52 protein-coding genes (2 of these 52 running past the window's edge) are annotated in these 56,104 nt (G+C 68.7%); 19 read left to right on the plus strand and 33 right to left on the minus strand.

From position 1 onward, the window contains the following. Nucleotides 1-937: the 5' portion of an aldehyde dehydrogenase gene (locus tag FFI87_RS13555; RefSeq protein ID WP_138847243.1), read on the minus strand. It extends 515 nt beyond the left edge of the window; 937 of the gene's 1,452 nt are visible here — the first part of the coding sequence; its start codon is at nucleotides 935-937; the stop codon falls past the left edge of the window. A 29-nt stretch (nucleotides 938-966) separates the two neighbouring features. Next, a complete protein-coding gene (mdlC, locus tag FFI87_RS13560) occupies nucleotides 967-2,574 on the minus strand; it encodes a benzoylformate decarboxylase (protein ID WP_138847242.1) in 1,608 nt (535 codons plus the stop codon). Between the two features lie 99 nt (nucleotides 2,575-2,673). Between mdlC and FFI87_RS13565 the strand changes: the two genes are divergently transcribed. The 4 genes from FFI87_RS13565 (at nucleotide 2,674) to FFI87_RS13580 (ending at nucleotide 7,846) form a co-directional block, all read left to right on the plus strand. Further along, on the plus strand, nucleotides 2,674-3,594 hold the full coding sequence (locus FFI87_RS13565; RefSeq protein WP_138847241.1) for a LysR family transcriptional regulator: 921 nt from the start codon (nucleotides 2,674-2,676) through the stop codon (nucleotides 3,592-3,594). 174 nt (nucleotides 3,595-3,768) lie between these two features. Then, nucleotides 3,769-5,163 (plus strand): D-arabinitol 4-dehydrogenase, encoded by a 1,395-nt coding sequence (gene dalD, locus FFI87_RS13570; RefSeq protein WP_138847240.1) that lies wholly within the window; start codon nucleotides 3,769-3,771, stop codon nucleotides 5,161-5,163. A gap of 132 nt (nucleotides 5,164-5,295) precedes the next feature. Beyond that, on the plus strand, nucleotides 5,296-6,777 hold the full coding sequence (gene xylB, locus FFI87_RS13575; protein ID WP_138847239.1) for a xylulokinase: 1,482 nt from the start codon (nucleotides 5,296-5,298) through the stop codon (nucleotides 6,775-6,777). 112 nt (nucleotides 6,778-6,889) lie between these two features. Further along, nucleotides 6,890-7,846 carry a sugar-binding transcriptional regulator gene (locus FFI87_RS13580; RefSeq protein WP_105786265.1) on the plus strand — a complete coding sequence of 319 codons (957 nt, stop codon included), beginning with the start codon at nucleotides 6,890-6,892 and terminating at the stop codon, nucleotides 7,844-7,846. A 137-nt stretch (nucleotides 7,847-7,983) separates the two neighbouring features. Here FFI87_RS13580 and FFI87_RS13585 read toward each other — a convergent pair whose 3' ends face one another. The 8 genes from FFI87_RS13585 to FFI87_RS13620 all read right to left on the minus strand — a co-directional run bounded on the left by FFI87_RS13585 (nucleotide 7,984) and on the right by FFI87_RS13620 (nucleotide 16,358). After that, nucleotides 7,984-9,093 (minus strand): ABC transporter ATP-binding protein, encoded by a 1,110-nt coding sequence (locus tag FFI87_RS13585; protein ID WP_138847238.1) that lies wholly within the window; start codon nucleotides 9,091-9,093, stop codon nucleotides 7,984-7,986. Nucleotides 9,094-9,160: 67 nt separating this feature from the next. Next, on the minus strand, nucleotides 9,161-9,874 hold the full coding sequence (locus tag FFI87_RS13590; protein ID WP_138847237.1) for an HAD family hydrolase: 714 nt from the start codon (nucleotides 9,872-9,874) through the stop codon (nucleotides 9,161-9,163). Continuing rightward, nucleotides 9,871-10,722, minus strand: a complete 852-nt coding sequence (locus tag FFI87_RS13595; RefSeq protein ID WP_138847236.1) for a carbohydrate ABC transporter permease — start codon at nucleotides 10,720-10,722, stop codon at nucleotides 9,871-9,873. The genes FFI87_RS13590 and FFI87_RS13595 overlap by 4 nt, the downstream gene beginning before the upstream one ends. Further along, nucleotides 10,719-11,666 carry a carbohydrate ABC transporter permease gene (locus tag FFI87_RS13600; RefSeq protein ID WP_006759345.1) on the minus strand — a complete coding sequence of 316 codons (948 nt, stop codon included), beginning with the start codon at nucleotides 11,664-11,666 and terminating at the stop codon, nucleotides 10,719-10,721. The genes FFI87_RS13595 and FFI87_RS13600 overlap by 4 nt, the downstream gene beginning before the upstream one ends. Before the next feature lie 102 nt (nucleotides 11,667-11,768). Beyond that, complete coding sequence (locus tag FFI87_RS13605) at nucleotides 11,769-13,094, minus strand: ABC transporter substrate-binding protein (protein WP_011657786.1); 1,326 nt, start codon at nucleotides 13,092-13,094, stop codon at nucleotides 11,769-11,771. Between the two features lie 112 nt (nucleotides 13,095-13,206). After that, nucleotides 13,207-14,565: a D-tagatose-bisphosphate aldolase, class II, non-catalytic subunit gene (locus tag FFI87_RS13610; RefSeq protein ID WP_138847235.1), complete on the minus strand. Its 1,359-nt coding sequence runs from the start codon at nucleotides 14,563-14,565 to the stop codon at nucleotides 13,207-13,209. Next, the gene (locus FFI87_RS13615; RefSeq protein ID WP_138848462.1) at nucleotides 14,553-15,509 is read right to left on the minus strand and encodes a sugar kinase; all 957 of its coding nucleotides are present in this window, start codon (nucleotides 15,507-15,509) and stop codon (nucleotides 14,553-14,555) included. Before FFI87_RS13615 ends, FFI87_RS13610 begins: the two co-directional genes overlap by 13 nt. A gap of 72 nt (nucleotides 15,510-15,581) precedes the next feature. Next, the gene (locus FFI87_RS13620; RefSeq protein ID WP_012364583.1) at nucleotides 15,582-16,358 is read right to left on the minus strand and encodes an L-iditol 2-dehydrogenase; all 777 of its coding nucleotides are present in this window, start codon (nucleotides 16,356-16,358) and stop codon (nucleotides 15,582-15,584) included. A 329-nt stretch (nucleotides 16,359-16,687) separates the two neighbouring features. Between FFI87_RS13620 and FFI87_RS13625 the strand changes: the two genes are divergently transcribed. Genes FFI87_RS13625 through FFI87_RS13640 form a run of 4 tightly spaced genes read left to right on the plus strand, consistent with a single transcriptional unit; the run spans nucleotide 16,688 to nucleotide 19,792 of the window. Beyond that, nucleotides 16,688-17,149 carry a Fur family transcriptional regulator gene (locus FFI87_RS13625; RefSeq protein ID WP_011657790.1) on the plus strand — a complete coding sequence of 154 codons (462 nt, stop codon included), beginning with the start codon at nucleotides 16,688-16,690 and terminating at the stop codon, nucleotides 17,147-17,149. A gap of 49 nt (nucleotides 17,150-17,198) precedes the next feature. Continuing rightward, entirely contained in the window at nucleotides 17,199-18,113 is a 915-nt protein-coding gene (locus FFI87_RS13630) for a metal ABC transporter solute-binding protein, Zn/Mn family (protein WP_138847234.1), read from the plus strand. A gap of 13 nt (nucleotides 18,114-18,126) precedes the next feature. Then, nucleotides 18,127-19,017, plus strand: a complete 891-nt coding sequence (locus tag FFI87_RS13635; protein WP_138847233.1) for an ABC transporter ATP-binding protein — start codon at nucleotides 18,127-18,129, stop codon at nucleotides 19,015-19,017. Continuing rightward, nucleotides 19,010-19,792 carry a metal ABC transporter permease gene (locus FFI87_RS13640; protein WP_138847232.1) on the plus strand — a complete coding sequence of 261 codons (783 nt, stop codon included), beginning with the start codon at nucleotides 19,010-19,012 and terminating at the stop codon, nucleotides 19,790-19,792. The genes FFI87_RS13635 and FFI87_RS13640 overlap by 8 nt, the downstream gene beginning before the upstream one ends. A 21-nt stretch (nucleotides 19,793-19,813) precedes the next feature. On the opposite strand, the gene FFI87_RS13645 is transcribed toward FFI87_RS13640, so the two are convergent. The 3 genes from FFI87_RS13645 to fghA all read right to left on the minus strand — a co-directional run bounded on the left by FFI87_RS13645 (nucleotide 19,814) and on the right by fghA (nucleotide 21,825). Further along, on the minus strand, nucleotides 19,814-20,062 hold the full coding sequence (locus FFI87_RS13645; RefSeq protein WP_138847231.1) for a hypothetical protein: 249 nt from the start codon (nucleotides 20,060-20,062) through the stop codon (nucleotides 19,814-19,816). Between the two features lie 64 nt (nucleotides 20,063-20,126). Next, entirely contained in the window at nucleotides 20,127-20,807 is a 681-nt protein-coding gene (locus FFI87_RS13650) for a hypothetical protein (RefSeq protein ID WP_249177220.1), read from the minus strand. A gap of 169 nt (nucleotides 20,808-20,976) precedes the next feature. Next, entirely contained in the window at nucleotides 20,977-21,825 is an 849-nt protein-coding gene (gene fghA, locus FFI87_RS13655) for an S-formylglutathione hydrolase (RefSeq protein ID WP_138847230.1), read from the minus strand. On the opposite strand from fghA, the gene FFI87_RS34470 reads away from it, so the two are divergent. Continuing rightward, nucleotides 21,824-21,976, plus strand: a complete 153-nt coding sequence (locus tag FFI87_RS34470) for a hypothetical protein (RefSeq protein ID WP_175710781.1) — start codon at nucleotides 21,824-21,826, stop codon at nucleotides 21,974-21,976. The genes fghA and FFI87_RS34470 overlap by 2 nt on opposite strands. 90 nt (nucleotides 21,977-22,066) lie before the next feature. On the opposite strand, the gene FFI87_RS13660 is transcribed toward FFI87_RS34470, so the two are convergent. Further along, entirely contained in the window at nucleotides 22,067-23,548 is a 1,482-nt protein-coding gene (locus tag FFI87_RS13660) for a xylulokinase (protein ID WP_138847229.1), read from the minus strand. A gap of 447 nt (nucleotides 23,549-23,995) precedes the next feature. Between FFI87_RS13660 and FFI87_RS13665 the strand changes: the two genes are divergently transcribed. After that, a complete protein-coding gene (locus FFI87_RS13665) occupies nucleotides 23,996-25,372 on the plus strand; it encodes a nucleobase:cation symporter-2 family protein (protein WP_011657796.1) in 1,377 nt (458 codons plus the stop codon). 243 nt (nucleotides 25,373-25,615) lie between these two features. Here the strand turns inward: FFI87_RS13665 and FFI87_RS13670 are convergent, their stop codons facing one another. The 3 genes from FFI87_RS13670 to FFI87_RS13680 are packed head-to-tail and all read right to left on the minus strand — an operon-like array spanning nucleotide 25,616 to nucleotide 31,653. Beyond that, on the minus strand, nucleotides 25,616-27,139 hold the full coding sequence (locus FFI87_RS13670; RefSeq protein ID WP_138847228.1) for an efflux transporter outer membrane subunit: 1,524 nt from the start codon (nucleotides 27,137-27,139) through the stop codon (nucleotides 25,616-25,618). Next, entirely contained in the window at nucleotides 27,139-30,339 is a 3,201-nt protein-coding gene (gene bpeB / locus FFI87_RS13675; protein WP_012364596.1) for an efflux RND transporter permease BpeB, read from the minus strand. The genes FFI87_RS13670 and bpeB overlap by 1 nt, the downstream gene beginning before the upstream one ends. A gap of 15 nt (nucleotides 30,340-30,354) precedes the next feature. After that, nucleotides 30,355-31,653: an efflux RND transporter periplasmic adaptor subunit gene (locus FFI87_RS13680; RefSeq protein WP_012364597.1), complete on the minus strand. Its 1,299-nt coding sequence runs from the start codon at nucleotides 31,651-31,653 to the stop codon at nucleotides 30,355-30,357. 396 nt (nucleotides 31,654-32,049) lie between these two features. Here FFI87_RS13680 and FFI87_RS13685 point away from each other — a divergent pair, with 396 nt between their 5' ends. Then, complete coding sequence (locus FFI87_RS13685; protein WP_012364598.1) at nucleotides 32,050-32,691, plus strand: TetR family transcriptional regulator; 642 nt, start codon at nucleotides 32,050-32,052, stop codon at nucleotides 32,689-32,691. Nucleotides 32,692-32,806: 115 nt separating this feature from the next. Here FFI87_RS13685 and FFI87_RS13690 read toward each other — a convergent pair whose 3' ends face one another. Continuing rightward, nucleotides 32,807-33,460 carry a cysteine hydrolase family protein gene (locus FFI87_RS13690; RefSeq protein ID WP_041489951.1) on the minus strand — a complete coding sequence of 218 codons (654 nt, stop codon included), beginning with the start codon at nucleotides 33,458-33,460 and terminating at the stop codon, nucleotides 32,807-32,809. 152 nt (nucleotides 33,461-33,612) lie between these two features. Between FFI87_RS13690 and FFI87_RS13695 the strand changes: the two genes are divergently transcribed. Continuing rightward, a complete protein-coding gene (locus tag FFI87_RS13695; protein WP_012364600.1) occupies nucleotides 33,613-34,614 on the plus strand; it encodes a helix-turn-helix domain-containing protein in 1,002 nt (333 codons plus the stop codon). A 56-nt stretch (nucleotides 34,615-34,670) separates the two neighbouring features. Here the strand turns inward: FFI87_RS13695 and FFI87_RS13700 are convergent, their stop codons facing one another. From FFI87_RS13700 to FFI87_RS13725, 6 genes are all read right to left on the minus strand, one after another. Further along, a complete protein-coding gene (locus tag FFI87_RS13700; RefSeq protein WP_138847227.1) occupies nucleotides 34,671-35,378 on the minus strand; it encodes a CoxG family protein in 708 nt (235 codons plus the stop codon). Nucleotides 35,379-35,407: 29 nt separating this feature from the next. Then, nucleotides 35,408-35,767 (minus strand): DUF427 domain-containing protein, encoded by a 360-nt coding sequence (locus tag FFI87_RS13705; RefSeq protein ID WP_138847226.1) that lies wholly within the window; start codon nucleotides 35,765-35,767, stop codon nucleotides 35,408-35,410. A gap of 136 nt (nucleotides 35,768-35,903) precedes the next feature. Next, nucleotides 35,904-36,350 (minus strand): carboxypeptidase-like regulatory domain-containing protein, encoded by a 447-nt coding sequence (locus FFI87_RS13710; RefSeq protein ID WP_138847225.1) that lies wholly within the window; start codon nucleotides 36,348-36,350, stop codon nucleotides 35,904-35,906. Between the two features lie 94 nt (nucleotides 36,351-36,444). Next, a complete protein-coding gene (locus tag FFI87_RS13715) occupies nucleotides 36,445-37,929 on the minus strand; it encodes a DegQ family serine endoprotease (RefSeq protein WP_012364604.1) in 1,485 nt (494 codons plus the stop codon). A 143-nt stretch (nucleotides 37,930-38,072) separates the two neighbouring features. Beyond that, on the minus strand, nucleotides 38,073-39,410 hold the full coding sequence (locus FFI87_RS13720) for an ATP-binding protein (protein ID WP_138847224.1): 1,338 nt from the start codon (nucleotides 39,408-39,410) through the stop codon (nucleotides 38,073-38,075). A gap of 3 nt (nucleotides 39,411-39,413) precedes the next feature. Continuing rightward, the gene (locus FFI87_RS13725; RefSeq protein ID WP_034177105.1) at nucleotides 39,414-40,076 is read right to left on the minus strand and encodes a response regulator; all 663 of its coding nucleotides are present in this window, start codon (nucleotides 40,074-40,076) and stop codon (nucleotides 39,414-39,416) included. A gap of 181 nt (nucleotides 40,077-40,257) precedes the next feature. Here FFI87_RS13725 and dacB point away from each other — a divergent pair, with 181 nt between their 5' ends. The 3 genes from dacB (at nucleotide 40,258) to FFI87_RS13740 (ending at nucleotide 44,195) form a co-directional block, all read left to right on the plus strand. Then, nucleotides 40,258-41,802 (plus strand): D-alanyl-D-alanine carboxypeptidase/D-alanyl-D-alanine-endopeptidase, encoded by a 1,545-nt coding sequence (dacB, locus tag FFI87_RS13730; protein ID WP_041489851.1) that lies wholly within the window; start codon nucleotides 40,258-40,260, stop codon nucleotides 41,800-41,802. Between the two features lie 246 nt (nucleotides 41,803-42,048). Further along, entirely contained in the window at nucleotides 42,049-42,963 is a 915-nt protein-coding gene (locus FFI87_RS13735; protein ID WP_138847223.1) for a sterol desaturase family protein, read from the plus strand. A 95-nt stretch (nucleotides 42,964-43,058) separates the two neighbouring features. Beyond that, entirely contained in the window at nucleotides 43,059-44,195 is a 1,137-nt protein-coding gene (locus FFI87_RS13740) for an SGNH/GDSL hydrolase family protein (RefSeq protein ID WP_138847222.1), read from the plus strand. A gap of 89 nt (nucleotides 44,196-44,284) precedes the next feature. On the opposite strand, the gene FFI87_RS13745 is transcribed toward FFI87_RS13740, so the two are convergent. The 6 genes from FFI87_RS13745 to pyk form a co-directional block, all read right to left on the minus strand. Then, nucleotides 44,285-45,313, minus strand: coding sequence for an L-threonylcarbamoyladenylate synthase (locus tag FFI87_RS13745; protein ID WP_012364609.1), 1,029 nt, complete (start codon nucleotides 45,311-45,313; stop codon nucleotides 44,285-44,287). Between the two features lie 11 nt (nucleotides 45,314-45,324). Further along, nucleotides 45,325-46,521, minus strand: a complete 1,197-nt coding sequence (locus FFI87_RS13750) for a 5-(carboxyamino)imidazole ribonucleotide synthase (RefSeq protein WP_138847221.1) — start codon at nucleotides 46,519-46,521, stop codon at nucleotides 45,325-45,327. Between the two features lie 88 nt (nucleotides 46,522-46,609). Further along, nucleotides 46,610-47,131: a 5-(carboxyamino)imidazole ribonucleotide mutase gene (gene purE, locus FFI87_RS13755; RefSeq protein WP_012364611.1), complete on the minus strand. Its 522-nt coding sequence runs from the start codon at nucleotides 47,129-47,131 to the stop codon at nucleotides 46,610-46,612. A 16-nt stretch (nucleotides 47,132-47,147) separates the two neighbouring features. Beyond that, nucleotides 47,148-48,038 carry a phosphoribosylaminoimidazolesuccinocarboxamide synthase gene (locus tag FFI87_RS13760; protein ID WP_138847220.1) on the minus strand — a complete coding sequence of 297 codons (891 nt, stop codon included), beginning with the start codon at nucleotides 48,036-48,038 and terminating at the stop codon, nucleotides 47,148-47,150. Between the two features lie 220 nt (nucleotides 48,039-48,258). Then, entirely contained in the window at nucleotides 48,259-49,323 is a 1,065-nt protein-coding gene (gene fba / locus FFI87_RS13765) for a class II fructose-bisphosphate aldolase (RefSeq protein ID WP_011657813.1), read from the minus strand. 272 nt (nucleotides 49,324-49,595) lie between these two features. Next, nucleotides 49,596-51,032, minus strand: coding sequence for a pyruvate kinase (gene pyk, locus FFI87_RS13770; RefSeq protein WP_006749975.1), 1,437 nt, complete (start codon nucleotides 51,030-51,032; stop codon nucleotides 49,596-49,598). Between pyk and FFI87_RS34855 the strand changes: the two genes are divergently transcribed. Then, the gene (locus tag FFI87_RS34855; RefSeq protein ID WP_256097633.1) at nucleotides 51,031-51,159 is read left to right on the plus strand and encodes a hypothetical protein; all 129 of its coding nucleotides are present in this window, start codon (nucleotides 51,031-51,033) and stop codon (nucleotides 51,157-51,159) included. The genes pyk and FFI87_RS34855 overlap by 2 nt on opposite strands. A gap of 157 nt (nucleotides 51,160-51,316) precedes the next feature. On the opposite strand, the gene FFI87_RS13780 is transcribed toward FFI87_RS34855, so the two are convergent. The 3 genes from FFI87_RS13780 to FFI87_RS13790 all read right to left on the minus strand — a co-directional run bounded on the left by FFI87_RS13780 (nucleotide 51,317) and on the right by FFI87_RS13790 (nucleotide 53,869). Beyond that, nucleotides 51,317-52,513, minus strand: coding sequence for a phosphoglycerate kinase (locus FFI87_RS13780; protein WP_138847219.1), 1,197 nt, complete (start codon nucleotides 52,511-52,513; stop codon nucleotides 51,317-51,319). 280 nt (nucleotides 52,514-52,793) lie between these two features. Beyond that, nucleotides 52,794-53,117, minus strand: a complete 324-nt coding sequence (locus tag FFI87_RS13785; protein WP_006749973.1) for an AzlD domain-containing protein — start codon at nucleotides 53,115-53,117, stop codon at nucleotides 52,794-52,796. Next, on the minus strand, nucleotides 53,114-53,869 hold the full coding sequence (locus tag FFI87_RS13790) for an AzlC family ABC transporter permease (RefSeq protein ID WP_006749972.1): 756 nt from the start codon (nucleotides 53,867-53,869) through the stop codon (nucleotides 53,114-53,116). Before FFI87_RS13790 ends, FFI87_RS13785 begins: the two co-directional genes overlap by 4 nt. A 208-nt stretch (nucleotides 53,870-54,077) precedes the next feature. On the opposite strand from FFI87_RS13790, the gene FFI87_RS13795 reads away from it, so the two are divergent. From FFI87_RS13795 to waaF, 3 genes are all read left to right on the plus strand, one after another. After that, entirely contained in the window at nucleotides 54,078-55,001 is a 924-nt protein-coding gene (locus tag FFI87_RS13795; protein WP_105832453.1) for a branched-chain amino acid transaminase, read from the plus strand. A gap of 50 nt (nucleotides 55,002-55,051) precedes the next feature. Then, complete coding sequence (locus tag FFI87_RS13800) at nucleotides 55,052-55,246, plus strand: zinc-finger domain-containing protein (protein ID WP_006749970.1); 195 nt, start codon at nucleotides 55,052-55,054, stop codon at nucleotides 55,244-55,246. A gap of 136 nt (nucleotides 55,247-55,382) precedes the next feature. Next, nucleotides 55,383-56,104, plus strand: the 5' portion of a protein-coding gene (gene waaF, locus FFI87_RS13805) for a lipopolysaccharide heptosyltransferase II (RefSeq protein WP_012364615.1). 316 nt of this gene lie beyond the right edge of the window; 722 of the gene's 1,038 nt are visible here — the first part of the coding sequence; its start codon is at nucleotides 55,383-55,385; the stop codon falls past the right edge of the window.

Raw genomic sequence — 56,104 nt, forward strand, 5'->3', positions numbered from 1 at the left:
GCAGCGACGCGGCCCGGGCGGCGAGCTTCGCGACGAACGCGTCGGCGATCGATGCGTCGACGATGATCCGCTCGGTCGACATGCAGATCTGCCCGGAATTCGCGAACGCGCCGAACGCGGCCGCCGCGACCGCCGCGTCGAGATCCGCGTCGTCGAGCACGACGAACGGCGCCTTGCCGCCGAGTTCGAGCACCGACGGTTTCAGATGACGCGCGCACGCTTCGGCGATGATCCGCCCGACGCGCGTCGATCCGGTGAAATTCACGCGGCGCACGGCCGGATGCGCGATCAGTGCGTCGACCACTGTGCCCGCGTCCTCGGGCGCGTTCGTCACGAAGTTGACGACGCCCGGCGGCAACCCGGCCTCCTGCAGCGCCTCGACCACCAGCCCATGCGTGACCGGGCACAGTTCGGAGCCCTTGAGCACGATCGTGTTGCCGCACGCGAGCGGCAGCGCGAGCGCGCGAGTCGCGAGGATGACCGGCGCGTTCCACGGCGCGATGCCGAGCACGACGCCGGCCGGCTGCCGCACGCCCATCGCGAGCGAACCGGGCACGTCGGACGGGATCAGCTCGCCGCCGATCTGCGTGGTCAGCGACGCGGCCTCGGCGAGCCCGCTCGCGGCAAGCTGCACGTTGAAGCCGGCCCACAGCGCCGACGCGCCGGTTTCGGCCGCCATCGCGGCGACGAACTGCTCGTGCTTCGCTTCGAGCGCTGCGGCCGCCTTCAGCAGCAACGCGCGGCGCGCGCCGGGGCCGAGCGCCGCCCATTCGGGAAACGCGCGCGCGGCCGCGCCGGCCGCCGCGCGTGCATCGTCGGCCGTGCACGCCGGCGCGGCCGACGCGACTTCGCCGTCGAGCGGGTTGCGGCGCACGAAGGTCGCGCCGCTGGACGAATGGCGGCGTTGGCCGCCGATCAGCATCGATACGGTTTGCATGAATTCTCCGGAACGACGCGCGCTGCGCGTCAGGCAACCTCGACGTCGACGACGACGGGCGTACCGGCCCGCTGCGCATCCGTCAGCGTGTCGCGCAGGCGTGCGGCATCGGTGACGCGGATGCCGCGGCATCCCATCCCTTGCGCGAGCGCGACGAAATCCAGGTCGGGCAGATCGGTGCCCTGCACCGGATCGTCGGGACCGAAACCGAACACGGGCGCGAAGTCCTGCAGCGCCGCGTAGCGGCGATTGTTCAGGATCACGAACGTGATCGGCAGCTTCTGCTGCGCGGCGCTCCACAACGCCTGGACCGAATAGAGGCTCGACCCGTCGCCGATCAGCGCGATCACACGCCGGCCCGGCTGCGCGAGCGCGACGCCGACCGCGGCCGGCATCCCGTAGCCGAGCCCGCCGCTGTCCATCGTGTAGAACGTGCCGCTGCGCGTGAACGGCAGGTGCGTTTGCATCACCGGCCGCGCGCTCGGCGCTTCCTCGACGACGATGTCGTGCGCGTCGCGCAGCTCGGCGAGCGTCTGCAGCACGAACGCCACCGACATCCGCTCGCCGGCGGCCGGCGCTGCGGCGCGCGGGCGCGGCGGCCGCGGCGCGGGCATCGGCCGCTCGGGCGGCGCCGGCCGGGCCAGCAGGTCGCGCGCCGCGAGCCGCAGGTTGCCGACGACCGCGTCGCCCGACGGCGTCCACGCGGCGACGCCCGGATCGTCGACGAGCTGCACGAGCGTCGCGCCCGGCGGCACATGCGGGCCGAAGCCCTCGACGTGATAGGTGAACGCGGGCGCGCCCAACGCGAACACGAGATCGTGCCCGGCGAGCCGCGCGACGATCTTCTCGCGGATCGCGGGCAGGAAGCCGGCGAACAGCGGATGGTCCTCGGGAAAGCTGCAGCGCCCCGACATCGGCGCGGCGTACACGCTAGCGCGGTGCCGCTCGGCGAGCCGCACCACGTTGTCCCACGCACCGGCCCGATCGACGGCCGCGCCGACCACGAGCGCAGGGCGCCGCGCGGCATCGAGCGCGTCGCCGAGCCGCGCGAGCGCGTCGGGATCGGGCCGCACGACGCTGCTCACGTCGCGGCGCGGCAGCAGCTCGGCCGGCTGGTCCCAGTCGTCCACCGGGATCGACACGAACACCGGCCCGCGCGGCTCCTGCATCGCGATCCGGTACGCACGCGCGATCGCGGCCGGCACGTCCTGCGCACGCGCGGGCTCGATGCTCCATTTCACGTACGGCTTCGGCATCTCGGCGGCCTGGGTCGCGCCGAGAAACGGATCGAACGGCAGGATCGCGCGGGCCTGCTGGCCGGCGGTGACGATCAGCGGCGTGCGGTTCCGGAACGCGGTGAACAGGTTGCCCATCGCGTTGCCGACGCCGGCCGCCGAATGCAGATTGACCACCGCCGCATTGCCGGTGGCCTGCGCATGACCGTCCGCCATCCCGACCACGACGGCCTCCTGCAGGCCGAGCACGTAGCGGAAATCGGCGGGGAAATCGCGGAACATCGGCAGCTCGGTCGAGCCGGGGTTGCCGAACACGCGATCGATGCCGAACTGGCGAAACAGGTCGATGACCGCGTCGCGGACGGTGATCGGGGCGGCGGATTGGGACGGGGTGCCGGACATGCTCGGGCGTCTCCTCGGTGGCTTGGCGGTTTCCACAGTATCGAAGTGCGAGTCATTCTCGGATACTGTATTTTCTGCGAAAAGCCATTACGATTCGGCATGACTTTCGATCTCCGGCAATTGCGTGCTTTCACCACCATCGTCGCGTGCGGCAGCCTGGGCCGCGCGGCCGACGCGCTGCACGTAACCCAGCCGGCGCTCAGCCGGATCCTGAAGCGGCTCGAGGATCAGGTCGGCGCGCCGCTGTTCGAGCGCCACTCGAAAGGCGTGCAGCTCACCGCGTTCGGCGAGGCACTGCTGCCGCACGCGACGCTGCTGCAGCACGAGGCCGAGCACGCGCGCGAGGAGCTCGATGCGATGCGCGGCTTCGCGAAGGGCACGATCAAGGTCGGCACGGTGGGCAGCATCGCGAGCCTCGTGCTGCCGGTCGCGGTCGGCCGCGTGCTCGACCGCTGGCCGAACCTGCGCGTCGAGATTCTCGAAGGCGTGTGGGACCGGCTCGCCGATGGCCTGAGCAAGCACGAGATCGACCTCGCGCTGTCCGCTCACGGCCCCGACACCGACGAGATCGTCGCGATTCCGGAGTGCCGCTGGGAGGATCGCAGCCATATCGTTGCGGCGCCGCACCATCCGCTGCGCGCGCTCGGACGCGCGCCGACGCTCGCCGACACGCTGCACGCGCGCTGGGCGATTCCGCCGCGCGGCACCGCGCCGTTCGACCACATGCGCGCGACCTTCGACGCGCACGGGCTCGCGCTGCCCGACATCGCGGTCGAGACGCGCTCGGTCACGACGCTGAAGAGTCTCGTCGCGCACGCGGGCTTCCTGAGCTGGATGCCCGAACCGATGTACGGCGCGGAACGGCGCGCCGGCACGATCGACACGCTGCCGGTGCGCGAAGTGGTCGCGGTGCGCACGCTCACCGCTTTTCGCCGCCGCCACGGGATCCTGCCGGGGCCGGCCGGCAAGCTGCTCGACGAACTCGTCGCGCTGACCCGCGACGCGCGCGACGCACCCTGACACCGCCCTCCCGCCCCGCAGCGCACCATCGAAATGCCGAGTCGCCGCCTTGACTTTCGTTCGCCCGAATACGATCATTCGCTCACATGATGAGCAAATGATCGTATTCGACGGCGCGGATCGCGGGTGCTGCAGCCAGCCCGGCCGGGATCCGATCGCGACAGGAGACACCGGATGACCGAATCGCCCTCCGCCCGCACGCCCGTGCTGCTGCACATCGGCGCAGGCTCCTTCCACCGCGCGCACCAGGCGTGGTATCTGCATCGCGTGAATGCGGCCGTGCCGGCCGGCGAGCGCTGGTCGCTGACCGTCGGCAACATCCGCGACGACATGCGCGCGACGATGGACGCGCTCGCCGCGCAGCACGGCGCGTACACGCTCGAGACCGTCACGCCGCAAGGCGAGCGCGCATACGAGACGATCCACGCGATCTCGCGCGTGCTGCCGTGGTCGATCGACCTCGCCGCGCTGATCGACGCCGGCGCCGACCCGGCGTGCCGCATCGTGTCGTTCACCGTCACCGAAGGCGGCTACTACCTGGACGAACACAACCGGCTCGATATCGCGAACGCCGATCTCGCGGCCGACCTGCAGGGCGCGCGCACGACGCTGTACGGCGCGCTGGCGGCGCTGCTCGCCGAACGCGTCGCGCGCGGCGCGGGGCCGCTCACGCTGCAGAGCTGCGACAACCTGCGCAACAACGGCGCGCGCTTTCGCGCGGGCATGCGCGAATTCCTCGAACGGCGCGGCGAGGCCGGCCTGCTCGCGTGGTTCGATGCGAACGTCGCGACGCCGAGCGCGATGGTCGACCGCATCACGCCGCGCCCGACCGACGACGTGCGCGAACGCGTGCGCGCGGCCACCGGCGTCGACGACGCGTGCCCGGTGATGGGCGAATCGTTCATCCAGTGGGTGATCGAGGACCGCTTCGCGGCCGGCCGGCCGCGCTGGGAGCTGGCCGGCGCGGAACTGGTCGACGACGTGCACCCGTACGAGGAAGCGAAGATCCGCATCCTCAATGCGACGCACAGCTGCATCGCGTGGGCCGGTACGCTCGCGGGCCACACGTACATCCACGAGGGCACGCACGACGCGGCGATCCGCCGCTTCGCACACGACTACGTGACGCAGGATGTGATCCCGTGCCTCAGCCCGAGCCCGCTCGACCTCGAACGCTATCGCGACGTCGTGCTCGAACGCTTCGGCAACCCGTACGTGCTCGACACGAACCAGCGCGTCGCGGCCGACGGCTTCTCGAAGATTCCCGGCTTCATCGCGCCGACGCTCGTCGAATCGTTCGCGCGCGGCGCGGCGCCGGTCGCGACCGCGGTGCTGCCGGCGCTGTTCCTGCGTTTTCTCGAACGCTGGGCGCGCGGGCTGCTGCCGTATGCATACCAGGACGGCGTGATGGATGACGGCATCGCGCGGGCGATCGTCGAAGCCGACGACCCGGTCGTCGCGCTGTGCGCAAGCCGCGCGCTGTGGGGCTCGCTCGCCGGCAACGCCGCGCTGTTCGACGCGCTGCGCGCCGGGCTCGCGCGCGTCGACGCGTGGCTCGCGCAGCGCTGATGCGCGGCCCCTGGGCCCCTCGCCCGGCGGCCGGCCGCTCGCCAGCGCCCGCGCATCCGGGCGAACCTGCGTTGGCATGCGCGCGTGCGTGCGGCTAAAGTAGCGGCTCCTCACTGACGGAACGGATCGCTCATGTATCTCGGCATCGACCTCGGCACCTCGGAAGTGAAGGTGCTGCTGCTGGCCCCGGACGGCACCGTGGTCGGCACCGCGGGCACGCCGTTCGGCGTGTCGCGGCCGCACCCGCGCTGGGCTGAACAGCATCCGGACGACTGGTGGCAAGGCACGCTCGCCGCGCTCGCGGCGCTGCGCGAACGGCACCCCCAGGCGTTCGCGCAGGTGCGCGGGATCGGCCTGTCGGGCCAGATGCACGGCGCGGTGCTGCTCGGCCGCGACGATCGCGTGCTGCGCCCGGCGATCCTCTGGAACGACATGCGCAGCGCCGACGAATGCTCGCTGCTCACCGAACGTGCACCCGATCTGCACGCGCTGGCCGGCAACCTCGCGATGCCCGGCTTCACCGCGCCGAAACTGCTGTGGGTCGCGAAGCACGAACCCGACGTGTTCGCCGCGACCGCGTGCGTGCTGATGCCGAAGGACTACCTGCGCTTTCGGCTCACCGGCGCGAAGGTGTCCGATCCATCTGACGCGGCCGGCACGCTGTGGCTCGACGTCGCGCGCCGCGACTGGTCCGACGCGCTGCTCGCCGCGTGCGACATGACGCGCGAGCAGATGCCGCGCATCGTCGAAGGCAACGCGCCGTCCGGCACGCTGCGCGCAGACGTCGCGCGCGAGCTCGGGCTGTCGGAGGCCGTCGTGGTGGCCGGCGGCGGCGGCGACAACGCGACGAGCGCGCTCGGCATCGGCGCGATCCACGCGGGCGACGGCTTCGTGTCGCTCGGCACGTCGGGCGTGCTGAGCGTGGTCGGCGACCGCTTCATGCCGAATCCCGCATCGGCCGTGCATGCGTTCTGTCATGCGATTCCCGATCGCTGGCAGCTGATGAGCGTCGTGCTGTCGGCCGCGAGCTGCCTGCGCTGGGTCTGCAAGCTGACCGGCACCGACGAGCCCGCACTGCTCGCCGAAATCGAGGCGCTCGACGCGGACGCGCTCGCCACCGCGCCGCTGTTCCTGCCCTACCTGTCCGGCGAACGCACGCCGCACAACGATCCGTTTGCGCAGGGGGTGTTCTTCGGGATGACGCACGCGACCGAACGCGCGCATCTCGGCTACGCGGTGCTCGAAGGCGTGACGCTCGGCCTCGCGGACGGCCTCGACGCGCTGCACACGGCCGGCGTCGAAACCGACCGGCTGTCGCTGATCGGCGGCGGCGCGCGCAGCGCGTACTGGGCGCAGCTGATCGCCGATGCGCTGAACGTGCACACGCGCCAGCACGGCGGCGGCGAAACCGGTGCGGCGCTCGGTGCGGCGCGGCTGGGCTGGCTCGCCGTCGGCGGCGATCCGCATGCGGTGCTGACCAAGCCGCCGGTGCGCGCCGAATACACGCCCGACGCCGCGCGCCATGCGCTGCTGCGCGAGCGCCTCGACGCGTTCCGCGCGCTGTATCGCCACGTACGCCCGCTTTACGAACCGTCGCGCGCGCGGCTCGCGTAAGCGCCGCCGCGGCCGTCGGCCGCGCGCCCGGCATGCGTTACAGTGGATGCCGTCGGCGCCCCTCACGGCCGGCCCGCGGGGGCAGCCCCCAGATCCGAACCGAACCGCTATCGTGTCCAAGTCCTCAGAAAAACTCGATCTCGCCACGCGCGCCGCGTGGCTCTACTACGTCGCGGGCGACACGCAGAATGAAATCGCCGAGAAGCTGCAGGTATCGCGCCCGGTCGCGCAGCGCCTCGTCGCGTTCGCGGTCGAGAAGAACCTGATCCGCGTGCGCGTCGATCACCAGCTCGCCGACTGTCTCGATCTCGGCGCGCAACTGTCGAAACGCTACGGGCTCGCGATGTGCGAAGTCGTGCCGGTCGATGCCGACGCGCCCGAAGCGATCGACCGCAAGCTCGCGGTCGCCGGCGCGCAGGTGATGGAGCGCTACCTGAACGAAACGCGGCCGATGGTGATCGCGGTCAGCAGCGGCCGCACGCTGAAGGCGGCGGTCGCGCAGATCGCGCAGATCGAGCGGCCGCAGCACCGGCTCGTGTCGATGGTCGGCGCGATCGCGGCCGACGGCTCGTCGAACCGCTACGACGTCGCGCAGTACATCTCCGAGAAAACGGGCGGCAAGCACTTCCTGCTGCCCGCGCCGCTATTCGCCGACAGCGACGCCGAGCGCGCGCAATGGTGCAATCACCGTCTGTACCGGATCGTCGATGCGCTGTCGGCGCAGGCCGACGTCGCGTTCGTCGGGATCGGCAACATCGGCCCGCACTGCCCGCTCTACGAGGACGGCTTCATCACCGAACAGGAACGCGACGAGATGACCGCGCTCGGCGCGGTGGCCGAGCTGCTCGGCGTGCCGATCGATGCGCGGGGCAGGCTGGTCGACGTGTCGACGAGCGCGCGCGTGACGAGCGTCGCGCTCGATGCGCCGCCGAAACGTCCGACGATCGCGTTCGCGGGCGGCCCGAAGAAACGCGACGCGGTGATCGCCGCGCTGCGCGGCGGCTGGCTGTCGGGGCTCGTCACCGACGAGACCTGCGCGCGCGCGGCACTCGACGCGAAGGCGGCCTGACGCCGCCAAACACGCATACGGGCGCGCACGGCACCGGGCGCGCCCGTCATTCACCGCACCCAAGCCCCATCCTTAACCTCACCCGACAGCGCACGGCAGGCGCGACGAGCGCGCGCACTGCCTATCGTTCGTGCATATCACGCCGCCTTCGCGTGCGCGCTCAACCGCCGGAACGCATGACCCTGCTCGTCGAACAGATGGCAATGCTCGGGCTGCGCATGCACGTGCAGCGCCTCGCCGGTGCGATACGTGTCGAGCGGCGGAATCCGCGCGATCAACCCGTCCGGCGCGACCGCCGACTCCGCATACAGATACGCGGCATCGCCGAGAGATTCGACGGCCATCGTCCGCGCGGCGACCCCGGTGCCCGCCGCGCCCACCAGCAGGTGCTCGGGCCGCACGCCGACGGTCACGGCCGCGCCGGGCTGCAGCCCCGCCGCATCGACCGCCACGCACTGCGTCTCGCCGCTGTCGAAGCGCACCAGCACGCCGGTCGCATCGGCCGACTCGGCCGTGCCCTTCAGGAAGTTCATCTTCGGCGAGCCGATGAAACCCGCGACGAACTGGTTCGCCGGCGCGTGATACAGCGTGTTCGGCGTGCCGACCTGCTGCACCGCGCCGCCCGACAGCACGACGATCTTGTCGGCGAGCGTCATCGCCTCGACCTGGTCGTGCGTCACGTAGATCATCGTCGTCTTCAGCTCGTCGTGCAGCCGCGCGAATTCCAGCCGCATCTTCACGCGCAGTGCCGCATCGAGGTTCGACAACGGCTCGTCGAACAGGAATACCTTCGGCTTGCGCGTGATCGCGCGGCCGATCGCGACGCGCTGCCGCTGGCCGCCCGACAGCTGCTTCGGCTTGCGCTCGAGCAGGTGATCGATGTGCAGGATCTTCGCGGCCTGCTTCACCGCCTGGTCGATCTCGGGCTTCTTCGCGCCGGCGAGCTTCAGGCCGAACGCCATGTTGTCGTACAGCGTCATGTGCGGATAAAGCGCATACGACTGGAACACCATCGCGATGCCGCGCTTCGCGCTCGGCACGTCGTTGACCTTCGCGCCGTCGATCAGCAGCTCGCCGCTCGAGATGTCCTCGAGCCCGGCGATCATCCGCATCAGCGTGGATTTGCCGCAGCCGCTCGGGCCGACGAACACGACGAATTCGCCGTCGGCGATGTCGAGGTTCACGTTGCGCAGCACTTCGGTGTCGTCGTAGCGCTTCGCGATGTTGCGCAGGAGCACGCTTGCCATGGTCTGTCTCCGTTCGTTCGTGATGCGCCGCGTTCGACGCGGCGCGCAATCGCTCGTGGTGAGGGTCCTAGCCCGGCAGCACCGCGCCCGTCGCCTGCCAGCGCGCGACGTAGCCGGGCAGCTCGTGCATGTCGTCGAATACGTGACGCGCGCCGATCCCGCGCAGTGCGTCGACTTGCGCGGCCGACGCATGCCCGCCGCCGACGAAGCCGAGCACCGTCATGCCGGCCGCGGCGGCCGCGGTGATGCCCGTCACGCTGTCCTCGACGACGAGGCATTGCGCGGGCACCGCGCCGAGCGCGCGGGCGGCCGCGAGATACACGTCGGGCGCGGGCTTCGGCCGCGCGACGGCGTCCGCGCAGAACAGCCGGTCGCCGAAGAAGCGTGCGAGGCCGGTGCGCGCGAGCGCCGTCTCGACATACGCGCGGTAGCTGTTGCTCGCGCACGCCGTCGTCAGACGGATCTCCGCGAGCGCCGCCTCGATCCCGTCGACCACCGGCGCGTTGACGGCCGCCGCCTCGACCGCGCGGCGGATCGCGTCGACGTCGTCGGCCGACAGCGTGCGGCCGACGGCCTCGCTCGCGCCCGCCAGCACGCGCTCGATGCGCAGCCCAAGCAGCGGCATCACGGCCGGCCGCGCGTCGACGCCCGGCCAGCGCGCGTCGAGCTCGCGCACGATCACGTCGGCGGCGACGGCCTCGCTGTCGATCAGCACGCCGTCGCAATCGCAGATCAGCACGTTCAACCCGTGGCCAACCACGCCTTCGCCGGCCGCCGTCATTTGACCGCCCCGAACGTGAGCCCGCGCACGAGCTGCTTCTGCGACAGCCAGCCGACGATCAGGATCGGCGCGACCGCGAGCAGGGAAGCCGCGGACAGCTTCGCCCAGAACAAGCCCTCGGGGCTCGAGTACGACGCGATGAACACGGTGAGCGGCGCGGCGTTCGAGCTCGACAGGTTGATGCTCCAGAACGCCTCGTTCCACGACAGGATCACGAGCAGCAGCGCGGTGGACGCGAGGCCCGGCAGCGCCATCGGCATCAGCAGGTAGACGATCTCCTGCCACGTCGACGCGCCGTCGATGCGCCCCGCTTCGAGGATGTCCTTCGGAATCTCGTTGAAGTACGTGAAGGTCATCCATACCGCGATCGGCAGGTTGATCAGCGTGTACACGATCACGAGGCCCGACACGGTATCGAGCAGCCCCGCGTTCTTCCACAGCAGGTAGATCGGCACGAGCACGCCGACCGACGGCATCATCTTGGTCGACAGCATCCACAGCAGCACCTTCTGCGTGCGGCGGTTCGGGAAGAACGCCATCGCGTAGGCCGCCGGCACCGCGAGCAGCAGCGAGATCGCCGTGACGCCCGCCGAGATCAGCACCGAGTTCCACGCGAAGCTGAAGTAGTTGCTGCGCGCGAACACCTCGCGGAAGCTGTCGAACGTCGGCGCGAAGAACAGCGTCGACGCGTAGGCCTGCTGCTCGGTCTTGAACGCGGTGATCGCCATCCAGAAGATCGGGAAGAACAGCAGCAGCGCGATCAGCCACGCCAGCGCGCCAGGCAGCGCGCGCCGCACGAGGTCGAAGGGCGCCGGCGCGCGCCGGCCTTCCAGAGTCAGGTCGCTCATTTTTCGTACTCCCCTTTCAGGTTGCGCGCGAGCATCCGCACCAGGAAGAACGACACGACGTTCGCGACCACGACGGCGATGATCCCGCCCGCGGACGCGAGGCCGACGTCGAACTGCTGCAGGCCGAGCGCGTAGATCAGGTACGACAGGTTGGTCGTCGCATTGCCCGGGCCGCCGCCCGTCGTCGTGTAGATCTCCGCGAAGATCGACAGCAGGAAGATCGTCTCCATCATCACGACCACGGCGATCGCGCGCTTCAGGTGCGGCAGCGTGATGTAGAAGAACATCGCGATCGGGCCAGCGCCGTCGATGCGGGCGGCTTCCTTCTGCTCCTGGTCGAGCGACTGGATCGCGGTGAACAGGATCAGGAACGCGAACGGCAGCCACTGCCACGCGACGATCATGATCACGGCGGTGAGCGGGTAGTCGGCGAACCAGTCGACCGGCGTCATCCCGAGCGCGCGCATTGCGTTCGCGACGAGCCCGTACACCGGATGGAGGATCATGTTCTTCCAGATCAGCGCGGCGACCGTCGGCATCACGAAGAACGGCGCGATCGCGAGCAGCCGCGCGATGCCCTGCCCGTAGAACTTGCGGTCGAACAGCACGGCCATCAGCACGCCGCCGACCACCGTGATCGCGAGCACCGCGCCGATCAGCACGAGCGTATGCCAGATCGCGGGCAGGAACGACGGATCGGTCGCGAGGAAGCGATAGTTGTCGAGCCCGGCGAAGCCCTTCACGTCCGGGTTCAGCAGGTTGTAGCGCGAGAACGAATACCAGATCGTCATCGCGAGCGGAATCGACATCCACAGCAGCAGCACGGCGACGGACGGCGACACGAGCCAGCTCGGGCCGCCGCGCGCGCGGCGCGGCGCGCCCGGCGGCGACGACGCGTCGCCGACCGACGGCGCGTGGCTCAGGGGAAGACGCAAATGACGCATGATCGGAGTCCCTCCGGTTGAGGCGCGGGCGCGAACGGCCGGCCCGCGTTGTTGCTTCGGCCACGTGCACCGCGCGCGGCGGCGCGCACGGTGCGGGCCGCGTTACTTCTTGTAGCCGGCCTGCCGGACCGCGCGATCGGCGGCGGCCTGCCCGGCGGCCAGCGCCTGGTCGACCGTCGTCTGGCCGGCGACCGCACCCGCGATCGCCTGGCCGACCACCGTGCCGAACGACTGGAATTCAGGAATCCCGACGTACTGCACGCCCGTGTACGGCACCTTCTTCAGCGACGGATCGTTCGGATCGGCCGTCTCGATCGCCTTCAGCACGAAATCCGAGAACGGCGCGGCGGCCTTGTACTCGGGACGCTGGTAGGTCGACGTGCGCGTGCCGGGCGGCACCGATGCCCAGCCTTCGTCCTTGCCGGCCATCTCGATGTACTGCTTCGACGTCGCCCACGCGATGAACTTGCGCGCGGCGTCCTGCTGCTTCGACGTCTTCGGCACGGCCAGCGCCCACGCCCACAGCCAGTGCGAGCCCTTCGGCGTGGCGGCCACAGGCGCGGCCGCGAAACCGATCTTGTCGGCCACCTGCGACTGCTGCTTGTTGTAGAGCATCCCGGCCGCGACCGTCGCGTCGATCCACATCGCGCACTTGCCCGATGCGGTCAGCGTCAGGTTCTCGTTGAAGCCGTTCGAGCTGGCTCCCGGCGGGCCGTCCTTCTTCAGCAGGTTCACGTAGAAGCCGATCGCCTTCTTCCATTCCGGCGACGTCAGCTGCGCATTCCAGTTCTCGTCGAACCAGCGCCCACCGAACGTGTTCACGACCGTCGACACGTACGCCATGTTCTCGCCCCACCCGGCCTTGCCGCGCAGGCAGATCCCGTAGGTGCCCTTCGCCTTGTCGGTGAGCTTGTCCGCGAACTCGGCAATCTGGTCGTAGGTCGGCTGGTCGGGCATCTTGAGCCCCTTCGCCGCGAACAGGTCCTTGCGGTAGAACGTCATCGAGCTTTCCACGTAGAACGGCAGCGCGTAGAGCTGGCCGTTGTACGACAGGCTGTCGCGCGCGGTCTTCACGATGTCGTTCAGGTCGTAGTCGGCGGGCAGCCCCGTCATCGGCGCGAGCCAGCCGCGCTTGCCCCACTGCGGCGTCTCGTAGGTGCCGATCGCCATCACGTCGAACTGGCCGCTGCCGGTCGTGATGTCGGTGGTCGCGCGCTGGCGCAGCACGTTCTCCTCGAGGATCACCCAGTTCAGCTTGATGTCGGGGTTCGCCTTCTCGAACGCCGGCGACAGCTTCTTCAACTCGATCATGTCCGGGTTGTTCAGCGTCGCGATCGTCAGCGTGCCGGCGGACGCCGCGCACGCGGCCGTCGCGAGCGCGGCTCCGGCGAAGCAGCGTGCGGCGGCATCGAGCATCTTTCGTTGCATGGCATGTCTCCTGTGATTGTTCGAACTGTCGTCGGTGTTGCGTATCGTGTTGCGTGCGTATTACTGGTTACGTATTGCGTGTGTCGCGTTGCTGCGTTTCCTGCTCGGACCGTCACGCCGGCCGCTGCATGCCGCACGCGCGCGCATAGTGCGCGATCACCTCGCGGATCCGGTGGCGCACCCACGCGCGCGGTTCCTTCGCGAGGCCGCCCGCGCGGCACGCCGCGTACACGTCCGGCAGCCATTGCGCGACGAGCGTCTCGGGCACCGGCTGCCGCGCGAGATTGTCGAACAGCTGCTCGACCGCCGCCGCGACGGCCGGCTGCAGCCAGTAGTAGCGGATCCGATCGCTGTAGCTGAACTGGCGCGCGAGCCGCTGCTCGGTTTCGTCGCCGCGGTAGTACGGCGCCCAGTGCTCGGGCTGCGCGCGCATCGCGGCGTCGACCACGTCGCGCAGGCGCGAGCGCTGCGCGACGTCGTCGATCAGCGCGTCCTCGATGAAGGTGAGCGCGAACAGCGCCTCGCGCAGCGCGAAGGTCAGCGCGGGGCCGACCTTCAATACCGCGAAGTGGTCGCGCACGAGCGCGGCGAGCGCGTCTTCGGTCTGGTAGTCGGTCGAATGCGCTTCGAACACGAGGCGCGGCGTGCGCAGGATGCTCGCACCGAGCGACGCGGCCTTCGCGCTGTCGTAGTCGAGCACGTGACGATCGTCGAAGTCGACGCCCGGCTGCGCGACGATCGCGACCACGCGGTTCCACGCATCGTCGAGCCCGGCCGCCGCGAATGCGTCGCGGTGCGCATCGAGCGTCGCGGCGATGCTGTCGCTGCGCGTGACCGCGATCCGCGCGATCGCATCGCCATCGCCATCCGCATCGCCGGCCACTTCGCCGCCCGGCGTCGGCACTTCGGTGCCGATCACGTAGACGGGCGCGACGCCGGCGCGCGCCGCTGCATCTTCGGCCGCGCGGCACAGCTCGGCCGCGCGCGCGGCGATCGTCCGGTCGTCGAGCCGCGGCGGATCGTCCGCGCACGCCATGCTCGCATCGAGGTGGATCTTCTCGAATCCGGCTTCGACATACGCGGCGACCATCGCGGCCGCTTCGCGCATCGCGTCGGCCGCGCGGCGGTGCCGCCACGGGTTCGGGCCGAGGTGGTCGCCGCCGAGCACGAGCGCCGATGGCGCAAGCCCGCAACGCTGCGCGATCGCATCGACGTCGCGCCGGAAATCGGCCGGCGTCATGCCCGTATAGCCACCGAGATGGTTCACCTGGTTGCAGGTCGCCTCGATCAGCAGCGGCGAGCCGTCCGCGCGCGCGGCTTCGCACGCGGCCTCCAGTACGAGCCGGTGCGCGCTGCAGATCGAATAGATGCCGCGCTGCGCATCCGCGCGATTCGCATCGAAGATCATCCGCAACACGGCGTCAGCGTGCGCGTGGCGCGGGCGTTCGGCGGTTAAGGTCAGGCCGGACATGCAACACCTCGTTCGGTCAGGAAGCCGTCGATCTCGGCCGCGCTGCTGTTGCCCTCCATCGGACCGCGCCGCGTGACGGCGATCGCACCGGCCGCATTCGCGCGGCGCAGCGCGAGGTCGATCGGCAGGCCCGCGACGAGGCTCGCGACCAGCGTGCCGCCGAAGCAGTCGCCGGCGCCGGTCGGATCGAGTTCGTCGACCGGCCAGGCCGGCGCATCGACGCGGCTCGCACGATCGAATGCAGTGCTGCCGGCCGCGCCGCGCTTGAGCACAACGCGCTCGAGCAGCGGATGCGTCGCGAGCAGCCCCGCGATCGCACGCTCGGCCGGCTGCGGCCCGCAGAAGAACGGCAGGTCGGCCTCGCTCGGCAGGAACAGATGACACGCGGCGAGCATCGCGTCGAGTGCCGCGCGCATCGGTCGAAAGCTCAGCATCTCCGGCCGGACGTTCGGGTCGAACGACACCTTCGCGCCGACGCGCGCCGCTTCGATCACGCCGCGCTGCACCGCCGCGATCGCCGATTCGCTCGTCAGCGACGAGCCCATCACGTGGAAGTAGCGGCAGCCGTCGAATATCGCGGTGTCGACGTCGGATGCGTCGACGCACGCGGCCGCGCTGGTGGACAGGCTGAAGACGAAGCTGCGCGAGCCGTCGTCGCAATACGCGACGAACGCGGTGCCGGTCGGGCGGGCGACGCGGCGGATGCGCGCGACGTCGACGCCGTCGCGCTCGAGCCGCGCGACGATCGCGTCGCCGAACGCATCGCGGCCGACGCAGCCCGCATACGCGACGCGCGCGCCGAGCCGCGCGGCCTGGTCGGCGAAGATCGCCGGCGCGCCGCTCGGAAACGGGCCCGCGAACAGGCCCGGCGTGTCGAAACCCTGGCCGCGCTCGGCGGCGACGAATTCGGCCAGCAGTTCGCCGGCGACCACGATCTCGGCCATCATGCGGGCCCTCGTGCGGCGGCGGCCGCGTTTAGCGACCCCGCCCGAGTTGCGCGTGCGAGCATCGCCACGTCAGCTCATCCAGTTGCCGCCGTCGACGTTCAGCGTCTGGGCGGTGATGTAGTCGGCGTCGGCCGACGCGAGGAACAGCGCGGCGCCCGTCAGGTCGCCCGGCACGCCCATCCGGCCGAGCGGCACGGCCTCGCCGACCAGCCGCTTCTTCTCGCCGGGCGGACGATGCTCGTAGCGCGCGAACAGCGCATCGACCTGCTCCCACATCGGCGTGTCGACCACGCCCGGCGCGATGCCGTTCACGTTGATCCGGTGCGGCGCGAGCGCGAGCGCGGCCGACTGCGTGTAGCTGATCACCGCGGCCTTGGTCGCGCAGTAGTGCGAAACGAGCGCCTCGCCGCGACGCCCTGCCTGCGACGACATGTTGACGATCTTGCCGCCGCGGCCCTGCTCGACCATCCGCTGCGCCACGGCCTGCATCAGGAAGAACAGCCCTTTCACGTTGACCGCGAACAGCCGGTCGAACACGTCCCAGGATTCGTCGAGGAGCGGGCGCATGTCGAACAGCGCCGCGTTGTTGAACAGGATGTCGACGCCGCCGAAGCGCTCGACCGCGGTGGCGACGATCCGCTCGATGTCGTCGCGGCGCGTGACGTCCGCGGTGACGGCCACCGCGCGGCCGGGGCTCGCCTCGATCAATCGTGCGAGCGAACCGCTAGCCGGCTTCACGTCGACCAGCACGCAGCGCGCGCCTTCGTCCAGATAGCGTTGCGCGACCGCCTCGCCGATGCCGCTTGCCGCGCCCGTCAGGATCGCGACCTTCTGTTCCAGTCTCACTGGTTGTCTCCGGTTCGTTCTGCTGCTCGAAGGTCGCGAGGTGAGCGAACGCTCGCTGACCGATCAATTGCTCTGTTAGTGATCGAATGATCGGATACGCGATTCGCGCTGTCAAGGCGATGCGGCGGCTTTCGATGATGCGCTGCGGCAAGGCGGAGCGCCGCGCTGGCTTGTGACCCGCGTCCGGCAAGGCGCGGCACACCGGGTGCGGCGCGGCTGAAACGGCGATGAAGGGGACGCAGCGTATCCGGGGGACGGAATTCGGGCTGCACGCCAAGGAGATACGTTATATCATCGCCATACTTCGTTTTTCATGCCTGCTTCACGCCATGGCCACCTCATCGCCCATCGACGCCCGGCTGTCCCGGGCCGACGCATTCGCCGCCGAGCACGGGCTCGCGTGGACGCCGCTGCGCCGCCAGGTCTACGAACGCGTGCTGGCCGCGCAGCGCCCGATCGGCGCGTACGATCTGCTCGCCGAGCTCGAGCCGCAGCGCGGCCGCGTGCCGCCCACGACCGTCTATCGCGCGCTGGATTTCCTCGTCGAGCACGGCTTCATCCACCGGATCGAATCGAAGAACGCGTTCTTCGCGTGCTGCGAGATCGGCGTGCCGCACGAAGGCCAGTTCCTGATCTGCGATTCGTGCGGCGAGACCGTCGAGATCCCGGGCAGCGACCTCGCGAAGCAGCTGTCCGCGAGCGCGCCCGCGCACGGGTTCGAAGTCCATCACCAGGTCGTCGAGCTGAACGGCCTGTGCGGGCACTGCAAGGGCAAGCCCGCGCATCGCTGACGCCGCCCCGCGCGGCGCTCGGCGCCGCCCCCTTCCAACGAGGAGTTCCATGTCCATTGCCCTGAAGCGCGCGCCACGACGCGCCCTGCCGCTTGTTCGCCTGCTGGCCGCCTCGGCTGCCATGCTGTCGATCGCGGTGCCCGCCTTCGCGCAGGCCGCGACCGTCAACGTGGTCGCCGCCGAGAATTTCTATGGCGACGTCGCCTCGCAGATCGGCGGCCGCCATGTCGCGGTCACCAGCATCCTCAGCAATCCCGATCAGGATCCGCACCTGTTCGAAGCGAGCCCGAAGACCGCGCGCGCGCTGCAGCATGCGCAGGTCGTGATCTACAACGGCGCGAACTACGATCCGTGGATGAGCAAGCTGCTCGGCGCGTCGAAGCAGGCGAAGCGCGCGACGATCGTCGTCGCGGATCTCGTCGGCAAGAAGGCCGGCGACAATCCGCACGTCTGGTACGACCCGGCGACCATGCCGGCCGCCGCGCGCGCGATCGCGGCCGAGCTCGGCCGTGCCGATCCGGCGAACAAGGCCGACTACGACGCGAACCTGCAGAAGTTCGTCGCGTCGCTGAAACCCGTCGACGACAAGGTCGCCGCGCTGCGCGCGCAGTACAAGGGCGTGCCGGTGACGGCCACGGAGCCTGTGTTCGGCTACATGTCCGACGCGATCGGCCTCGACATGCGCAACCAGCGCTTCCAGCTCGCGACGATGAACGACACCGAAGCCAGCGCGCAGGACGTCGCCGCGTTCGAGAACGACCTGCGCAAGAAGCAGGTGCGCGTGCTGATCTACAACAGCCAGGCCGAAGCGCCGATGACCAAGCGCCTGCTGAAGGTCGCGCGCGACGGCGGCGTGCCGAGCGTGAGCGTCACCGAGACGCAGCCGGCCGGCAAGACCTTCCAGCAATGGATGGCCGGCCAGCTCGACGCGCTCGCGGCCGCGCTTTCCGCCAGCAAGAAATGATCGACGCAACGACATGAGCCCCACTCCCCACGCACTCGCACTCGATCGCGTCACGCTCGAACTGGGCGGCCGCACGATCCTGCGCGACGTCAGCTTCTCGATCGAACCCGGCGAATTCGTCGGCGTGCTCGGGCCGAACGGCGCGGGCAAGACGACGCTGATGCGCGCGGTGCTCGGCCTCGTGCCCATCTCGGGCGGCACGCTGTCGGTCGGCGGCGTGCCGGTCGTGCGCGGCAACGCGTCGATCGGCTACATGCCGCAGATCAGGAGCGGCCTCGCGAATCGCCGGATGCGCGGCTACGACTTCGTCGCGATGGCCGCCGACGGCCATCGCTGGGGGCTGCCGCACCCGAACGCGGCGACGCGGCGCGACGTCGAGCGCGTGCTCGAGCTCGTCGGCGGCGCGGCGCTCGCGCGCCGGCCGCTGTCGGAGCTGTCGGGCGGCGAGCGGCAGCGGCTGCTGCTCGCGCAGTGCCTGCTCGGCAGCCCGAAGCTGCTGCTGCTCGACGAGCCGCTGATCAGCCTCGACCCGAACCACCAGCGCGGCGTCGTCGAGCTTGTGCGCAACGTGCAGCGCGAGCTCGGCATCACCGTGCTGTTTTCCGCGCACGAACTGAATCCGCTGCTGAACGCGCTCGACCGCGTGCTGTATCTCGGCAACGGCGTCGCGGCGCTCGGCACCGTCGACGAGGTGATCACCAAGCCGGTGCTGTCGCGACTCTACGGCTCGCCGATCGACGTGATGCGCGTGAACGGCAAGATCTTCGTGATGTCGGGCGACGTCGAAGTCGAGAAGCACGACCACGAACACGAGGACGACGACGGCCACTCGCACGGCGGTGGCGGCGGCCACGGCCATCACCACCACGGACACGCTCATCCCGGGCATTCGCACGATGTTTGAATACGACTTCATGATCAACGCGTTCGCCGCGTCGGGGATCGTCGCGGTGCTCGCGGGCATCGTCGGCTACTTCCTGGTGCTGCGCGGACAAACCTTCGCCGGCCACGCGCTGTCGCACGTCGGCTTCACCGGCGCGACCGGCGCGGTGCTGCTCGGCATCTCGCCGATGTGGGGGATGGTCGGCTTCACGCTCGCGGCCGGCATCGGGATGGGCGCGCTCGGCGAACGGCTCGCGGGCCGCGACGTCGCGATCGGCGTGGTGCTGTCCGGCGCGCTCGGCTTCGGGCTGCTGTTCCTGCACTTCTACACGTCGTTCGCGACGCAGGTCACCGCGCTGCTGTTCGGCAACGTGCTCGCGGTCAGCCGCGACACGCTCGCGGTGCTGGCCGGCATCGGCGCGGTGAGCCTCGTCGCGCTCGCACTGATCGCGCGGCCGCTGCTGTTTGCGTCGCTGCAGCCCGAACTGGCCGAAGCCAAGGGCGTGTCGCTGCGCACGGTGTCGATGCTGTTCCTCGCGGTATGCGCGCTCGCGGTGGCCGCGGCGACGCAGATCGTCGGCGTGCTGCTGGTGTTCACGCTGCTGGTCGGGCCGGCCGCGGCCGCGCAGAACGTGTCGACGCGGCTGTCGACCGGCGTGCTGCTCGCCGCGTTGTTCGCGCTGTTCGAAGCGTGGCTCGGGATCACGCTCGCGTATCATACCGACTGGCCGACGAGCTTCTGGATTACGGCGTTGTCGGCGATTGTGTATGGGGCGAGTTTGTTGCGCAGGACATGATGGCGTGCATGCCGATCGGCGTTATGTGATGGCGTGCCACGCGCATAGGCCCGTTGCCGCGAGCATCAGCAGCCCGACCCACGGTTTGGCACCGGCGGCTGCGGATTTCGCGAGCAGCACGACTTGGGCCGCCGCAACGGCAATCAGCAGTACGTAGGCGACAAGCGCCCGGTCGCCCGCTTCGTCCTGGATCGTTCCGATCGCAATGGATGGGTCGACTTCGTGCATCCATGCGTACTTGTTCCCGGCGATTGCGACGACGACGAGCAAACCGATGACGCATGCGACATGAATGGCGAAGCGGAAGAGACGAGTCATATTCGCGTCCTGAACATTACTGCACGAGCCGGGTGAAACGCGGCCAATGTGTAGCGATGAAATTACCGTAACTGGTATTTTGCTTGATCTGATCGAGCGATAATCCGCTTCCTCGATTGTAGCGAGCACCGAAAATGCGAATCTGATCCATCGAAAACGGATACTGGAATCCGTCGCGTTTCGCCAATTGGCGGAGATGTCGCGCAACGAGGTCGATATTGAAGACATCGCGTTGAAGGCAGTGCGCCAAACTCCGGAATTGCGACGCTGACATTGTCGACGGGGCCATTCCGAGTGTTTGTGCGGCCGTACGAAGCTGCATGCTGAGCGGACCAAACGATGTCATCGCCGGATGGCGGGTGAGCGTCAGATGCTCGTCGACGACTGGCGGACCGCTCCAGTCGAACGTGCGGACTTCGAATGCCATGCGATCGATGAATTCAGGGTCCCCGCCCACCTCGATCCAACATACGCCCGCGAGCATTTCCTGCGGTAGACGGTTTCGCCCCGCTGCTGCTCGGATATGCAACCTGTTGTGCCTGACCCAGGCATCCTTGAACATCTGGATGTACTTGACACCACCACCCCATCGTTCAGGTACAAGTTTCCACGCAAACAGATTGATCACCCCCCAGCTCGGGGAGTCGTTCGATACCTCGCAAATGGTGCCGCCCATCCAGATCGAAGCCTCGCTCAAGTAAATTTCACCGTGACAAAATCGGCGTTCATTATTCTGCGAGTTGATTCGATATCCTATAGAAGCAGTACGAATTTCGGCTGCCCGGTATATTTCCAGGTATGTAATCCGTAGCGAGGGGACCGCCACGTCGCCCGCTGGGGCACAACGACGTGGCGTCAGAGACGGCTCACTTCACAAGCACGCGCGCATGATGCGCGATGTGATCGGCGATGAACGTCGAGATGAAGTAGTAGCCGTGGTCGTAGCCCGCGTGTCGGCGCAGCGTCAGCGGCTGGCCGGCCTTCGCGCATGCGGCTTCGAACACGTCGGGGTTTAGCTGGTTCGCAAGGAACTGATCGGCGAGACCCTGGTCGACGAGGATGCCGTCCGCGAACTTCGGCGCATCCGCGCGCGCGACGAGTTCGCTCGCGTCGTGCTGCTTCCACGCGTCGCGATCGGCGCCGAGGTAGCCCGAGAATGCCTTCTCGCCCCACGGGCAGCGCGTCGGCGCAGCGATCGGCGCGAACGCCGACACCGACCGGTACAGGTCGGGATGGCGTAGCGCAAGCGTCAGCGCGCCGTGCCCGCCCATCGAGTGGCCGAAGATCCCGAGCCGCGCGCCGTCGATCGGCAGCTCGGCCGCGACGAGTTCGCGCAGCTCGCCCGTCACGTACGACTCCATCCGGTAATGCGTCGACCACGGCGCTTGCGTCGCGTCGACATAGAAGCCCGCGCCGACGCCGAAATCCCACGCATCGGCCTCGCCCGGCACGTCCGCGCCGCGCGGGCTCGTATCAGGCATCACCAGCGCGAGGCCGTGCTGCGCCGCGTACTGCTGCGCGCCGCCCTTGATCGCGAACGTCTCCTCGGTGCACGTGAGCCCCGCGAGGTAGAACAGCGCCGGCACGCGGCCGTGCGCCGCCTGCGGCGGCAGGTACACCGAGAACTTCATCGGCAGGCCGATCGCCTTCGAATCGTGGCGATAGAAGCGTTGCTCGCCACCGTGGCAAGCATGCGAAGAAACGAGTTCGAGCATGGGGTTCCCTTCCGTTCAATACAGCACGATCGGGCGAATCGATTCGCCCGTCTTCATCGAGTCGAAGCCGTCGTCGAGCTTCCCGGGCGGCAGCGCGTGCGTGTCGGGCCAGGCCGTGCCGCGCGACACGGCGAAACCGTGCCCGCCATGATCAGCGATCCCGCCGCCCGTCGCGTGCGCGAAACAGTCGCCGGCTTGCCGCGATGCGTCACCGCCGTCGCAACAGGACAAGTGCCCGAGTTTAAACGCCGGTCGTGAACCACGCATCCGTTCGCGCATACAGATCGACGAAACGCGCATGGCGCGCGGCCAGCGCGCGATCGTCGCGTGGCGCGGCCACCGGCGACGCAGCCGGCGCCAGCGTGCGCAACGCATCTTCGCGCCAGTGTCCGATCGCTACGCCCGCGAGCAGCGCGGCGCCCCGCGTCGCGGCGTTCGGGCAATCGACCGCGTCGAGCGAGGTGCCGAGCGCATCGGCGAGCAACTGGCGCCAGCGCGGATCGACCGAGCCGCCGCCGGCAAGGCGCAGCGTCGTCACCGGATCGGCCGGGTTCGCGTCGCGGATCGCATCGAGCCCCGCGCGCAACGCGAACGCGACGCCTTCGAAGGCGGCGCGCATCATCGCGCCGCGCGTGTCACCGAGCCCGAGACCGAGCCAGCCGCCGCGCGCATCAGGATTCATCCACGGCGAGCGCTCGCCCGTCAGGTACGGCAGGAAGCAGAGCCGCTCGGACGGCGGCTGCGCGAACGCGTCGTCGTACGCCGCCGGCCAGCCGTCATAGCCGAGCCAGCCGCGCACCGCCTCGAGCGCAATGCCGACGTTCTGCATCGCGGCCATCGTGTAATAGCCGCCGCCGGCCGCCGTGCGATAGCGATGCAGCCCGCGCCGCGCGGGCGGCAAGCGATCGGCGAGCACGACGATCTGGCCGCCGCTGCCGGTGGTCAGCAGCGCGTCGCTGGCCGCGACGAGCCCGCTGCCGAGCGCCGCGCACGCGGTATCGGCCGCCCCCGTCGCCAGCGGCACGCCGGCCGGCAGCCCGAGTGCCGCCGAGGCCGTCGCGGCGAGCACGCCGCAGCGCGCGCTCGACGGCTGCACCGGTGCGAAGCGGTCGGCCGGCAGGCCCAGCGCGTCGATCAGCGCCGTATCCCACGCGCCGTCCGGCGTCGCGAGCGCAGTCGCGCACGCATCGCTCGGGTCGGCCGCGACGTCGCCGCCCAGTGCGATGCGCAGCCAGTCCTTCGGCTGCACGGCCCAGCGCGCGGCACGCAGCGCCTGCGGTTCGTGTGCGGCGAGCCAGCGCAACAGCGGGCCCGCCATGCCGGGCGCGACGGGATTCGGTGCGACGGGCAATCCGGCGACGGGCACACCGGCGACGGGCAATCCGGCGCCCGGCCAGTCGGCCGCGTCCGCTTCACGCACCGCGCGCGTGTCGGGCCACAACAGCGCGGGCCGCACCGGCTGTCCGGCCGCGTCGATCAGCACGACGCCATGCATCTGGCCGGAGAAGCCGATCGCGGCGACCTGCTCGCGCTCGGCGGCCGGCAGCCGCGCAGCGGCGCGCACGAGCGCCTGCCACCACACGTCGGGCGCGATTTCGGCCCAGCCGGGCTGCGGCGAAGACAACGCATAGGGTTCGCTCGCAACCGCGCGCTCGACGCCGTCGGCATCGAGCGTGACGAGTTTGACGGAGCCGGTACCGAGGTCGATTCCGAGCAGGCGCATGGCTGAATGGCGTAGTCGAGTAAACGGATGTCGATGATAGCGGGATCGCGGCACACGCCCCCGATTTGCGCCGCGTTTGCCGCCGCGGTAATGCGAAAACGCGGCCGCGCGCGGCGGGCTTCACGAGGCTGCATCTTGCGCGTGAAAACGGCCGCTCGCGGGTTAACCCGGCGCGATTTTTCGCAGGTCGTTTTTGCCACTATGCCGTCGCGCCGATACACACCATAAAGCCGACGATATTTGACATGGGGGCCCGCACTATTTTGAAGGGCTATAAAACCGGGGAACCTCACTCCAGCGGTGTTTCCCGATGATCTTCCCCCTGTTGCATGCCGAACCGGCATATCGAACCTGCAAAGAGCGGAATAGAACCCAGTGCTCTTGTTGCGATGGTGCATTCCGCATAACTTCGTACCACCCCGAAAACAAGATCATGGAGTGAGACAGATGCAATCGAACACGGTCCATCCGTGCGATGAGGTGCTGCCGACCGGCAAGCTTGTAACGCTTGGTCTCCAGCACGTCCTCGTCATGTACGCCGGCGCCGTCGCAGTGCCGCTTATCGTCGGCGGCGCGCTGAAGCTGCCGAAAGACCAGATCGCGTTCCTGATCAGCGCCGATCTGTTTTCGTGCGGCATCGCCACGCTGATCCAGACGCTCGGCCTGTGGATCTTCGGGATCCGCCTGCCCGTCATCATGGGCTGCACGTTCGCCGCGGTCGGCCCGATGATCGCGATCGGCACCAACCCCGGCCTCGGCATTCTCGACATCTTCGGCTCGACCATCGCGGCCGGCATCATCGGCATCGTGCTCGCGCCGATGATCGGCAAGCTGCTGCGGTTCTTCCCGCCGGTGGTGGTCGGCACCGTGATCGCGGTGATCGGGCTGTCGCTGATGGAAGTCGGGATCAACTGGGCCGCCGGCGGCGTCGGCAACCCCGAATACGGCAGCCCCGTCTACCTCGGCCTGTCGCTGCTCGTGCTCACGCTGATCCTGCTGATCAACAAATTCGGCCGCGGCTTCCTCGCGAACATCTCGGTGCTGCTCGGCATCGTCGCCGGCTTCGTGATCGCGTTTGCGGTCGGCCGCGTGAATACCGACGGCGTGGCGCTCGCGCCGTGGGTCGGCTTCGTGATGCCATTCCACTTCGGCATGCCGCACTTCGACCCGCTGTCGATCGCGACGATGGTCACGGTGATGTTCGTCACGTTCATCGAATCGACCGGCATGTTCCTCGCGGTCGGCGACATGGTCGATCGTCCGGTCAACCAGGACCGCCTCGTGCGCGGCCTGCGCGTCGATGGCCTCGGCACGCTGATCGGCGGCATCTTCAACTCGTTCCCGCACACGTCGTTCTCGCAGAACGTCGGCCTGATCGGCGTGACGGGCGTGAAGAGCCGGTACGTCTGCGCGACGGGCGGCGTGATTCTCGTGCTGCTCGGCCTGTTTCCGAAGATGGCGCAAGTCGTCGCGTCGGTGCCGCCGTTCGTGCTCGGCGGCGCGGGCATCGTGATGTTCGGGATGGTGGCGGCCAACGGCATCAAGGTGCTGTCGAAGGTCGACTTCGTGAACAACACGCACAACCTGTTCATCGTCGCCGTGAGCGTCGGCATGGGCCTCGTGCCGGTCGTGTCGCCGCACTTCTTCTCGAAGCTGCCGCCCGCGCTCGCACCGATCCTGCACAGCGGCATCCTGCTCGCGTCGGCCTCCGCCGTGATCCTGAACATCGTGTTCAACGGCGTGAAGGGCGAGAAGGACGCGCGCTGCGAGATCCGCCGCGCAGGACATGACTTCGACGGGCGCCCGGCCGACGTGCATCACTGATCGGTCCGCGCCGGACGCCCGGCGCGACACGGCAAACGAAAAACGCCACGGCAAGCCGTGGCGTTTTGCTTTGCTGCGGAGAACCGCAGCGGGGATGATGGTAATGCGGTGATGGCGATGCGGTCGCGACAAACCGGCCGCCCAAAAAGAAACGCCACGGACTTTCGTCCGTGGCGTTGTCGCATCCGGGGACCGCGACTTCAGCGAACCGGTGCGGTCGCCCGCCCCTGCCCGCCGTCGTGCTTACCCGTTCGTCGCGGCCGCCGACGCAGGCGCCGGTGCGGCCGCCTTGTCGTAGTCGACCGTCTGGTCCGGCGCACGCGGCGTCTCGCCGGCTTGCTGGATCCACCCGCCGCCCAGTGCGCGGTACAGGTCGACCAGGTTCGTCCAGCGGGCCAGACGCGCGTTGATCAGCGACTGCTGCGCGGTGTACAGATCGGTTTGCGCGGTCAGCACCGACAGGTAGCTGTCGACCCCGTTCTTGTAACGCAGGTCCGACAGATCGAAACGACGCTGCTGCGCGTGCTCGTTGCGCTGGAGCGCGGCGATCTGCTGGTCGTACGTGCCGCGTGCCGCCAGCCCGTCCGACACTTCGCGGAACGCCGACTGGATCGCCTTCTCGTAGTTGGCAATCTCGATGCGCTTCTGCACGTTCGCGAGGTTCAGGTTCGCGATGTTCTGCCCGCCCTCGAAGATCGGCATCGTGATCTGCGGCGCGAACGACCATGCGGCCGTCCCGGCCTTGAACAGCCCGCCGAGCGTCGGGCTGCCGGTGCCGAACGCGCCCGTCAGCGAGATACGCGGGAAGAACGCCGCGCGTGCCGCGCCGATGTTCGCGTTCGCGGCCAGCAGCGTCTGCTCGGCCTGCATCACGTCGGGGCGACGCGTCAGCAGGTCCGACGGCAGGCCGGCCGGCACGTCCGTCAGCAGGTTCTGCGCGTCGAGCGGCATGCCCGCGGGCAGATCGTCCGGCAGCGGCTCGCCGATCAGCAGCACCAGCGCATTCAATGCCTGCGCACGCGCGCGCGCCTGCGCCTGCTGGTTCGACAGCGCCTGCTCGACCACCGTCTGCGCCTGACGCAGCTCGAGCTCGGAGCCCGTGCCGTTGTCGAACTGCAGCTTGGTCAGGTCGTACGACGCCTGCGCGGTCTTCAGCGTGTTTTCCGTGACCTTCAGCAGGTCGTCGGTCGACAGCAGCGTCAGGTACTGATCCGCGACCTGCGACACCAGCGAGATCTCGGTGGCCTGCCGTGCATACGACGTCGACAGGTACTGCGCGAGCGCCTGGTCCTTCAGGCTCTGCACGCGGCCGAACAGGTCGAGCTCCCACGACGCGGACAGGCCGACGTTGTAGGCGCGCGAGATGTACGGCGCACCGGTCTGCGAAAGGCCCTGCGGCACGCGCTGGATATTGCCGGTGCCGGTGCCGTCGAGCGTCGGGAACAGGCCGGCGCGCGTGATCTGGTACTGCGCGCGCGCCGCCTCGATGTTCAGCACCGCGACGCGCAGGTCGCGGTTGTTCTTCAGCGCGATCTCGATCAGCCGCTGCAGGCGCGGATCGACGAAGAATTCGCGCCAGCCGATGGCGGTCGCCGCCTGGCCGTTCGCGCTGCGCGCGCCGGCAGCACCCGGCTGCGTCGCATAGACGCCGTCGGCCGGGTACGCCTGCGCGACGGGTGCGTCGGGCCGCTTGTAATGCGGCGCCATCGTGCAGCCCGTGGCAAGGAGCGCGACCGCGATTGCAGTCAAAGCGTGTTTTTGCATCATCACTGTCCCTTGTTGCCTTCGTCGCCGTTGCCCGGCTTCTCTTCGTGGTGCGAGTGCTCCTGAGCCAGGCGCAGCGCCTCGTCGACGTCTTCCTTCTCGCCGCTGAAGATCGCGCGAATCTTCACGAAGAACATCGGGATCATGAAGATCGCGAGGAACGTCGCCGTGATCATCCCGCCGATCACGCCCGTGCCGATCGCGTGCTGGCTCGCCGAACCCGCGCCGTTACTGATCGCGAGCGGCATCACACCGAGAATGAACGCGAGCGACGTCATCAGGATCGGACGCAGCCGCAGGCGCGCCGCTTCCAGCGCGGCCTCGATCGGCCCCATCTTCTCCGTCATCTGCAGTTCGCGCGCGAACTCGACGATCAGAATCGCGTTCTTCGCGGACAAGCCCACCGTGGTCAACAGGCCGACCTGGAAGAACACGTCGTTCTCGAGGCCGCGCATCGTCGCCGCGAGCAGTGCGCCGACGACGCCGAGCGGCACCACCATGATCACCGAGAACGGAATCGACCAGCTTTCATACAGCGCCGCGAGACACAGGAACACGACCAGGATCGAGATCGCATACAGGATCGGCGCCTGCGAGCCGGACTGGATTTCCTGGAACGACAGGCCGGTCCACGAATAGCCGATACCGACCGGCAGCTTCTTCGCGAGCCCTTCCATCGCGGTCATCGCCTGACCGGTCGACTTGCCCGGTGCGGCCTGACCCTGGATTTCCATCGCCGACACGCCGTTGTAGCGCTCGAGCTTCGGCGAACCGTACGTCCAGTGACCGGTCGCGAACGCGCCGAACGGCACCATCCCGCCCGACCCGTTGCGCACGTACCAGACGTTCAGGTCTTCCGGCGTCATCCGGAACGGCGCGTCCGACTGCACGTACACCTTCTTGATCCGGCCGTCGGTATCGAGGAAGTTGTTCACGTACTTCGACGCCCACGCGATCGAGAACGTCTGGTCGATCGCCTCCGCCGTCACGCCGAGCGCGTTCGCCTTCTCGCGATCGATGTCGACCTTGTACTGCGGCGTATCGTTCAGCCCGTTCGGACGCACGCCCTGCAGCGTCGGGTCCTTCGCGGCCATCCCGAGCAGCTGGTTACGCGCGGCCATCAGCGCGTTGTGGCCGAGACCGGCGTTGTCCGTCAGCTCGAAGTCGAAGCCGGCGGCCGTGCCGAGTTCCGGAATCGACGGCGGGTTGAACGGGATCACCATCGCGTCCTTGTAGCCCGCGTAGCGGCCGAACATCCGGCCGATCAGCGCCTGGACCTTCTGGTTCGCGTGCTGACGCTGCGAGTAGTCCTTCAGTCGCACGAACACCAGACCGGAGTTCTGGCCGCGGCCGGCGAAGCTGAAGCCGTTGACCGTGAACGCCGATTCGACGATTTCCTTCTCGTCCTTCAGCAGGTAGTCGGAAATGTTCGCGAGCGTGCGCGCGGTCGTTTCCTGCGTCGAACCCGACGGCGTCTGCACGATCACGAACATCAGGCCCTGGTCTTCATCGGGCAGGAACGACTTCGGCAGGCGCACGAACAGCAGCCCGACCGCGACGATCACGACCAGATAGATGATGAGCCAGCGGCCCGAGCGCTTGATCACGTGGTGCACGCCGACGTGGTACTTCTCGCGGCTGTTGTTGAACGTGCGGTTGAACCAGCCGAAGAAGCCCTTCTTCTCTTCGTGATGGCCCTGCGGGATCGGCTTGAGGATCGTCGCGCACAGGGCGGGCGTCAGAATCAACGCGACCAGCACCGACAGCACCATCGCCGACACGATCGTCAGCGAGAACTGACGATAGATCGCGCCGACCGAACCGCCGGAGAACGCGACCGGCACGAACACCGCGGACAGCACGAGCGCCACGCCGACGAGTGCGCCGGTGATCTGGCCCATCGCCTTGCGGGTCGCCTCCTTCGGTGACAGCCCCTCTTCCGCCATCACGCGCTCGACGTTCTCCACCACCACGATCGCATCGTCCACCAGCAGGCCGATCGCGAGCACGAGGCCGAACATCGACAGCGTGTTGATCGAGAAGCCCACCATCGACATGATCGCGAACGTGCCGAGCAGCACCACCGGCACCGCGATCGTCGGGATGATCGTCGCCCGCAGGTTCTGCAGGAACAGATACATCACGAGGAACACGAGCACGATGCCTTCGAGCAGCGTCTTGACCACTTCCTCGATCGACAGCTTCACGAACGGCGTCGTGTCGTACGGATACTTCACGACGAGGCCGTGCGGGAAGAACGGTGCGAGCTCGTCGATCTTCGCGCGCACGGCCTTCGCGGTCGCGAGCGCGTTCGCGTTGGTCGCGAGCTGGATACCGAGTGCCGCGGTCGGCTGACCGTTGTACTTCGTGTCGAAGTTGTAGTTTTCGCCGCCGAGCTCGATCTTCGAGACGTCCTTCAGGCGAACCTGCGAGCCGTCCTGGTTGACCTTCAGCAGGATGTTGCCGAACTGCTCGGGCGTCTGCAGCAGCGTCGATTCGGTGATCGTCGCCTGCAGCACGGTGCCCGGCTTGGCCGGCGTGCCGCCGATCTGGCCGCCCGCGATCTGCACGTTCTGCGCGGCGATCGCGCTCGACACGTCGACCGGCGTGAGGCCGTAGTTCGTCAGGCGGGTCGGGTCGAGCCAGATCCGCATCGCGTACTGCGAGCCGAACAGCGTGACGGTACCGACGCCGTTCAACCGGCTGATCGGATCCTTCACGTGCGACGCCACGAAGTTCGCGAGGTCGTACTTGTTCATGCTGCCGTCTTCGGAGTTGAAGGCGAGCACCAGCAGGAAGCTGCTGCTCGACTTCGTCACCGACAGACCGAGCTGCTGCACGACCTGCGGCAGAACCGGCGTCGCGAGCGACAGCTTGTTCTGCACCTGGACCTGCGCGATGTCGGCGTTGGTGCCCGGCGCGAAGGTCAGCGTGATCGTCGCGTTGCCCGAGTCGTCACTCGTCGACGACATGTACAGGAAGTTGTCGAGACCGCTCATCTGCTGCTCGATCACCTGCGTCACCGTGTCTTCCACGGTCTTCGCGGAAGCGCCCGGGTAGTTCGCGGTGATCTGGATCGATGGCGGCGCGATCGTCGGATACTGCGAGATCGGCAGCGTGAAGATCGCCGCGACCCCGGCCAGCATCAGGATGATGGCGATCACCCACGCGAAGATCGGGCGATCGATAAAAAACTTTGCCATGAAACAGGCTCCCTGTTATTTCGCGCTCGAAGCGGCGGCGGCGCTCGCCGGCGCTGCGCCCGAAGCGGCAGCACCCGAAGCAGCAGCACCCGACGCACCAGCGCCCGACACAGCGGCGCCCGACGCGGCAGCGGCCGGCGCGGCGGATACGGCTGCACCCGATGCGGCGTCGGCGGCCGGCAACTGCGCGGCGACCGACTTCACCGTCGCGCCCGGACGAACCTTCTCGACGCCCTGCACGATCACGCGGTCGCCCGCTTGCAGGCCGCCTTCGACGATCCAGTTCTGACCTTGCATGCCGGTCGTCTTCAGCGGACGCGGCTCGACCTTGTTGCTCGCGTTCACGACCAGCGCGACCGGCTGGCCCTTCGCGTCATGCGTGACGCCGATCTGCGGCACCAGGAACGCGTTCTCGTTCACGCCTTCCTCGATCCGTGCGCGCACGAACATCCCCGGCAGCAGCACGCGGCCCGGGTTCGGGAACACCGCGCGGATCGTCACCGAGCCCGTCGTCTGGTCGACCGTGACATCGGAGAACTGCAGCTTGCCGGCGTCGGAATAGGTCTTGCCGTCCTCGAGGATCAGCGACACCTTCGCCGCGCCCGGGCCGCTCGTCTTCAGGCGGCCGCTCTGCACGTCCTGGCGCAGCTTCAGCCCGTCGAGGCTCGACTGCGTCAGGTCGACATAGACCGGATCGAGCTGCTGCACCGTCGACATCAACGTCGCCTGGCTCGCCTGCACGTAGGCGCCCGGCGTGACCTGCGAAATGCCGACGCGGCCGCTGATCGGCGACACGACGTCCGTATAGCCGAGGTTGATCTGCGCGGTATCGACCGCTGCCTTGCCGGCCGCGACGTCCGCCGCGGCCTGGCCTTGCGTGGCCACCGCGTTGTCGTATTCCTGCTTGCTGACCGCGTTCGCGGCCACCAGCACCTTGTAGCGCGCGACGAGCGCGTTCTGCGTGACAAGGTTCGCCTGCGCCTTCGCGAGCGTCGCCTTCGCGCTGTTCAGTTGAGCGATGTACGGTGCCGGGTCGATCTTGTAGAGGCGCTGGCCGGCCTTGACGTCGCCGCCTTCGGTGAATTCACGGCGCAGCACGATGCCGTCGACCCGTGCACGCACTTGCGCGACGAGGAAGGCGCTGGTGCGGCCCGGCAGTTCGGTGAAGACCGGGACGGCTTGCGGCTGGACGGTGACGACACCGACTTCCGGCGTTTGCGGCGGCGGTGCCGATTCTTTTTTTCCGCAGGCAGCCAGGAAAACCGCGGCTGCCGCGACAGTGATCAAGCGGTATGGAACCCGTTCGACGCGCATGGAGCGACCTCTGTTTGTAACCAATGGAATGAGTGCAGCACCCCGCGGGAGCGCAACACGGATGCGCCTCGCGGCGCAGATCGAACACCTGAATTACGGGACTGCTGGATACAGCAAGTCGGCACGAGACCTCCATGCCGACGAGATGCCGCGAACTGCGGATGGTACTTGGCGGGAATCAGCAGAGTGGGATATTAACTGATTGCCACTTGGGTCATTCGATCGTAGGGTGGTATTGTATATACATTCACGAATGTATGTAAAAAGCCCGATCGCCCGTCGCGACCCGCCTAATCTTACGAATTATTTCCAATCGAGAGCATAGCGGCTGCCGGAGACGGCGACGAGGGTTGCAGACCCTATATTCACCTACGATCGTTCCATTCAGGCCTGCACATGGTCAGACGTACCAAGGAGGAGGCGCTCGAGACGCGCAACCGCATTCTCGATGCCGCCGAGCACGTGTTCTTCGAGAAGGGCGTGTCGCACACGTCGCTCGCGGACATCGCCCAGCACGCCGGCGTGACGCGCGGCGCGATCTATTGGCATTTCGCGAACAAGAGCGAGCTGTTCGATGCGATGTTCGACCGCGTGTTCCTGCCGATCGACGAGCTCAAGCGAATGCCGCACGACGCGCCCGGCGGCAATCCGCTCGACACGATCCGCAAGATTCTGATCTGGTGCCTGCTCGGCGTGCAGCGCGACTCGCAGTTGCGACGCGTGTTCAGCATCCTGTTCATGAAGTGCGAATACGTCGCGGACATGGAGCCGCTGCTGCAGCGCAACCGCGCGGGGATGAGCGAGGCGCTGCACGCGATCGATGCCGATCTCGCGGTCGCCGTCCGGCTCAAGCTGCTGCCCGAGCGGCTCGACACGTGGCGCGCGACGCTGATGCTGCACACGCTCGTCAGCGGTTTCGTGCGCGACATGCTGATGCTGCCCGACGAAATCGACGCCGAGGAGCATGCGGAAAAACTCGTCGACGGCTGCTTCGACATGCTGCGCTACAGCCCGGCGATGCTGAAGACGGGCGACTGACGGGCGTCCCGCCGACGGCGCGACGTGCGCCGTTTCATCGTCAGCGGCCGGGCGATCCGGCCATGCGCGGGGTAGTCAGCGCCGCGCCGCGCGATCGATACTTTCCCCGATTCGCTCAGGCCGCCTTCGCGCGTTGCGCGCGGGCCCGCCGGTTCGACGCGGCCACCGAATCGCGCGTCGGCATCGCCGCGCCGCCGAGCCCCGCGATCCATGCGTCGGTCGACATCACGGCCGCGAAATTCGACTGGAACACCACCGTGTACGCGCGGTGAATCTCCTCGGCGCTCGCCGCGCCCGCTTCGTTCTCGTACGGCAACGCGCCGGTCGCGTCCGTCAGGTACTCGACGGCGAGCCCCGCATGCGCCGCGTGATAGACCGTCGCCGCATTGCAGTTGTGCGTCATGTAGCCGGCGACCGACAGCGTGTCGATGCCGTGCGCGTCGAGCCACGCGGCGAGATCGGTGCCGGCGAACGCGCTGGCCTGCGCCTTCACGATCAGGTGCGCGTGCGGCCGGTCGGCGACGACGGGATGCAGCGCGACGCCGTCCGTGCCGGGCGCGAAGATCGGCGCCCCCGCCGGCGCAACGTGCTGGACCACGATCACGGGCACGCCGGCCGCATGCGCGGCGTCGATCGCGCGGCCGATGTTCGCGAGCGATGTGTCGATGGGCGGATACTCGATCGGCAGGTTGCCCGTCACGTATTCGTTCTGGACATCGATCACGATCAAGGCACGGCGGGAAGCGGAAGACGATACGGCGTTCGACATGGCAGGCTCCGGGTTTGGCCGCGCCGCCCCGCTCCGGAACGGGGCGGACAGCAGCGCGATGCGATGCATTGTCGGATCGCATCGCGCTTGCCGACAGTGGCCCGATAGCCATTCTTCGATAGAATCGGGCCATCGCCATTCCGGAGCCCGTCATGCGCGCCGCTGCGTCGTCCGTTGCCCCAGCCCCGACCGTCGTCGCCGTGATCGCGTACGACGGCATCAGCCCGTTCCACCTGTCGGTGCCGTCCGTCGTGTTCGGCAAGGAGCGCGATGCGGCCGCGGCGCCCGCGTTCGAGTTCCGCGTGTGCTCGGCCGAGCGCGGCCCGCTGGCGACGACGGGCGGCTTCACGATCACCGCGCCGCACGGGCTCGACGCACTCGGCGACGCGGACATCGTCATCGTGCCCGCATGGCGCGATCCGGCCGAAGCGCCGCCGGACGTGCTGGTCGACGCGGTACGCGCGGCGGCCGCGCGCGGCGCGCAGGTCGTCGGCCTGTGCCTCGGCGCGTACGTGCTCGCCGCGGCCGGGCTGCTAGACGGACGCCCGGCCACGACGCACTGGGCGTGGGCCGACGACTTCGCGCAGCGCTTTCCGCGCGTGAAGCTCGACCCCGACGTGCTGTACGTCGACGACGGCAACCTGATGACGTCGGCCGGCACCGCCGCGGGGCTCGACTGCTGCCTGCACGTGGTGCGGCGGCGCTTCGGCTCGGACGCCGCGAACCAGATCGCGCGCCGTCTCGTGATCCCGCCGCACCGCCAGGGCGGGCAGGCGCAGTACGTGCCGCAGCCCGTCGCCGCGCATCCGCGCGACGCGCGGCTCGCCGGCCTGCTCGACTGGGTGCGCGCGCATCTAGACGTCGCGCACAGTGTGGATTCGCTCGCCGAACGCGTGCTGATGAGCCGGCGCACGTTCACGCGCCACTTCCGCCAGGCGACGGGCATGACCGTCACCGCGTGGCTGCAAGCCGAGCGGCTCACGCGTGCGCAGCATCTGCTGGAAACCACCGGACAGTCGATCGACGCGATCGCGCAGGCGGCCGGCTATGGGTCGAGCGTGTCGCTGCGCCAGCATTTCGCGGGCGCGCTCGGCACGTCGCCGTCGGCCTATCGGAGGGAATTTCGCGGCGCCGGGCCCGACGCGCGGCGCTAGCGTGCGCGCCGTGCCGCCGGCGCTCGGCCGGGCAACTCGCTAGCGTGCGCGGCCGCTCACGCGCCGTTGATCCAGCGCGCCGCATACAGCAGCAACGCGACGAACACGATGATCGCCGCCCACGCCCAGACAGGCAGCGGGCCGGATTCGCGATGATGAACGGCGCTCGCCGCGCGGCCGCTCAGCGCACCGCCGAGGTGCGACGGCAGCGGACGCTTCGCCGCGGCCATCAGCGACGCAGGCCGCAGGAACACATGCTGGCGACGCACCGGGCTCGAGCGCGCGCGGTTCGGCACGAGTCCGTGCTTCGCCTGCACGACCGCGCAGAATTCGCGGAAGAAATCGTCGGTCCACTCGTGCAGCGCATTCTCGATCTGCCGCGCCGGCAGCTCGGCGAGCGGCCCGCTCGCCGTCGCCCACACCACGTATTCGATGCGCGTCGCGGCCTCGTCGTCGTCCGGCAGCAGCACGAGCTCGACCTGCCCGCGCAGCGCGCCGAGGCCGTCGGCCCGCGCCTTGAAGTTGAGCACGCGGCGCGGCTGCCCTTCCGCGTCGCCCTGTTCGCTCGCCGAATGCGCACGCACGTCGTAGCGCGCACGCAGCGGGCCGAGCGGGACCGTGATCGTCAGCGCGAACTCGCCGTGCGCGAGCTTCACGAACGATTCGCAATGGTCGAAGCTCGCCCGCAGCAACGCGAGATCCTCGAGTGCCTCCCGCACGACAGCCGGCGCGAGCGGTACGCGTAACGTGTCGGTCAGTTCCATGATGCCTCCCCCGATGAACCCACGCCGTCTCAGGACGTCTCGATGAGATTGTCGACCCGTGCGACATCGAAGGCGACGTAGTGCGCGAGCGCGGACGCAGCCTCCCCCGGTTCCTCGTAACTCCACGCGGCGTTCTCGATCACGCCGTCTTCGGTCTGCAGGTGGAAATACACGGCCTGGCCACGCAGCGGACACGCCGTCGTGACGCTCGACTTCACGAGCCGGTGCATGTTGACGTCGCCGCGCGGCAGGTAATGGGTGTCCGGCAGGCCCGTCTCGCGCACGGTCAGTGCGCCCTGCGAGTCGGCGTACGTGATCCCGCGATGGATCACGCGCACGCGATGGCGGTTCGGCACGATTTCTAGGCGAGGGTCGGCGGCATCGGACATCGTTTCTTCTCCGGGCGGCGGCCCCGGCGGGCAAGCCGGGTGCAGGAAACGAAAAAGCCACGGCACAGGGGCCGTGGCTCTCATTATGGGCGAAACTGCACCCGATTGCGCGACCGGACCGGGCCCGCGCAATCCGCTATTGCGTATTCCACCGGAACGCGGCCTTCGCGCCGCCCTTCGCCCCGACCGTGACCGCGCGCGATTCGTCGCTGCCTTGGTACGACGCGTGAACGGTGTAGCGCCCCGGCGGCACTTTCACGAGCATGTACGGCCCGCGTGCGTCCGTCTTCAGCACTTCGGTGCCCTTGGCATCGACGATCCGCACATGGACGTCGGCCAGGAATTCGCCGCCCTGGCCAGTGAAGCGCAGCGCCAGCGGCCACGCCGCTTCGCTATGCTCGAATGCTGTCGATTGATCCTTGCCGATGCCGCCGGACACGTAGCTGACATCGCCCTGCTGGCTCGCTGCGGGCAAGCCGTCCGAGCCCTCCGATTGCGCGTAGGCGCCGGGCGCGGCGCCAACAAGGCCGGCGGCCAGTGCCGCGGCGGCGGCAATTCGGGACACGTTGCGTAGATATTGCATGGCTCTCTCCTTTCGGGTCGGAACACAGCACCACGGGGCCGAACGCCGGCAGCGTCCGCGCGGGCCGGCGAGGCCGGCCCACAACGGCCGCCGGTCAGCTCAGGTCGACCGGCACGAAGATCTGTGCATTATCGCGCTGAATCAGGAGAGCAAGACTGTTGCCCGCTCCCTTGACCGCGTCGCGCAATTGCTCGGCGTTCGTGACCGGGCGGCCGTTGACCGCGAGGATCACGTCGCCGGGCTGGATGCCCGCGGTCGCGGCCGGGCCGCCGGCCTGCTGCACGATCAGCCCGTGCGACAGGTTGGTGGCGCTGCGCTCCTGCGGCGTGAGCGGCCGCACCGCGACGCCGAGGCGCCCTTGCTCGACCGGGCCGCCGTCGTTCGAAGCCAGCTTCGCGTCGGTCATCGCGCCGAGCGTCACGCTGATCGTCTTCTTCGACTTGTCGCGCCACACCTGCAGATCGGCCTTCGAGCCCGGCTTCAGGTTCGCGATCTGCGCGGGCAGCGACGTGGAGTCGGCCACCGGCGAGCCGTTCACCCCCAGGATCACGTCGCCCGGCTGCAGGCCGGCCTTCGCGGCCGGGCCGTTCGGGTCGACCGAGCTGACGAGCGCGCCGTCCGGCTTCTGCAGTCCGAACGAGCTCGCGAGCGTCTGGTTCAGCCCCTGCACCGCGACGCCGAGGCGGCCGCGGCTCACATGGCCCGTCTTCACGAGCTCGTCCTTGACCTTGATCGCCTCATTGATCGGGATCGCGAACGACAGGCCCTGGAAGCCGCCCGTCTGCGAGTAGATCATCGAGTTGATGCCGATCACCTCACCCTGCAGGTTGAACAGCGGGCCGCCCGAGTTGCCGGGGTTCACCGGCACGTCGGTCTGGATGAACGGCGTGTAGTTCTCGTCGGGCAGCGCGCGCGATTTCGCGCTGATGATGCCGGACGTGACCGTGTTGTCGAAACCGTACGGCGAGCCGATCGCGACGACCCACTGGCCGACCTTGCTCTGGCCCGGGTCGCCGATCTTCACGGTCGGCAGGCCGCTCGCGTCGATCTTCAGCACGGCGACATCGGACTGCTTGTCGGAGCCGACGACCTTCGCCTTGTACTCGCGCTTGTCGGTCAGCTTGACCGTGACGACGTTCGCGCCGTCGATCACGTGCGCGTTCGTGAGGATGTACCCGTCGGCGCTGACGATGAAGCCCGAACCGAGGCTCGCGCTCGGCTGGTCGTCCGGCTGCGCGTCGCCGCCCATGCCCGGCACCTGGCCGTAGAAGTGCTTGAAGAACTGGTAGAACGGATCGCTCGGATCCATCGGCAGTTGCGGCTGCTGCACGCGTCGCGACACCTGCTTCACGACGTGCTTCGCGCTGATGTTCACGACCGCCGGGCCGTAGGTTTCGACGAGCCCGGAGAAATCGGGAATGCCCGTCTTCGCCGCGGCCTCGGCCGGCATCAGCGCAGCGGCCTGCGCAGGCGTGATGATCTGCGGATCGGCGTGGCGGGTGCCCGCGACATAGCCGGCGGACAGGGCGGCCGCCACGGCGACCGCGACGGCGCCGCGCGCAAGGAATCGAGTGTTCATCGTAGGACCTCCTCTTTGTTAGGACGCAGCGTAACGACCCTGACTTAAAGGAGGCTTAATCGACCTCGAGCGAGGCATAGACCCGGTTTACACCGATCACGGGCCGGCGCCGCCCACCGCCGGCGCCCGCGGGGCGCCTTGCATCATGCGGATTCGGAAGCCTGTGCCGGCATCTCGGCGTCGCCGAACACGACGCTCACGAGCAGGCCGCCCGCGGCTGCGTCGCCGAGCGACACCGTCGCGCCCTGCTGCGCCGCCACGCGCTTGACGATCGCGAGCCCGAGCCCGCTGCCCGACACGTCGGCGCGCGCCCGCGCGGAGCTGTCGCGGTAGAAGCGGTCGAACACGCGCTCGCGCTCGTCGGCCGGGATACCGGGCCCGCTGTCGCCGATCTGCACGCACGCGCGGCCGGCCGCGTCGCGCGTCAGCGACACGTCGATACGGCCGCCGTCGGGCGTGTACTTCACCGCGTTGTCGAGCAGGTTGCCGAACATCACGCGCAGCGCGCCGACGTCGGCGACGACGGTCGCCGCGGAGCTCTCCTCGAAGCCGAGATCGATGTGATGCCGCTGCGCGAGCGGCGCATGCGCGGCCACGCATTCAACGAGCAGCGCCTGCAGATCGACCGGCTCGCGCATCGTCGCGCCGTCCGGTTCGGCGCGCGCGAGCGCGAGCAGTTGCTCGGTGAGACGCGTCGCGCGCGACACGCCGTCCTGGAGATCCGCAATCGCCTCGCGACGCGACGTATCGTCCTTCGCGCGGGCGACGAGCTGCGCCTGGATCTGCACGGCCGCGAGCGGCGTGCGCAGTTCGTGCGCGGCATCGGCGACGAAGGCCTTCTGCGTGTCGAGCGCCGCCGACAGCCGCGCGAGCAGCCCGTTCAGCGCGCGCACGAGCGGCTGCACCTCGAGCGGCAGGCCCGCATCGTGCAAGGGATCGAGCGCTTCGGGCCGGCGTGCCTCGACCGCGCGCGTCACGCGGGCGAGCGGCGCGAGCCCGCGCCCGACGATCATCCAGACCGCCGCGCCGAGGAACGGCAGCAGCACGATCAGCGGCCACAGCGTGCGCAGCGCGACGTTCGCCGCGAGCCGGTTGCGCACCGACAGCGGCTGCGCGAGCTGCACGACGTTGTCGCCGACGATCGCGCCGTACACGCGCCATTCGCCGCGATCGGTGCGCTCGGTCGAGAAGCCGAGCTCCGCACGCGGCGCGATCGGCGCGCGCGGATGCGAGAAGTACATCAGCACGCCGTTGCGGTTCCAGATCTGGATCACGATGCCTTCGTCGCCGTTGGTGCGCGAGCCGAACACCTGCGAGAACGGCTCCGACGGCAGCGCCGCGGCGATTTCCTGCAGCTGGTAGTCGAACAGCTCGTTCGCTTCGGCGAGCGCCTGCCGGTAGATCAGCCAGCCCGCGAGGCCCACGCCCGCGACGACGATCGCGAGCAGCCAGATCAGCAATTGATGACGAATCGACCTCACGCGTCAGCTTTCCTTGACGACCATGTAGCCGAGCCCGCGCACGTTGCGGATCAGGTCCGAACCGAGCTTCTTGCGCAGCGCGTGGATGTAGACCTCGACCGTGTTGCTGCCGATCTCCTCGCCCCAGCCGTACATCTTCTCCTCGAGCTGGCTCTTCGACAGCACCGCGCCGGGCCGCGCCAGCAGCGCCTGGAGCAGCGCGAACTCGCGCGCGGACAGCGCGACGGGCGCGCCGTCGAGCGTCACCTGATGCGACGCGGGATCGAGCGTCAGCGCGCCGTGGCGGATCAGCGATTCGCTGCGCCCGGCCTGGCGGCGGATCAGCGCGCGCATCCGCGCGCCCAGTTCGTCGAGGTCGAACGGCTTGACGAGGTAGTCGTCGGCGCCCGCGTCGAGCCCCTTCACGCGATCGGCGACCGCATCGCGCGCGGTGACGATCAGCACCGGCAGCGACTGCCCGCGCGCGCGCAGCGTGCGCAGCACGTCGATGCCGTCGCGCTTCGGCAGGCCGAGATCGAGCAGCAGCAGGTCGTACGCCTCGCCGCCGAGCGCCGTGAGCGCGGCGTCGCCGTCCTGCACCCAGTCGACCGCGAAGCCGTCGGCGCGCAATGCCTTGCGTACGCCTTCGGCAATCATTCGATCGTCTTCAACGAGGAGAATCCGCATCGGAACCGGAACCCATGGGGCGAGTCAACATGGCGACCATTGTAGCGCCGCGAATCGCGTGCGCCGCCTGCAATGCAACAGAAAGGCGGATTGCAAGGAGCGTGTGCGCACTTGTCTCTACAATGTGCGCTCCGGCGCGCCGCGCGCCCTGCCCGAACCCCTGCATTTCCCGTATTCGCCCATGCCGATTTCCGATCTCTCCGCCCGGTTCGCACCCCGCGCCCGCGTCTGCGCCCGCGTCTGCCTGCGTGCGGCCGCCGTCGTCGCCACCTGCACGGCCCTTGCATTCGCACCTCCCGCGCAGGCCCGCAAGAAGCTTCACAAGGAAGCGCGCAAGACCGCCGTCGTGTCGCCCGCCGCGCGCGCGGCCGGCCTGCCGGCGTCCGTGCTCGTCGCGCTGCAGCGCGCGAAGGTACCGGCATCGGCGATGAGCGTCGTCGTCGAGCGCGTCGGCGATCCGGAGCCGCTGATCGAATGGAACGCGAACCGGCCGATGCTGCCGGCGTCGACGATGAAGCTCGTCACGACCTTCTCGGGCCTGTCGATCCTCGGCCCCGACTTCCGCTGGCGCACCACCGCGTATGCGGACGGCCCGGTCGATCCGGACGGCACGCTGCAAGGCAACCTGTACATCAAGGGCACCGGCGATCCGAAGCTCGTGCCCGAGGAGTTGATCGACCTCGTCGACAAGCTTCGCAAGGCGGGCGTCAAGCGCGTGGCCGGCGGCCTCGTGCTCGACAAGAGCTATTTCGCCGCGTCGACGCGCGACCTGCCGTCGTTCGACGACGACGTGAGCGCACCGTACAACGTCGGCCCCGACCCGCTGCTGTACGCATTCAAGGCCGTGTCGTTTACGGTGACGCCGGGCGACGACGGCAAGATCGCCGTCGATGTGCTGCCGCCGCTCGCGAACCTGTCGATCGACAACCAGCTGTACGAAGGCAGCGGATCGTGCGGCGCGGCAGCCGCGGCCGCGCGTCCGACGCTGACGGCCGGCAGCGGGATCATGACCGCGTCGTTCGCCGGCGACTATCCGCTGCGCTGCGGCGCGCGCACGACCAATCTCGCGATCCTCGATCACACGACGTTCTTCGCGCGCGGCTTCCTCGCGCTGTGGCAGCAGGACGGCGGCACGATCGCGGGGCCGGTCAGCGAAGGCAAGGTGCCGACCACCGCGCGCCCGCTCGCCGTCCATCACAGCCCGGTGCTCGGCAGCATCGTCTACGACATCAACAAGTTCAGCAACAACGTGATGGCGCGCAACCTGTTCCTGACGATCGGCGCGGTCGCCGGCAAGCCGCCCGCGACACCCGAGCAGTCGAGCCGCGCGATTCAGGCATTCCTGCGCAAGAACGGGATCGCGATGCCCGACCTCGCGCTCGAGAACGGCTCGGGCCTGTCGCGCGACGAGCACGTGAGCGCGCTGTCGCTCGCCGCGCTGCTGCAGGCCGCGAACGCGAGCCCGATCGCGCAGGCGTTCGTCGATTCGCTGCCGGTCGCCGGCATCGACGGCACGATGAAGAACCGCCTGACCAACGCCGGCGTGCTCGGCAACGCGCACATCAAGACGGGCACGCTGCGCGACGTGCGCGCGATCGCGGGCTACGTCGCGGGCGCGGACGGCCAGAGCTACGTCGTCGTCAGTTTCATCAACGACGATCACGCGGAAGCCGCGCGCGCCGCGCACGACACGCTGCTCGAGTGGATCTACGCGGGCGCGCACTGACGGGACGGCGCGCGCCGCGACGCGGCGCACCCGCGCACCGCCGGCGCACCGCGCCACAAAACGGGGCCGCACCGCGCGGCCCCGTTGCACATGGTTTTCCGTAGAAACCCTGTCCTCAGAGGGAACCCTCTACGCTGCCCCCTCGCCTAGCGCGTGGCGATTGCGTAGGCTGTTGGCCTGACCGATATCTACAACGGGCCATGGGCCCGGCCTCACGGCTTGCAGGGGAAAGGAGGAGACACGTCCATGCGATTCGACGTCGAATTGCTTCTGCTCGCGCTGGCGCCCGTCTTCCTGCTCTGCATCGCGTGGGAGGCCTCGCACCTCGCCCGCACGCGTGCGCACGAGCATGTCTATGCGTGGCGCGACACGCTGTGCAACGCGGTGCTCGCGCTGATGCACCAGGGCGCCGACAAGCTCGCGTGGCTGTTCGTGATCCCCGTTTATGCGTACTGCTACGCACATTTCCGGCTGTTCACGTGGCACGACGGCTGGCTGTCGTTCGCCGTGTTGTTCATCGGCCAGGACTTCCTCTACTACGTGTTCCATCGCGCGAGCCATCGCGTGCGCTGGCTGTGGGCCGCGCACGTCGTGCACCACTCGTCCGAGCGGATGAATTTCTCGACCGCGTTCCGGCAGAGCCTGATGTATCCCGTCGCGGGCATGTGGGTGTTCTGGCTGCCGCTCGCGTTCGTCGGCTTTCCGCCGCAGCAGATCGTCGGCGTCGTGCTGATCAACCTCGCGTTCCAGTTCTTCGTGCACACGCAGGCGATCGGCAAGCTCGGCTGGCTCGAATACGTGTTCAACACGCCGTCGATCCATCGCGCGCACCATGCCCGCAACCCGCGCTACATCGACCGCAATTACGCAGGTGTGCTCGTGATCTGGGATCGCCTGTTCGGCAGCTACGTCGAGGAGTCGCCCGACGATCCGCCGCGCTATGGAATCGTCGAGCCGCTCGGCTCGAACAACCCGCTCGTCGCGACGTTCCACGAGGGGGTGTCGATGGCGGCCGACGCGTTGCGCATCGGCGGCTGGCGCAACAAGCTGCGCGCGATTTTCGGCCCGCCCGAATGGGCGAGCGCTTATCATGCGCAGATTGCAGAGGCCGCGAACCAGGATCCGCGCGCCGTGCCGCTTGCGGCTGCGCGTGACCAATAAACCGTTTCAGCCAACGGCCGCCGCGCAGCCCGGAGTCGGGCAGGCACGCGGCAGATGAGAAACACATCAGGCCATATCTACGAGGAGATAGAACGATGCAATCACGACAACACGCACCTTCGCGCCACCGTCAACGCCTGCTGCGCACCGCGCAGGTCGCGATCGCGGGCGCCGCGCTCGCGCTGCTCGCCGCGTGCGGCGGCGGTGACGACAACAACAACAGCGCGTCGAACACGCCGCCGTCCGGCGTGAAAATGCAGATCGTGTCGTTCGGCGACAGCCTGTCGGACGCCGGTACCTACTCGCAGATCAAGCTCGGCTTCGGCGGCGGCCGCTTCACGACCAATCCCGGCCAGGTGTGGACGCAGAACGTCGCGCAGTACTACGGCGACACGCTGCAGCCCGCGAACCAGGGCGGCTTCGGCATCCCGCTGCAGGCCACCGGCGGCCTCGGCTATGCACAGGGCGGCTCGCGCGTGACCCTGCAGCCGGGCATCGGCCATGCGGACGCCAGCGTGCCGAACGCCGACTACGCGCAGGCAACGACGACGCCGATCGCCGATCAGGTCAAGCAGTATCTGACGCAGCACGGCAGCTTCAACTCAGGGCAGATCGTGCTGGTCAACGGCGGCGCGAACGACATCTTCTACCAGGCGCAGGTCGCGCAGGCGCAAGGCAACACGCCGGCCGCCCAGCTTGCGGCGGCGCAGGCGATCGGCCTGGCCGCGCAGCAGCTCGGCGGCATCGTCCAGCAGATCGTCGCGGCAGGCGCGACGCACGTATTCGTGTCGAACGTGCCGGACATCGGCGGCACGCCGCTCGCGCTGCAAGGCGGCACGCAGGCCGTGTTCACGCAACTGTCGGGGCTGTTCAACCAGACGCTCGCCGGCACGCTGGCCGCGCTGAAGGTCGACAAGACCAAGTACGCGCTGCTCGACACGTTCACGTGGCAGGACGGCGTCGCGGCCAACTACCAGGCGAACGGCTTCGCGGTGTCGAACACCGACACCGGGTGCAACCTGAAGGCGATGGTCGCAGCGGCGACCCAGTACGGCGTCGCGAACGCGACCGCATTCGGCTCGTCGCTGTTCTGCTCGCCGCAGACCTACACGGTCGCGAACGCGGACCAGACCTACATGTTCGCCGACCTGGTCCACCCGACGACGCGCCTGCACCTGCTGTTCTCGCAATTCGTCGAGAAGCAGATCGCGGCATCGGGCGTCGGCAAGTAAGCCGCCCGCCACGCGCTGAAACGCAAACGCCCGACCGGTTTTTCGCCGGTCGGGCGTTTTTTATTCCGGATCGGATGCGCGACGCCGCGTCAGTCGCGCGCTTCGAATGCCGCGGCCGCGCGACCGAGACGATCGTTGACCGCGATCCACTCGACGGTCTCGGGCAGCTTCTCGACGAGGATGCGTGCGACCTGCGCGCGGTCGAGCGCGCGCAGCATCCCGTACAGGTCGCGCGCATACGCCTGCGGATCTTCCGGCGCCGCGACGAAATGCACGCCGTCGGCCTGCGCCCAGCGTCCCGCGCGCGACGCGCGTGCGACGAGCGCGACGCGTTCGCCGTCGGTCTGCGCGGCCGCGAGCAGCGGCTCGAGCGCATCGAACGGCAGCAGCGAGAGCGGCGTGCGCGGCGCGTAATGCGCCTTCAGCGTGCCGGACGCGCGCGGCGCGGTCGCGTCGCCACCGTCGGGCAGGCGCGGCGCGCGGCCAAGCACGTCGGCGATCTGCCGCGGCGTCACGTGGCCCGGGCGCAGCAGCGCCGGGAAGCCGCGCGACAGGTCGAGGATCGTCGATTCGATGCCGACTTCGGACGCGCCGCCATCGAGCACGTGGACCGTGTCGCCGAATTCGTCGCGCACGTGCTGGGCGGTAGTCGGGCTCACATGGCCGAAGCGGTTCGCGGACGGTGCGGCGACGCCGCCGTGGCCGCCTCGCCGCGCGCTGAACGCGGCCAGCAGCGCCTGCGCGACCGGATGCGACGGACAGCGCAGGCCGACCGAATCCTGCCCACCGCTCACGGCGTCCGGAATGCGCGCATGGCGCTTCAGGATCAGCGTCAGCGGGCCCGGCCAGAATGCATCGATCAGCGCCTGTGCATCGGCCGGCAGGTCGTCGGCCCAGTAGCCCGGATCGCCGCCGGGCGGCAGATGCACGATCACCGGATGGTTCGCCGGGCGCCCTTTCGCCGCGTAGATGCGCGCGACGGCTTCGGGGTTCGCCGCGTCGCCGCCGAGCCCGTACACGGTTTCGGTCGGGAACGCGACGAGCTGCCCCGCGTCGAGCAGCGCGGCGGCCGCGTCGATCTGCGCGCGCGTCACGGAGTTCGGGAGATCGATGGACATCGGCTGGCGCCTCAGTCGAGCGGCACGCGCAGCAACTGCGCACACGCGGTGGCGGCGGCGACGGCGGCGTCGCGCGTCTCGGCCGTGAAGTTCACGTGGCCCATCTTGCGGCCGACGCGCGCTTCTTCCTTGCCGTACAGGTGCAGGTGCGCGGCCGGCATCGCGGCGACCGTGTCCCACGGCGGCGTGACGGCCCCGGCCGCCGCACCATTGGGGAACCACACGTCGCCGAGGATGTTCAGCATCGCGGCCGGCGAATGCTGGCGCGGGTTGCCGAGCGGCATGCGCGTCATCGCGCGCACCTGCTGCTCGAACTGGCTCGTTGCGCACGCATCGACCGTGTAGTGGCCGGAGTTGTGCGGGCGCGGCGCCATTTCGTTCGCGACGAACGAGCCGTCTTCCAGCACGAAGAATTCGACGCACAGCACGCCGACGTAGCCGAGCGTATCGGCGATCCGGACGGCCGCCTGCTGCGCCTCTTCGACACGCGCGGCGTCGGCGGCCGGCGCCGGCACGATGGTCAGCGCGAGGATGCCGTTGTGATGCACGTTCTGCGCGAGCGGAAAGGCGGCCGAGCGGCCGTCCGCGCCGCGCGCGATCAGCGCGGACACTTCGTACTTCAGCGGCAGCCGCTTTTCGAGCACGCACGGCACGCCGCCGAGCGCCGCATGCGCATCGCGCGCTTCCCGCGCGGTGCTCACGCGCACCTGGCCCTTGCCGTCGTAGCCGAGGCGCGCCGTCTTAAGGATGCCCGGCAGCACCGCATCGAGCGCGGCATCGTCGAGCGCGGCCAGTGCCGCCGCCGATTCGATCACGACGTGCGGCGCGACCGGCACGCCGGAGGCCTCGATGAAACGCTTCTCCGCGATCCGGTCCTGCGCGACCGCGACGCAGCGGCCGGCCGGCGCGACGAACGTCGTGCGCGCGAGGAAGTCGAGGCTCGCGGCCGGCACGTTCTCGAATTCCGTCGACACGGCCTCGCAGAGCCCGGCCAGCTCGGCGAGCGCGGCTTCGTCGTCGTAGGCCGCGCGCAGGTGGCGGTCGGCGACCGCGCCCGCAGGGCTCGCCGGATCGGGATCGAGCACGGCGACGCGATAGCCCATCGACTGGGCGGCAAAGCAGAACATGCGGCCGAGCTGGCCACCGCCGACCATGCCCAGCCACGCGCCGGGCAGGATCGGGGAAACGGAATCAGGAGTTGCGGTCATGTCAGTGGTCGGTCGCGACGGGCGCTGCCCGCCGCAGTGAGGAAAGTCAGGCGGCCGCCGGAATGACAGTGCGGCCGCCGGTGCGCCGTCACGCCAGCGGCGGCAGCACCATGGCGTGCGCGGCTTCGTTCTGGCGCACGCGGAACGCGGCGAGCCGGTTCGCGTAGTCGACCGACGTGCCGGACAGGATCGACACCGCGAACAGCGCAGCGTTCGCGGCGCCGGCCTCGCCGATCGCGAACGTCGCGACCGGCACGCCCTTCGGCATCTGCACGATCGAGTGCAGCGAATCGACGCCCTTCAGGTACTTGCTCGCGACCGGCACGCCGAGCACCGGCACCGTGGTTTTCGCGGCGAGCATGCCGGGCAGGTGCGCGGCGCCGCCGGCGCCCGCGATGATCGCGCGCAGCCCGCGCTCGCGCGCCTTCTCCGCATAATCGAACATCTCGTCGGGCATCCGGTGCGCGGACACGACCTTCGCTTCGTATGGCACGCCGAATTCCTGCAGGATCGCGACCGCGTTCTTCATCACGTCCCAGTCGGAACTCGAACCCATCAGTACGCCGACGAGCGGTGCGCTGTGCGTGTGGGCGGTCTGGACTTCACTCATTTTCGTCTGTCCTTGCTCAGGCGAGCGGCTGGCCGGTGATGCGCTCGAGCGCTTCCTGGTACTTCGCGGCCGTCTTCTCGACGACGTCGGCCGGCAGCGCCGGCGCCGGCGCGGTCTTGCCCCACGGCTGCGCCTCGAGCCAGTCGCGCACGAACTGCTTGTCGAACGACGGCGGGTTGGTGCCGACCTGGTACTGGTCGGCCGGCCAGAAGCGCGACGAATCGGCCGTCAGCACTTCGTCCATCAGGTACAGCTTGCCGTGATTGTCGAGGCCGAATTCGAACTTCGTGTCGGCGATGATGATGCCGCGCGTCGCCGCGTAGTCGGCCGCTTCCTTGTACAGGCGGATCGAGATGTCGCGAATCGTCGCGGCCAGCTCGGTGCCGATGCGGCGCTCGGTTTCCTCGAACGTGATGTTCTCGTCGTGCTCGCCGAGTTCGGCCTTCGCGGCCGGCGTGAAGATCGGCTCGGGCAGCTTCTGCGCGTTCTGCAGGCCTTCCGGCAACTGCACGCCGCACACGGCGCCCGACGCCTGGTATTCCTTCCAGCCGCTGCCGGCCAGGTAGCCGCGCACGACCGCTTCGATCATGATCGGCTCGAGGCGCTTGACGACCACGCCGCGGCCCTTGACCTGCTCGACCTCGTCGGCCGCGACGACCGCTTCCGGCGCGTCGCCCGTCAGGTGGTTCGGCACGATGTGCGCGAGCTTGTCGAACCAGAAGTTCGCCATCTGGTTCAGCACGCGGCCCTTGTTCGGAATCGGCTCGCCCATGATCACGTCGAATGCCGACAGGCGATCGGTCGTGACGATCAGGAGCTTGTCGTTGCCGACCGCGTAGTTGTCGCGGACCTTGCCGCGACCGAGGAGCGGCAGCGAGCGGAGCGTGGATTCGTAAAGGGTAGACATCGTCTTTTCGCAGATAAGGAGCCAAACAAAAAGGGAAACGCCGTTCCCCGCGGCAGGCGGGAACGGCGGTCTTGCAATGCGTCGGCGAACCGGCGGGCGATCGTGCCCGCCAGTTGCCGGCCGGCCCTCGTTCGGCCGGACGGAACGGCTGCCGGGGCCGGATCACTCCGGCATCGGGCAGCCGGCCCCGGCCTTTCGGCGAGGCAATCGTACTACAGTCTCAGCGCACGACCTGCGCGAGCGCGCCGGACTTGTACTGTTCGGCGATCTTGTCGAGCGACACCGGCTTGATCTTCGCGGCCTGGCCTTCACAGCCGAACGCGAGGTAGCGGTCGACGCACACCTTCTTCGCCGCTTCACGCGCGGGCTTCAGGTAGTCGCGCGGATCGAACTTGCCCGGGTTCTCAAACAGGTAGCGGCGGATCGCGCCGGTGATCGCGAGACGCAGGTCGGTGTCGATGTTGATCTTGCGCACGCCGTGCTTGATGCCTTCCTGGATTTCCTCGACCGGCACGCCGTAGGTTTCCTTCATGTCGCCGCCGAACTGGCGGATTTCTTCCAGCAGTTCCTGCGGCACCGACGACGAACCGTGCATCACCAGATGCGTGTTCGGGATGCGTGCGTGGATTTCCTTGATGCGCTGGATCGACAGGATGTCGCCCGTCGGCTTCTTCGAGAACTTGTACGCGCCGTGCGACGTGCCGATCGCGATCGCGAGCGCGTCGCACTGCGTGAGCTTCACGAAGTCGGCCGCCTGCTCCGGATCGGTCAGCAGCTGCTCGCGGGTCATCGTGCCTTCCGCGCCGTGGCCGTCTTCCTTGTCGCCCTTCATCGTCTCGAGCGAGCCGAGCACGCCGAGTTCGGCTTCGACCGTCACGCCGATCGAGTGCGCCATCTCGACGACCTTGCGCGACACGTCGACGTTGTACTCGTACGAGGCGACCGTCTTGCCGTCGGCTTCGAGCGAACCGTCCATCATCACGCTGGTGAAGCCGCTGCGGATCGCGCCCATGCACACTGCCGGCGACTGGCCGTGGTCCTGGTGCATCACGACCGGGATGTGCGGATACGACTCGACCGCCGCTTCGATCAGGTGGCGCAGGAACGGCTCGCCCGCGTACTTACGCGCGCCGGCCGATGCCTGCATGATCACGGGCGCGCCGACCTGATCCGCCGCCGCCATGATCGCCTGGACCTGCTCCAGGTTGTTCACGTTGAAGGCCGGCAGGCCGTAACCGTGCTCTGCCGCGTGGTCCAGCAATTGACGCATTGATACGAGAGGCATTGTGGAACTCCTTGGAATGAAAACCGGTGCGCCCTGACGCCGGCGCGGCGCTCGCTCCCGTTCGAACGGGGGGCACGGCGCGGCTGAGCGTCGAATAGCGGCATTTTATCGCGAAGCGCCTCCGATTCCGACCGCCCGGTGGCGCCTGCTCGCAATTTGTTACCTTCGCACGGCACAATGCGGGCAAAAAACAGAAAAAAAGCCGCGCGGGGTATCGGACCCCACGCGGCTCTTCGTCAATAAACGGTGCCGGATCGACTCGGACGCTCAGCTCAATAATGCTCGCCGACCCGCACGATCTTCAGCGTGTTGGTGCCGCCCGCCTGCCCCATCGGCTCGCCGACGGTCAGCACGACCATGTCGCCGTGCTGCACGTAGCCCTGCTTGACGACGATCTCGAGCGCCGCCTGCAGCGCCGAGTCGCGGTCGCTGTTGAAGTCGACGTGCAGCGGCGTCACGTTGCGGTACAGCGCCATCGTGCGCTCGCTGCCGACGCGCGGCGTCAGCGCGAAGATCGGCACGTGCGTGTAGTGACGCGACATCCACAGCGCGGTCGCGCCCGATTCGGTCAGCGCGATGATCGCCTTGGCGCCGAGGTGATAGGCGGTAAACAGCGCGCCCATCGCGATCGACTGGTCGATCCGCGTGAACGTGCGGTCGAGGAAATCCTTGTCCAGCTCGACGTGCTCGGACTTTTCCGCCTCGACGCACACGGCCGCCATCGTCTCGATCGTGACGACCGGGTACTTGCCGGCGGCCGTCTCGGCCGACAGCATCACCGCGTCGGTGCCGTCGAGCACCGCGTTCGCGACGTCCGACACTTCCGCGCGGGTCGGCACCGGCGCGAGGATCATCGACTCCATCATCTGCGTCGCGGTGATCACGAGCTTGTTCGACTCGCGCGCCATCCGGATCATCCGCTTCTGCAGCGCCGGCACGGCCGCGTTGCCGACTTCCACCGCGAGGTCGCCGCGCGCGACCATGATGCCGTCGGATGCGTCGAGGATGCTCTGCAGCGCCGGAATCGCCTCCGCGCGCTCGATCTTCGCGATCATCTTCGGCTTGATGCCGTAAGGCGCACCCGCGATATTCGCGAGCTGGCGCGCCATTTCCATGTCGGTCGCGTTCTTCGGGAACGACACCGCGACGAGATCCGCGCCGAGCGACATCGCCGTGCGGATGTCCTCCATGTCCTTCGCGGTCAGCGCGGGCGCCGACAGGCCGCCGCCCTGCCGGTTGATCCCCTTGTTGTTCGACAGCTCGCCGCCCACCTTGACGACCGTATGGATCTCGTCGCCGAGCACGCGCTCGACGGTCAGCACGATCAGGCCGTCATTCAGCAGCAGCAGGTCGCCCGGCTTCAGGTCACGCGGCAGCTCCTTGTAGTCGAGGCCGACGCGCTCGTCGTTGCCGAGCTCGCAGCCCGCGTCGAGGATGAAGGCCTGGCCCGGCACGAGCATAGTCTTGCCGTTCTCGAACTTGCCGACGCGGATCTTCGGGCCCTGGAGGTCGGCCATGATCGCGATCTCGCGGCCGACCTTGCGGGCGGCCTCGCGCACCATCTCGGCGCGCTGGCGGTGATCGTCGGCCGTACCGTGCGAAAAATTGAGCCGCACGACGTCGAGGCCCGCCTGCATCATCTGCAGCAGAATCTCCGGCGAACTGGAAGCCGGGCCGATCGTGGCGACTATCTTGGTGGCGCGCTGCATGAAACTCCTCATCTGGATCAAGGTGGATGCGCTGGGTGAAACGCTGCGAGAGCCGGAATCGGCAGGCCCAGCGGCCGCCGTTCCGGGGGGCGTGCCGGTGCTTGCGCCCGGCATCGCTTTGTTCTGAATCTCGTGGTGCTGCACGGCCGCGTCGCCGGCGGCCGCCGGTGCGCGCGGGGCTGAGTTCGCCCGCGCGGGCGCGCGTTTGCGCTTGCCCGCGCCGGCCGGCTGCTCCGCTTTAGCGGAGCGCGCGGCCCTGGTCACCCCTGCGCGCGCCGCCACGCTCAGGCCGCCCGCGTTTCGAGCACTTCCACCGCCGGCAGCTTCTTCCCTTCGAGGAACTCGAGGAAGGCGCCGCCGCCGGTCGAGATATAGCTGACCTGGTCGTGGATGCCGTACTTCGCGATGGCCGCGAGCGTGTCGCCGCCGCCCGCGATCGAGAACGCGGACGATTTGGCGATCGCTTCGGCGAGCGTCTTCGTGCCGTTGCCGAACTGGTCGAACTCGAACACGCCGACCGGACCGTTCCACACGATCGTGCCGGCCTTCTCGAGCTGGCTCGCGAGCGCCTTGGCCGTATCCGGGCCGATGTCGAGGATCATGTCGTCCGCTTCGATGTCGGCGACCTGCTTCACCGTGGCCGCGGCCGTCGGCGAGAATTCCTTGGCCGTCACGACGTCGGTCGGGATCGGCACCGACGCGCCGCGCTCGCGCGCTTCGTCGATGATCGCCTTCGCCTCGGCGACGAGATCGGCTTCCGCGAGCGACTTGCCGATCGACAGGCCGGCCGCGAGCATGAACGTGTTCGCAATGCCGCCGCCGACGATCAGCTGGTCGACCTTCCCGGCGAGCGACTTGAGAATGGTCAGCTTGGTCGACACCTTCGAACCGGCGACGATCGCCACCAGCGGGCGGGCCGGGTTGCCTAGCGCCTTGCCGAGGGCGTCGAGTTCAGCGGCCAGCAGCGGGCCCGCGCACGCGACCGGCGCGTACTTCGCGATCCCGTGGGTGGTCGCTTCCGCGCGGTGCGCGGTGCCGAACGCGTCGTTCACGTACACGTCGCAGAGCTTCGCCATCTTCTGCGCGAGCTCGTCCGAGTTCTTCTTCTCGCCCTTGTTCACGCGGCAGTTCTCGAGCAGCACGACCTGGCCCGGCGCGACGTTCACGCCGTTCTCGACCCAGTTCGCAACCAGCGGCACGTCGCGGCCGAGCAGTTCGGCGAGGCGCTTCGCGACCGGCGCGAGCGAGTCTTCGGGCTTGAATTCGCCTTCGGTCGGGCGACCGAGGTGCGACGTGACCATCACGGCCGCGCCGGCGTCGAGCGCGGCCTGGATGGCCGGCACGGACGCGCGCACGCGCGTGTCTTCGGTGATGTTGCCGTGATCGTCCTGCGGGACGTTCAGGTCGGCGCGGATGAACACCCGCTTGCCGGCGAGCTGGCCGGCGGCGATCAGGTCGGTAAGACGCTTGACTTGGCTCATGTTGAACAGATTGAAGTAGTGGATGGGGAAAGGGGGTTCACGCTGGACGTGCGCGGGCAGCCGCGAAAGGGCGCCGGATGCGGCCGTGGCTGGCGGTTCGCATGGCGCGCACGGGTAAAAAATCTTGAACGGGCATTCTAGCCGATCCATCCGGCAGACTGACCCGTGCGGCGGCGAATTCCGCCTATTTGGGATCGCACGCGCCCGCCGACACATTGCCGCAATGCAGCAATCTCCAGGCGCAAGCGACCGATGCCCGGCCGGCCGGCGCGGCGATTCGTCAGAAGATCAGGCGCAGCACGGTGAAGACGAGCATCCCGATCACGATCGTGCCGAGCATGCTGCGCCGCCACAAGAACCAGCCAAGGCCGGCGAGCGCCGCGTAGAACGGATGATTGGACAGCGCGAACGACAGCCCGGCCGGCGTTTCGAGCACGTCGGGCAGCACGACCGCGACGAGCGCGGCGGCCGGCGCGTAGCGCAGTGCGCGCTGCGCGCGCTCGGGCAGCACGGTGCGTTCGCCGCCGAGCAGGAACAGCGCGCGCGTGACCGCCGTGACGATCGTCATCCCGACGATCACGATCCAGATGTCCGTCGCGCTCATTCGATTTCCTTCTCGTGCACGGTTTCGGTGCGGATGCGGCGCCAGTCGGCGCGTTCGACGAAGAAATCGGCCGTGCAGCCGGCCGCGAGCGCGGCCAGCACCGCGATCGGCAGCGCGAGCCGGTACGGCAGGTCGAACGCGATCAGCGACACGATGCCCGCGACCGCGACGGCGGCGAGCGTCGAGCGGTTCGCGACCGCCGACACCATGATCGGGATCAGCGCGAGCGTGCCGGCCAGCTCCAGCCCCCAGCTCGCGGGAAAGACGCTCGCGAGCAGGATGCCGGCGAGCGACGACACCTGCCACGACAGCCAGCTCGCGAGCGCCATCCCCCAGAAGTAGGCTTCCTTGCCCGGCACGTGGCCGTATGCGAAGCCCTGTTTCTGGAACAGCAGGTAGATCACGTCGCCGTTGAAATAGCCGATCGCGAGGCGCCGCCACAGCGGCAGGTAGGAAAAATGGGGAGCAAGCCCGGCGCTGAAGATCACGAAGCGCAGGTTGACCATCGCGGCCGTGAGCAGGATCGTCCAGATCGGCAGCTTCGCGACGAGGAGCGGCAGCACCGCGAGCTGCGACGAGCCCGCGTAGACCAGGATCGACATCGCGCTCGCCTGCCCGAGCGTCATCACCGACTTGCTCATCGCGACGCCGGTCACGAGCCCCCAGGAGAGGATCGCCATCAGTGTCGGGGAATAGTCGCGCGCGCCCTGGATCAGCGCGAAGCGGTCGGTGGCGGACAATCGAGCGAGCATCGGAAAGCGGGCCGCGGCGGGCGGTTCGTGCGGGCTCCGGCGTCTCCTGCCGGCACGGCCCGTCGTTATTGGAATCGGTACCGGACGATTATAGCGCCGGCCCCGCGCCGACCGACCGGCTCGACACCAAATGACGCTAAAATAAGCGTCTTTCCGGCTCAATGCTGCACACAAGCCGCTGTACCCAATTGCTTCACAGGAGAACCCCATGTCAATGGCCGACCGCGACGGCAAGATCTGGATGGACGGCAAGCTGATCGACTGGCGCGACGCCACGATCCACGTCCTGACCCACACGCTGCACTACGGCATGGGCGTCTTCGAAGGCGTGCGCGCGTACCGGACGGCCGACGGCAGCACCGCGATCTTCCGCCTGCACGAGCACACCAAACGTCTGCTGAATTCGGCGAAGATCTTCCAGATGGACGTGCCGTTCGACCGGGAAACCCTCGAAGCCGCGCAGCTCGACGTCGTGCGCGAGAACAAGCTCGAGTCGGGCTACCTGCGCCCGATCATCTGGGTCGGCTCGGAAAAGCTCGGCGTGTCCGCGAAGGGCAACACGATCCACGTCGCGATCGCCGCGTGGCCGTGGGGCGCGTACCTCGGCGAGGAAGGCCTCGCGAAGGGCATCCGCGTGAAGACGTCGTCGTTCACCCGCCACCACGTGAACGTGTCGATGGTGCGCGCGAAGGCGTCGGGCTGGTACGTGAACTCGATCCTCGCGAACCAGGAAGCGACCGCCGACGGCTACGACGAAGCGCTGCTGCTCGACGTCGACGGCTACGTGTCGGAAGGCTCCGGCGAGAACTTCTTCCTGGTGAACAACGGCAAGCTGTACACGCCCGACCTGTCGTCGTGCCTCGACGGCATCACGCGCGACACGATCATCACGCTCGCGAAGGACGCAGGCATCCAGGTGATCGAGAAGCGCATCACGCGCGACGAGGTCTACACGGCCGACGAAGCGTTCTTCACGGGCACGGCCGCCGAAGTCACGCCGATCCGCGAACTCGACAACCGCACGATCGGCAGCGGCGCGCGCGGCCCCGTGACGGAAAAGCTCCAGTCGGCGTTTTTCGATATCGTGTCGGGAAAGAACGCGAAGTACGCGCACTGGCTGACGAAGGTCTGAGCGCGCCGCGCGACCGACCGCCCCACCAAAGAGTGATAAGAGAAAGTCTCATGAGTGAAATCAAGGAAATGCCGCTGGTCGAACTGACGGCCAAGGATCTCCCCGCCTACTGCCCGAACCCGGCCATGGCGCGCTGGAGCGCGCACCCGCGCGTGTTCATCGACGTCTCGCACGGCGAGGCGCGCTGCCCGTACTGCGGCACGCGCTACAAGCTGCGCGACGGCGAGGTGGTCAAGGGCCATTGAGCCCGGCCGGGCCCGCGGGCCCGCCGCACGCGAGGCGGCGCAGCCGGAACCCCGGCGCGCCGCCCTTTTCCTGTTCTGACAACCCGAACGCGGTGCATGCGCGCCGTGCTTCATTACGACATCGGAAGTCGACCTGATGCGTCGAGCGCTGGTTATCGCACCGAATTGGATCGGTGACGCATTGATGGCGCAGCCGCTTTTTGCGCTGCTGAAAAAAATCCATCCCCGCATCGCGATCGATGCCGTCGCACCCACCTGGGTCGCGCCCGTGCTCGAGCGGATGCCCGAGATCCACGATGTCTACGCGACCGACCTCGCGCACGGCAAGCTGCAGCTGCTGCGCCGCTGGCAGCTCGCGAGCGACCTGCGCGACGTCGGCTACGACGCGGCGTACGTGCTGCCGAATTCGCTGAAGTCCGCGGTGATCCCGTGGCTCGCGAACATTCCGCTGCGGATTGGCTATACGGGCGAGCACCGCTACGGCCTGCTCAACGTGCGGCACGCGAACCCCGACAAATCGGCCGAGCGGCCGCCGATGACGACCCACTACGCGGCGCTCGCGTATGCACCGGGCGCGAAGCTGCCCGAGTCGATGAAGATGCTGCCCCCGCCGCGCCTCGACGCCGACCTGAACGAGACGGCGCGCGTCTCCGCGCGTTTCAATCTCGATACACGCAAGCCGCTCGTCGTGTTCTGCCCCGGCGCGGAATACGGCCCGGCCAAGCGCTGGCCGCCCGAGCACTTCGCGACGCTCGCGACAATCGTCCATCAGTCTTTCCCGTATACGCAGATCGTCGCGCTCGGCTCGCAGAAGGACGCCGCCGCCGCGCAGGCGATCGCCGACCACGCGCCGAACGT

The organism is Burkholderia sp. KBS0801 (assembly GCF_005937855.2).
Lineage (GTDB): Bacteria > Pseudomonadota > Gammaproteobacteria > Burkholderiales > Burkholderiaceae > Burkholderia > Burkholderia ambifaria.

Excerpts from the sequence above, each read along its gene's own strand:
- mdlC (WP_138847242.1), bottom strand. The coding sequence starts at position 2,574 with ATGTCCGGCACCCCGTCCCAATCCGCCGCCCCGATCACCGTCCGCGAC.
- FFI87_RS13565 (WP_138847241.1), top strand. The coding sequence starts at position 2,674 with ATGACTTTCGATCTCCGGCAATTGCGTGCTTTCACCACCATCGTCGCG.
- dalD (WP_138847240.1), top strand. The coding sequence starts at position 3,769 with ATGACCGAATCGCCCTCCGCCCGCACGCCCGTGCTGCTGCACATCGGC.
- xylB (WP_138847239.1), top strand. The coding sequence starts at position 5,296 with ATGTATCTCGGCATCGACCTCGGCACCTCGGAAGTGAAGGTGCTGCTG.
- FFI87_RS13585 (WP_138847238.1), bottom strand. The coding sequence starts at position 9,093 with ATGGCAAGCGTGCTCCTGCGCAACATCGCGAAGCGCTACGACGACACC.
- FFI87_RS13590 (WP_138847237.1), bottom strand. The coding sequence starts at position 9,874 with ATGACGGCGGCCGGCGAAGGCGTGGTTGGCCACGGGTTGAACGTGCTG.
- FFI87_RS13595 (WP_138847236.1), bottom strand. The coding sequence starts at position 10,722 with ATGAGCGACCTGACTCTGGAAGGCCGGCGCGCGCCGGCGCCCTTCGAC.
- FFI87_RS13600 (WP_006759345.1), bottom strand. The coding sequence starts at position 11,666 with ATGCGTCATTTGCGTCTTCCCCTGAGCCACGCGCCGTCGGTCGGCGAC.
- FFI87_RS13605 (WP_011657786.1), bottom strand. The coding sequence starts at position 13,094 with ATGCAACGAAAGATGCTCGATGCCGCCGCACGCTGCTTCGCCGGAGCC.
- FFI87_RS13610 (WP_138847235.1), bottom strand. The coding sequence starts at position 14,565 with ATGTCCGGCCTGACCTTAACCGCCGAACGCCCGCGCCACGCGCACGCT.
- FFI87_RS13615 (WP_138848462.1), bottom strand. The coding sequence starts at position 15,509 with ATGGCCGAGATCGTGGTCGCCGGCGAACTGCTGGCCGAATTCGTCGCC.
- FFI87_RS13625 (WP_011657790.1), top strand. The coding sequence starts at position 16,688 with ATGGCCACCTCATCGCCCATCGACGCCCGGCTGTCCCGGGCCGACGCA.
- FFI87_RS13630 (WP_138847234.1), top strand. The coding sequence starts at position 17,199 with ATGTCCATTGCCCTGAAGCGCGCGCCACGACGCGCCCTGCCGCTTGTT.
- FFI87_RS13635 (WP_138847233.1), top strand. The coding sequence starts at position 18,127 with ATGAGCCCCACTCCCCACGCACTCGCACTCGATCGCGTCACGCTCGAA.
- FFI87_RS13640 (WP_138847232.1), top strand. The coding sequence starts at position 19,010 with ATGTTTGAATACGACTTCATGATCAACGCGTTCGCCGCGTCGGGGATC.
- FFI87_RS34470 (WP_175710781.1), top strand. The coding sequence starts at position 21,824 with ATGGGGTTCCCTTCCGTTCAATACAGCACGATCGGGCGAATCGATTCG.
- fghA (WP_138847230.1), bottom strand. The coding sequence starts at position 21,825 with ATGCTCGAACTCGTTTCTTCGCATGCTTGCCACGGTGGCGAGCAACGC.
- FFI87_RS13660 (WP_138847229.1), bottom strand. The coding sequence starts at position 23,548 with ATGCGCCTGCTCGGAATCGACCTCGGTACCGGCTCCGTCAAACTCGTC.
- FFI87_RS13665 (WP_011657796.1), top strand. The coding sequence starts at position 23,996 with ATGCAATCGAACACGGTCCATCCGTGCGATGAGGTGCTGCCGACCGGC.
- FFI87_RS13670 (WP_138847228.1), bottom strand. The coding sequence starts at position 27,139 with ATGATGCAAAAACACGCTTTGACTGCAATCGCGGTCGCGCTCCTTGCC.
- bpeB (WP_012364596.1), bottom strand. The coding sequence starts at position 30,339 with ATGGCAAAGTTTTTTATCGATCGCCCGATCTTCGCGTGGGTGATCGCC.
- FFI87_RS13680 (WP_012364597.1), bottom strand. The coding sequence starts at position 31,653 with ATGCGCGTCGAACGGGTTCCATACCGCTTGATCACTGTCGCGGCAGCC.
- FFI87_RS13685 (WP_012364598.1), top strand. The coding sequence starts at position 32,050 with ATGGTCAGACGTACCAAGGAGGAGGCGCTCGAGACGCGCAACCGCATT.
- FFI87_RS13690 (WP_041489951.1), bottom strand. The coding sequence starts at position 33,460 with ATGTCGAACGCCGTATCGTCTTCCGCTTCCCGCCGTGCCTTGATCGTG.
- FFI87_RS13695 (WP_012364600.1), top strand. The coding sequence starts at position 33,613 with ATGCGCGCCGCTGCGTCGTCCGTTGCCCCAGCCCCGACCGTCGTCGCC.
- FFI87_RS13700 (WP_138847227.1), bottom strand. The coding sequence starts at position 35,378 with ATGGAACTGACCGACACGTTACGCGTACCGCTCGCGCCGGCTGTCGTG.
- FFI87_RS13705 (WP_138847226.1), bottom strand. The coding sequence starts at position 35,767 with ATGTCCGATGCCGCCGACCCTCGCCTAGAAATCGTGCCGAACCGCCAT.
- FFI87_RS13710 (WP_138847225.1), bottom strand. The coding sequence starts at position 36,350 with ATGCAATATCTACGCAACGTGTCCCGAATTGCCGCCGCCGCGGCACTG.
- FFI87_RS13715 (WP_012364604.1), bottom strand. The coding sequence starts at position 37,929 with ATGAACACTCGATTCCTTGCGCGCGGCGCCGTCGCGGTCGCCGTGGCG.
- FFI87_RS13725 (WP_034177105.1), bottom strand. The coding sequence starts at position 40,076 with ATGCGGATTCTCCTCGTTGAAGACGATCGAATGATTGCCGAAGGCGTA.
- dacB (WP_041489851.1), top strand. The coding sequence starts at position 40,258 with ATGCCGATTTCCGATCTCTCCGCCCGGTTCGCACCCCGCGCCCGCGTC.
- FFI87_RS13735 (WP_138847223.1), top strand. The coding sequence starts at position 42,049 with ATGCGATTCGACGTCGAATTGCTTCTGCTCGCGCTGGCGCCCGTCTTC.
- FFI87_RS13740 (WP_138847222.1), top strand. The coding sequence starts at position 43,059 with ATGCAATCACGACAACACGCACCTTCGCGCCACCGTCAACGCCTGCTG.
- FFI87_RS13745 (WP_012364609.1), bottom strand. The coding sequence starts at position 45,313 with ATGTCCATCGATCTCCCGAACTCCGTGACGCGCGCGCAGATCGACGCG.
- FFI87_RS13750 (WP_138847221.1), bottom strand. The coding sequence starts at position 46,521 with ATGACCGCAACTCCTGATTCCGTTTCCCCGATCCTGCCCGGCGCGTGG.
- purE (WP_012364611.1), bottom strand. The coding sequence starts at position 47,131 with ATGAGTGAAGTCCAGACCGCCCACACGCACAGCGCACCGCTCGTCGGC.
- FFI87_RS13760 (WP_138847220.1), bottom strand. The coding sequence starts at position 48,038 with ATGTCTACCCTTTACGAATCCACGCTCCGCTCGCTGCCGCTCCTCGGT.
- fba (WP_011657813.1), bottom strand. The coding sequence starts at position 49,323 with ATGCCTCTCGTATCAATGCGTCAATTGCTGGACCACGCGGCAGAGCAC.
- FFI87_RS34855 (WP_256097633.1), top strand. The coding sequence starts at position 51,031 with ATGAAACTCCTCATCTGGATCAAGGTGGATGCGCTGGGTGAAACGCTG.
- pyk (WP_006749975.1), bottom strand. The coding sequence starts at position 51,032 with ATGCAGCGCGCCACCAAGATAGTCGCCACGATCGGCCCGGCTTCCAGT.
- FFI87_RS13780 (WP_138847219.1), bottom strand. The coding sequence starts at position 52,513 with ATGAGCCAAGTCAAGCGTCTTACCGACCTGATCGCCGCCGGCCAGCTC.
- FFI87_RS13785 (WP_006749973.1), bottom strand. The coding sequence starts at position 53,117 with ATGAGCGCGACGGACATCTGGATCGTGATCGTCGGGATGACGATCGTC.
- FFI87_RS13790 (WP_006749972.1), bottom strand. The coding sequence starts at position 53,869 with ATGCTCGCTCGATTGTCCGCCACCGACCGCTTCGCGCTGATCCAGGGC.
- FFI87_RS13795 (WP_105832453.1), top strand. The coding sequence starts at position 54,078 with ATGTCAATGGCCGACCGCGACGGCAAGATCTGGATGGACGGCAAGCTG.
- FFI87_RS13800 (WP_006749970.1), top strand. The coding sequence starts at position 55,052 with ATGAGTGAAATCAAGGAAATGCCGCTGGTCGAACTGACGGCCAAGGAT.